The 57,671-nt window shown below is 31.1% G+C and carries 47 protein-coding genes and 2 pseudogenes (1 of these 49 running past the window's edge); 12 read left to right on the top strand and 37 right to left on the bottom strand.

The window, feature by feature from the left end; genetic code table 11:
* Positions 1-995, top strand: partial view of an EAL domain-containing protein gene (locus HGI79_RS13660; protein ID WP_185651247.1) — the 3' portion only. Its footprint begins 232 nt before the window's first position; only the last 995 of its 1,227 coding nucleotides appear in the window; the start codon falls outside the window, past its left edge; the stop codon is at positions 993-995.
* Between the two features lie 217 nt (positions 996-1,212).
* Here the strand turns inward: HGI79_RS13660 and hydG are convergent, their stop codons facing one another.
* Together hydG and HGI79_RS13650 are read right to left on the bottom strand one after the other, a co-directional pair.
* On the bottom strand, positions 1,213-2,628 hold the full coding sequence (gene hydG, locus HGI79_RS13655; RefSeq protein WP_185651252.1) for a [FeFe] hydrogenase H-cluster radical SAM maturase HydG: 1,416 nt from the start codon (positions 2,626-2,628) through the stop codon (positions 1,213-1,215).
* 445 nt (positions 2,629-3,073) lie between these two features.
* Entirely contained in the window at positions 3,074-3,322 is a 249-nt protein-coding gene (locus HGI79_RS13650; protein ID WP_185651246.1) for a TM1266 family iron-only hydrogenase system putative regulator, read from the bottom strand.
* 505 nt (positions 3,323-3,827) lie between these two features.
* Between HGI79_RS13650 and mltG the strand changes: the two genes are divergently transcribed.
* Complete coding sequence (gene mltG / locus HGI79_RS13645; RefSeq protein ID WP_185651245.1) at positions 3,828-4,829, top strand: endolytic transglycosylase MltG; 1,002 nt, start codon at positions 3,828-3,830, stop codon at positions 4,827-4,829.
* Between the two features lie 664 nt (positions 4,830-5,493).
* On the opposite strand, the gene HGI79_RS13640 is transcribed toward mltG, so the two are convergent.
* The 5 genes from HGI79_RS13640 to HGI79_RS13620 form a co-directional block, all read right to left on the bottom strand.
* On the bottom strand, positions 5,494-5,892 hold the full coding sequence (locus HGI79_RS13640) for a gamma-glutamylcyclotransferase family protein (protein ID WP_185651244.1): 399 nt from the start codon (positions 5,890-5,892) through the stop codon (positions 5,494-5,496).
* Between the two features lie 86 nt (positions 5,893-5,978).
* A complete protein-coding gene (locus HGI79_RS13635) occupies positions 5,979-6,557 on the bottom strand; it encodes a hypothetical protein (RefSeq protein ID WP_185651243.1) in 579 nt (192 codons plus the stop codon).
* Positions 6,558-6,728: 171 nt separating this feature from the next.
* Entirely contained in the window at positions 6,729-10,391 is a 3,663-nt protein-coding gene (metH, locus tag HGI79_RS13630; protein ID WP_185651242.1) for a methionine synthase, read from the bottom strand.
* A 546-nt stretch (positions 10,392-10,937) separates the two neighbouring features.
* A complete protein-coding gene (locus HGI79_RS13625) occupies positions 10,938-12,143 on the bottom strand; it encodes an MFS transporter (protein WP_185651241.1) in 1,206 nt (401 codons plus the stop codon).
* 265 nt (positions 12,144-12,408) lie between these two features.
* Positions 12,409-13,716: an aminotransferase class V-fold PLP-dependent enzyme gene (locus tag HGI79_RS13620; RefSeq protein WP_185651240.1), complete on the bottom strand. Its 1,308-nt coding sequence runs from the start codon at positions 13,714-13,716 to the stop codon at positions 12,409-12,411.
* A gap of 213 nt (positions 13,717-13,929) precedes the next feature.
* Here HGI79_RS13620 and HGI79_RS13615 point away from each other — a divergent pair, with 213 nt between their 5' ends.
* Complete coding sequence (locus HGI79_RS13615; protein ID WP_185651239.1) at positions 13,930-14,769, top strand: CAP domain-containing protein; 840 nt, start codon at positions 13,930-13,932, stop codon at positions 14,767-14,769.
* 75 nt (positions 14,770-14,844) lie between these two features.
* Here HGI79_RS13615 and HGI79_RS13610 read toward each other — a convergent pair whose 3' ends face one another.
* The 11 genes from HGI79_RS13610 to HGI79_RS13560 form a co-directional block, all read right to left on the bottom strand.
* Positions 14,845-16,461 (bottom strand): thiamine pyrophosphate-binding protein, encoded by a 1,617-nt coding sequence (locus tag HGI79_RS13610; protein ID WP_185651238.1) that lies wholly within the window; start codon positions 16,459-16,461, stop codon positions 14,845-14,847.
* A gap of 370 nt (positions 16,462-16,831) precedes the next feature.
* Positions 16,832-17,203, bottom strand: coding sequence for a carboxymuconolactone decarboxylase family protein (locus HGI79_RS13605; RefSeq protein ID WP_185651237.1), 372 nt, complete (start codon positions 17,201-17,203; stop codon positions 16,832-16,834).
* A 4-nt stretch (positions 17,204-17,207) separates the two neighbouring features.
* Positions 17,208-18,833, bottom strand: coding sequence for a thiamine pyrophosphate-binding protein (locus HGI79_RS13600; protein ID WP_185651236.1), 1,626 nt, complete (start codon positions 18,831-18,833; stop codon positions 17,208-17,210).
* 23 nt (positions 18,834-18,856) lie between these two features.
* Positions 18,857-21,115, bottom strand: coding sequence for an EAL domain-containing protein (locus HGI79_RS13595; protein ID WP_185651235.1), 2,259 nt, complete (start codon positions 21,113-21,115; stop codon positions 18,857-18,859).
* A 447-nt stretch (positions 21,116-21,562) separates the two neighbouring features.
* The gene (locus HGI79_RS13590) at positions 21,563-25,504 is read right to left on the bottom strand and encodes a 5'-nucleotidase C-terminal domain-containing protein (protein ID WP_185651234.1); all 3,942 of its coding nucleotides are present in this window, start codon (positions 25,502-25,504) and stop codon (positions 21,563-21,565) included.
* Between the two features lie 322 nt (positions 25,505-25,826).
* On the bottom strand, positions 25,827-27,632 hold the full coding sequence (locus HGI79_RS13585) for an HAD-IC family P-type ATPase (protein ID WP_185651233.1): 1,806 nt from the start codon (positions 27,630-27,632) through the stop codon (positions 25,827-25,829).
* A 28-nt stretch (positions 27,633-27,660) separates the two neighbouring features.
* The gene (locus HGI79_RS13580; protein WP_185651232.1) at positions 27,661-27,981 is read right to left on the bottom strand and encodes a hypothetical protein; all 321 of its coding nucleotides are present in this window, start codon (positions 27,979-27,981) and stop codon (positions 27,661-27,663) included.
* A gap of 32 nt (positions 27,982-28,013) precedes the next feature.
* On the bottom strand, positions 28,014-28,271 hold the full coding sequence (locus tag HGI79_RS13575) for a hypothetical protein (RefSeq protein WP_185651231.1): 258 nt from the start codon (positions 28,269-28,271) through the stop codon (positions 28,014-28,016).
* Complete coding sequence (locus HGI79_RS13570; protein WP_185651230.1) at positions 28,261-29,586, bottom strand: HMA2 domain-containing protein; 1,326 nt, start codon at positions 29,584-29,586, stop codon at positions 28,261-28,263. The genes HGI79_RS13575 and HGI79_RS13570 overlap by 11 nt, the downstream gene beginning before the upstream one ends.
* 11 nt (positions 29,587-29,597) lie before the next feature.
* On the bottom strand, positions 29,598-30,104 hold the full coding sequence (locus HGI79_RS13565; RefSeq protein ID WP_185651229.1) for a hypothetical protein: 507 nt from the start codon (positions 30,102-30,104) through the stop codon (positions 29,598-29,600).
* Between the two features lie 259 nt (positions 30,105-30,363).
* A complete protein-coding gene (locus HGI79_RS13560; RefSeq protein WP_185651228.1) occupies positions 30,364-31,014 on the bottom strand; it encodes a hypothetical protein in 651 nt (216 codons plus the stop codon).
* A 236-nt stretch (positions 31,015-31,250) separates the two neighbouring features.
* On the opposite strand from HGI79_RS13560, the gene HGI79_RS13555 reads away from it, so the two are divergent.
* Positions 31,251-34,232, top strand: a complete 2,982-nt coding sequence (locus tag HGI79_RS13555) for an HAD-IC family P-type ATPase (protein ID WP_313885215.1) — start codon at positions 31,251-31,253, stop codon at positions 34,230-34,232.
* Positions 34,233-34,334: 102 nt separating this feature from the next.
* On the opposite strand, the gene HGI79_RS13550 is transcribed toward HGI79_RS13555, so the two are convergent.
* From HGI79_RS13550 to HGI79_RS13535, 5 genes are all read right to left on the bottom strand, one after another.
* Complete coding sequence (locus HGI79_RS13550; protein ID WP_185651227.1) at positions 34,335-36,731, bottom strand: ATP-binding protein; 2,397 nt, start codon at positions 36,729-36,731, stop codon at positions 34,335-34,337.
* Between the two features lie 507 nt (positions 36,732-37,238).
* Positions 37,239-38,123 (bottom strand): tyrosine-type recombinase/integrase, encoded by an 885-nt coding sequence (locus HGI79_RS13545; RefSeq protein WP_185651250.1) that lies wholly within the window; start codon positions 38,121-38,123, stop codon positions 37,239-37,241.
* A 205-nt stretch (positions 38,124-38,328) separates the two neighbouring features.
* On the bottom strand, positions 38,329-39,810 hold the full coding sequence (locus HGI79_RS13540; protein WP_207725784.1) for an ATP-binding cassette domain-containing protein: 1,482 nt from the start codon (positions 39,808-39,810) through the stop codon (positions 38,329-38,331).
* Positions 39,804-40,301 (bottom strand): ATP-binding cassette domain-containing protein, encoded by a 498-nt coding sequence (locus tag HGI79_RS22490; protein WP_207725782.1) that lies wholly within the window; start codon positions 40,299-40,301, stop codon positions 39,804-39,806. The genes HGI79_RS13540 and HGI79_RS22490 overlap by 7 nt, the downstream gene beginning before the upstream one ends.
* A gap of 163 nt (positions 40,302-40,464) precedes the next feature.
* Entirely contained in the window at positions 40,465-41,373 is a 909-nt protein-coding gene (locus HGI79_RS13535; protein ID WP_185651226.1) for a helix-turn-helix transcriptional regulator, read from the bottom strand.
* Between the two features lie 194 nt (positions 41,374-41,567).
* Here HGI79_RS13535 and HGI79_RS13530 point away from each other — a divergent pair, with 194 nt between their 5' ends.
* Positions 41,568-41,771, top strand: coding sequence for a helix-turn-helix transcriptional regulator (locus tag HGI79_RS13530; RefSeq protein ID WP_185651225.1), 204 nt, complete (start codon positions 41,568-41,570; stop codon positions 41,769-41,771).
* Here the strand turns inward: HGI79_RS13530 and HGI79_RS22840 are convergent.
* Positions 41,731-41,972: pseudogene (locus HGI79_RS22840) on the bottom strand (hypothetical protein); the annotation flags it as partial. The gene HGI79_RS13530 and the pseudogene HGI79_RS22840 overlap by 41 nt on opposite strands.
* Between HGI79_RS22840 and HGI79_RS13525 the strand changes: the two are divergent.
* The gene (locus HGI79_RS13525) at positions 41,947-42,150 is read left to right on the top strand and encodes a hypothetical protein (RefSeq protein ID WP_185651224.1); all 204 of its coding nucleotides are present in this window, start codon (positions 41,947-41,949) and stop codon (positions 42,148-42,150) included. The pseudogene HGI79_RS22840 and the gene HGI79_RS13525 overlap by 26 nt on opposite strands.
* A 281-nt stretch (positions 42,151-42,431) precedes the next feature.
* On the opposite strand, the gene HGI79_RS13520 is transcribed toward HGI79_RS13525, so the two are convergent.
* From HGI79_RS13520 to HGI79_RS13510, 3 genes are all read right to left on the bottom strand, one after another.
* Complete coding sequence (locus HGI79_RS13520) at positions 42,432-42,800, bottom strand: hypothetical protein (RefSeq protein ID WP_185651223.1); 369 nt, start codon at positions 42,798-42,800, stop codon at positions 42,432-42,434.
* Between the two features lie 230 nt (positions 42,801-43,030).
* Entirely contained in the window at positions 43,031-43,237 is a 207-nt protein-coding gene (locus HGI79_RS13515) for an aspartyl-phosphate phosphatase Spo0E family protein (protein WP_185651222.1), read from the bottom strand.
* Positions 43,238-43,417: 180 nt separating this feature from the next.
* Complete coding sequence (locus tag HGI79_RS13510; protein ID WP_185651221.1) at positions 43,418-43,750, bottom strand: PilZ domain-containing protein; 333 nt, start codon at positions 43,748-43,750, stop codon at positions 43,418-43,420.
* 338 nt (positions 43,751-44,088) lie between these two features.
* Here HGI79_RS13510 and HGI79_RS13505 point away from each other — a divergent pair, with 338 nt between their 5' ends.
* Complete coding sequence (locus HGI79_RS13505) at positions 44,089-44,706, top strand: DUF975 family protein (RefSeq protein ID WP_185651220.1); 618 nt, start codon at positions 44,089-44,091, stop codon at positions 44,704-44,706.
* A gap of 789 nt (positions 44,707-45,495) precedes the next feature.
* Here HGI79_RS13505 and HGI79_RS13500 read toward each other — a convergent pair.
* The gene (locus HGI79_RS13500) at positions 45,496-45,660 is read right to left on the bottom strand and encodes a hypothetical protein (RefSeq protein ID WP_185651219.1); all 165 of its coding nucleotides are present in this window, start codon (positions 45,658-45,660) and stop codon (positions 45,496-45,498) included.
* A gap of 426 nt (positions 45,661-46,086) precedes the next feature.
* Here HGI79_RS13500 and HGI79_RS13495 point away from each other — a divergent pair, with 426 nt between their 5' ends.
* Complete coding sequence (locus HGI79_RS13495) at positions 46,087-46,341, top strand: hypothetical protein (RefSeq protein WP_185651218.1); 255 nt, start codon at positions 46,087-46,089, stop codon at positions 46,339-46,341.
* Between the two features lie 205 nt (positions 46,342-46,546).
* Here HGI79_RS13495 and HGI79_RS22835 read toward each other — a convergent pair whose 3' ends face one another.
* The 4 genes and pseudogenes from HGI79_RS22835 to aspD form a co-directional block, all read right to left on the bottom strand.
* Positions 46,547-46,678, bottom strand: coding sequence for a helix-turn-helix domain-containing protein (locus HGI79_RS22835; RefSeq protein WP_241428215.1), 132 nt, complete (start codon positions 46,676-46,678; stop codon positions 46,547-46,549).
* Positions 46,678-46,845: pseudogene (locus HGI79_RS13490) on the bottom strand (flotillin family protein); the annotation flags it as partial. The pseudogene HGI79_RS13490 and the gene HGI79_RS22835, both read right to left, overlap by 1 nt.
* Positions 46,846-47,523: 678 nt before the next feature.
* Positions 47,524-48,960 carry an MFS transporter gene (locus HGI79_RS13480; RefSeq protein ID WP_185651217.1) on the bottom strand — a complete coding sequence of 479 codons (1,437 nt, stop codon included), beginning with the start codon at positions 48,958-48,960 and terminating at the stop codon, positions 47,524-47,526.
* A gap of 293 nt (positions 48,961-49,253) precedes the next feature.
* The gene (gene aspD / locus HGI79_RS13475) at positions 49,254-50,891 is read right to left on the bottom strand and encodes an aspartate 4-decarboxylase (RefSeq protein WP_185651216.1); all 1,638 of its coding nucleotides are present in this window, start codon (positions 50,889-50,891) and stop codon (positions 49,254-49,256) included.
* 257 nt (positions 50,892-51,148) lie between these two features.
* On the opposite strand from aspD, the gene HGI79_RS13470 reads away from it, so the two are divergent.
* From HGI79_RS13470 to HGI79_RS13460, 3 genes are all read left to right on the top strand, one after another.
* Positions 51,149-51,625, top strand: coding sequence for a metal-dependent transcriptional regulator (locus HGI79_RS13470; RefSeq protein WP_185651215.1), 477 nt, complete (start codon positions 51,149-51,151; stop codon positions 51,623-51,625).
* Positions 51,626-51,807: 182 nt separating this feature from the next.
* On the top strand, positions 51,808-52,530 hold the full coding sequence (locus HGI79_RS13465; RefSeq protein ID WP_185651214.1) for a glutamine amidotransferase: 723 nt from the start codon (positions 51,808-51,810) through the stop codon (positions 52,528-52,530).
* Between the two features lie 51 nt (positions 52,531-52,581).
* Positions 52,582-53,076, top strand: coding sequence for a hypothetical protein (locus tag HGI79_RS13460; RefSeq protein ID WP_185651213.1), 495 nt, complete (start codon positions 52,582-52,584; stop codon positions 53,074-53,076).
* Between the two features lies 1 nt (position 53,077).
* Here HGI79_RS13460 and cutA read toward each other — a convergent pair whose 3' ends face one another.
* Positions 53,078-53,413 carry a divalent cation tolerance protein CutA gene (gene cutA / locus HGI79_RS13455; RefSeq protein ID WP_185651212.1) on the bottom strand — a complete coding sequence of 112 codons (336 nt, stop codon included), beginning with the start codon at positions 53,411-53,413 and terminating at the stop codon, positions 53,078-53,080.
* Between the two features lie 268 nt (positions 53,414-53,681).
* Positions 53,682-54,008 carry a hypothetical protein gene (locus tag HGI79_RS13450; protein ID WP_185651211.1) on the bottom strand — a complete coding sequence of 109 codons (327 nt, stop codon included), beginning with the start codon at positions 54,006-54,008 and terminating at the stop codon, positions 53,682-53,684.
* 492 nt (positions 54,009-54,500) lie between these two features.
* Between HGI79_RS13450 and HGI79_RS13445 the strand changes: the two genes are divergently transcribed.
* Complete coding sequence (locus tag HGI79_RS13445) at positions 54,501-55,505, top strand: TRM11 family methyltransferase (RefSeq protein ID WP_185651210.1); 1,005 nt, start codon at positions 54,501-54,503, stop codon at positions 55,503-55,505.
* A gap of 56 nt (positions 55,506-55,561) precedes the next feature.
* Here the strand turns inward: HGI79_RS13445 and HGI79_RS13440 are convergent, their stop codons facing one another.
* The 3 genes from HGI79_RS13440 to HGI79_RS13430 form a co-directional block, all read right to left on the bottom strand.
* A complete protein-coding gene (locus HGI79_RS13440) occupies positions 55,562-55,711 on the bottom strand; it encodes a hypothetical protein (RefSeq protein ID WP_185651209.1) in 150 nt (49 codons plus the stop codon).
* 74 nt (positions 55,712-55,785) lie between these two features.
* Positions 55,786-56,667, bottom strand: a complete 882-nt coding sequence (locus HGI79_RS13435) for a Cof-type HAD-IIB family hydrolase (RefSeq protein ID WP_185651208.1) — start codon at positions 56,665-56,667, stop codon at positions 55,786-55,788.
* A gap of 16 nt (positions 56,668-56,683) precedes the next feature.
* On the bottom strand, positions 56,684-57,442 hold the full coding sequence (locus HGI79_RS13430; RefSeq protein ID WP_185651207.1) for a DeoR/GlpR family DNA-binding transcription regulator: 759 nt from the start codon (positions 57,440-57,442) through the stop codon (positions 56,684-56,686).
* Positions 57,443-57,671: the final 229 nt, after the last annotated feature.

Below are 57,671 nucleotides of genomic sequence, written 5' to 3'. Positions count from 1 at the left end.
TTAATAAAATCTGTACTGATGACGAAAAACTTCTGTTTATTAGTATAAATATGGCTGTTATCGCAAAATTCGTTGGTTCTGGAACTATTTTAGACCTTGTCAACAAATTTAATATTAATCCACAGAACGTAGTTCTTGAGATATATGAAAATAATATAGATGATGTAGAAGTGTTAAAGCAATTTATTAATTCATATAGAAGCAGAGGCTTTCTAGTTGCATTAACTATTGGATCAGGCTTTGCAAATTTAGATAAAATATCTCATGTTGAACCAGATATTATAAAAATAAGTGAAGCTATTACAAAAGATATAGAAATGGATTTCTATAAACAGGAGATATTCAAATCATTAGTAAGTCTATCAAAAAAGATTAGTGCACTGATAGTTGCTGATGGCATAAATATAGAAGAACAAGCAATAGCCTCAATGGAGTTAGGTGCCGATATGCTTCAGGGAAATTATTTTGGACAGTATAAAAACATTGATGTGAATTTTTTAAGTTCTGTTGAAGAAAAAGTTAACTATATAGCTTCTCAATATAAGAAATATAAGACAGAACAAATAGAGTTTGAACAATCAAAACATAAACAATATGAAAAATTGCTAAATGATGTTATACATGAACTTTCATTCACTGATGAAAATAAGTTTAGCGAAAAGTTAACTGAAACTATTAATAAAAATGATGTTTTTGAATGTGTATACGTTTTGGATGAATCTGGAATACAAGTAAGTGATACTGTTACACGTTTTAAGAATATGCTTTCTCAAAAAGCCTTAATATTTAAGCCTGCAAAAAAAGGAACTGATCATTCTTTAAAGAAATACTACTACTTCTTAAAAAACATGGGACTTAATAAATATGTAACTGATACATATGTATCTTCAGCTAGTGGAAACTTGTGTATTACCATTTCAGAAAAATTTAAAGGTAGTAATAATAAAGGCTACATATTATGTATAGATTTTAATCCAAATTATATTAATCTATAATAAGTTTTATTGTGTTGAAGAGTACTCCTATATTCTTCAAAGTGAGAGTAAAGAGGGTTATATCCCTGGATAACGAATTCTAAGCTTCAGATAAAGTAAAACTCCATCTGAAGCTTAGAATTCTGTTTATATTAAAATATTTAATCCTGGTAATGCTTTTTTATTAGAATATAATATTTATATTTAAGTAGAGATTGTTACTATATAATTAAAAGTATTAGAAATATAAATCTCTTTCTCCACTTTTAATTCTCTCTAGCCTCTTAGTAGTTTCTTCTTTTATTTTTTCAGATTCTATATGTTTAAAGTTTTCTTCTATAGTCTTTTGTCCTATTTCTTTTAGTTCATCATCTGCATAATCTAATAAGAATTCCTGGAATGTCATAATTGCATTCGGCAGGCAAACATTGTGAATGTTCCCTGTTTTTGCAAGACTCATGAATCTTTCCCCAGTTCTTCCTTGTCGGTAACACGCAGTACAATAACTTGGAATATATCCATCCTTACAAAGCTTCTTCAATACTTCAATTGGAGTTCGTGTGTCACTAACTTGAAATTGTGCAGACTTCTTTTTAGCACGCTGTCCAAATTCCTCTTCATAACCTCCTACATCTACACTGGAACCTGCGCTTATCTGAGAAATTCCTACTGCTATAATTTCTTCTCTAAATTTAGGTTCCTCCCTCGTAGAAACAATCATCCCAGTATAAGGTACAGCTAGTCTTATAATAGCAACTAATTTTTTAAAATCATGATCATTTACTAAATGAGGAAAACTGTTTCGATCTACTCCAACAGCTGGTCGTAATCTTGGAACAGAAATAGTATGAGGTCCTACACCAAAGGTATCATCCAGATGTTTTGCATGCAGGAACATAGCTACAGTTTCAAATTTATAATCATAAAGTCCATATAGAACTCCAATACCTACATCATCTATACCGCCTTTCATAGCACGATCCATGGCAGTAGTATGATAATCATAGTCATGTTTAGGTCCTTTTGGATGCATTTTTTTATAGGTTTCCCTATGATAGGTTTCTTGGAATAAGATATAGGTTCCGATACCTGCTTCTTTTAATTTGGTATAGTTTTCTACTGTAGTAGAAGCAATATTTACATTAATTCTTCTAATTGAACCGTTGTCCTTTTTTACACTATAAATAGTTTTCATGCAATCTACTACGTAATCTATAGGGCAATTTTCAGGGTCCTCTCCTGCCTCTAGTACAACTCTTTTGTGTCCTAAATCCTCAAGTATTTCTATTTCACGGATTATCTCTTCTGTATCTAATTTTTTTCTATCTATATTTTCTTTGTTGGAACATTTATATCCACAATATACACAGTCGTTTACACAGTGGTCACTTATATATAAAGGTGCAAACATAACAATTCTATTTCCATAAATTTTTTGTTTAATTTCCCTGGAAATTTTGTACATTTCTTCTAATAAAGTGTCATCCTCTACATTAAGTAAGGTGGCTACTTCTTCTATATTAAGACCTTTTGCGTCACCAGCCCTCTCTATAATTCCTTTTACGTAACTTACATCCTTTGCTTTTTCTTTTCCTATTTCAAGGAAATATTGAATTTCACCTTCGTTAATAAAGTCTGCTTTTTGTCTTTCCATTTCATTCATGTAAAACATCTCCTTATATATAATAATTATTAAATCAAGTTGTTATCTCTTAATTTATAGATGTAGAACTTTTAAATTTAATTTATGCAGCATAGGATATTACTAGATTTAGCCACCTTTAAATAGTTTATTAGAAAGTCTTAGTCTTAAATTACTAGAAAAGCTTAGCACTTTGATACTGTTTGAGCCTAAGCGAGTTTATCAAAGTTCTTTTATATTATGAAACTCCTCTTCCTTTGGTCAGAGGAGTAAGCGATTCGCACAAAATCACAGATTCTGGCTCTCTGCTTAATTTGAGGCTTAGACTTTCTTAAACTATTTATCAGTGGCTTAATCTAGTAATATCCTATGTGGAATAAATTAAATTCAAAAGTTCCGTACCTATATACAGTTAATTTTTTTAACTATACTTTATACCTGTTTCACATAAGTATGCTTATTTTTTAGCTGTAAGTGCACCTTTTACCTGAACATCAGGTATCTTACCCAACTTTCCTGTCATTGCACTAATTTCATCTGTAGTGCCATCTACTATTAGGGAGATCACAGAAATATCTCTTTCTTTATAAGGAATGCCCATTCGCCCTACAATGATTTCCCCATATTTGTGTAAAATTTCATTTACTTCTTTTGCTTTTTCACGATTTTCTATAATAATTCCAACCACACCTATTCGTTTCTCCATTAATTCACCTCTTTTTTGTTTCTCTTATTGTTTAAAGCCTTACAAAAACAAAAATTCCTTTCTAATTGCGTTAGAAAGGAACGGCTTATCATTTATAGGTAAAAAATACCTACAACTGTATAAGGCAACTAAAATTTGGTGGTGTTAACCCAAACTTCATATACCATAACCCCTATGATAAAGTCCCCCTTTTGCTTAGAAAGCTCCTTGCAATTAGGTCTTTTCGCATTGAATCTAAACTAAAAGAGTAATCCTATAGTTTAGAATATACTTCTAGTTTTACATAAAATTAATTATTTATCAATAGTAAAAAACGAAAAATTTAATTCTTATATAATCCTATATAGATAGATTTATATAATATTTTAAAAATTTATTACAAAATGTTTCGAAATAATTTATTATTATGTGCTAAAATTAAATAGACAAATTTATATAAAAATTCGATTAAATATTTAAAAATACAACACGATATTCAAATATTTTTTAAATGGAGAGATTAACAATGAAAATCAGACATACTTTAATACTAGTAATAACCATAATAATGTTAAGTGGAGTATATTATGGTTATAAATTATTGTCTACAACAAAAAATACGTATGATGTAGAAATTAAAATACCTGAAAATTCATCTACTCGAGAAATAGCTAATATTTTACATGAAAAATCTATTATTAGAAGTAAGTATTATTTTATATTTGAACAAAAGGTATTACACAAAGATAAAATAATAAAATTCGGTACTTTTATAATACCTAAGCAAATACCTTTATCTAGACTAGCCAATATTTTGGCCCGATATGGAAAAGATGCTAACATGATTAAAATTACCATACCAGAAGGATACAATACTGAACAAATAGGACAACTCTTGGAAAAAAATGGTTTAGTAACTAAAAATGACTTCTTAAATAAAGTAGCAAATTGGAAAGATACTAGCTATTGGTTTTTAAAAGATATTCCTCAAGATACTCATATGCTAGACGGTTTTTTATTTCCTAATACATACTTTTTTTATAAAAACGAAACATCAGATGAAATAATACATGCAATGCTAGATCAATTCGATAAAGAAATTTCCCAGTATAAGAATTATATTATACAGTCCAACTATGATATAAGAAATCTAGTAATAGTTGCATCACTAATTGAAAAGGAAGCACGAAAGGACGTAGACAGACCTAAAATTGCCAGTGTAATATATAATCGTTTAAATAAAGATATGCCATTACAAATAGATGCAACAATAATTTATGTTATAGGTCATAAGGATAAATTATATAATAAAGACCTGATGGTTCAATCTCCATATAACACCTATATAAATAAGGGATTACCACCTTCATCTATATGTAACCCTGGAATTGCATCTATAACCGCTGCAATACATCCAGAAAAAACTGATTATTTGTACTATGTTCTTAACGAACAAACAAGCGAACATGTATTTGCTAAAACATATCAGGAACACGTTGAAAACATAAAAAAATATATAAAACATTAATAAAGTTTTTTATGCTTTTTACTACTTCCTATTTCTTAATCCATATTTTTTAATATATAGATATCCAACTTCGATACTTAATTTATAATAAGGTGTTTATTTACTAATATTTAGTAGTATTATTTAACTGTTTTTTCTGTACTTACAAGCTTTACAGTCATTAAAAACAGTTAACAATACAGAAAAGATTGGTAAATAAACACCTGGCTCTAAATTAATGTTCGAGGTTGCATATCTATATAGATAGTTAACTGTAAAACTAAACTTATCTAATTTGCCAACTTAATGATAAATATTGATATTGTAAATATACGTTAGATGCAAAAGTGGCAAATTGACATTATGATAAATTAATCTTTAGAGTTTACTATCTATAGATAGTTTACTGTAAAACTAAACTTAGCTAATTTACCAACTTAACAGAAGATATTAATATTCTAAGTATACGTTATATATTAAGATATGAAACTACTCTTCCTTTCGTCAGAGTAGTAAGCGATTCGCACAAAATCACAGATTTTGGCTCTCTGCTTAAACACGAACTTTAGACTGATTAAAAGTTTTTAACGTGCTGAAGTTTGGCAACATATTCGGTCGTATAAGTTAAGTTTCCCGCCTAAAACCCTTTAGTAATAAATACTTCTGGTGGGTTTGTAAACATCTTTCAAAAAGCATTTTCCAAAGATTCTAAAGACAGATTCCAATGCTTATACCCCTGCACTATGATATTATAATAGCTTTCAGCCGGCTTAACTTTGCCTTTTTCATTCATAATATAAACAAAAGCATTGTAACTCTTGCCTTCATCATCTTCAACTATAATATCTATCTTTTTATAAAGTCTTGGATATTCCTCGTAAATATCAAGGTTTTTAATGTCTCTATTGGATACTTTGTAAACCGCACCGTAAACTATATCTTCTTTACTTTCAATAATATCAGCATATTTATTAAAAACCAATTTATATCCTTTAAGCCTAACTCTTGCTAGTGGAACTGAATCTGGACACCGTTTTTTCATTTGAAGCCTATTAAGATTACTTCCATATGCAAAATATAACATCTTTAGTTTCTCCTTTCTTCAATATCTGGTTTTAGTCATCTGAAAAAAATAACTAGCAAATTTAATCGGTAATTTTTTCAGATTCCTTATAACATATCTAGTAATAATTTAGCGCTATGCTTTGCTTTATCTAGATGTATCTTAGAATTTTCTTTCTTTACATGAATATCCTTGCTGCTTCCATCAAAATTATTTATTGCTTCTTTTATAGCATCTTTTAACTTTGGTATAATCTCAATGATTCTTTTGACTATATAAACGTATTCATCATTATAAAGTCTATAACATTTAAATTCTCCTGAAATTAAACTTCCTTCAGAAAAAATATATATAAATCTATCCTTCATTTTATCTGACAAAGTAATTTCAATTTTATGCTTATATAATCTGAATGTAACACCTCTTTCTTCTATGAATACAGGAAACATAGTTGAAAATAAAAAAGCTACATTTTCTACAGAGTTATCCAAAAATCCAACGTCAGAGAAATCCCTAAAATTTAAACACTCTTCAATATCCTTTGAAAATATTTTTTCTCTTATAATTGAAGAAATTTTATCTCTTAACTCTTCTTCTTTTCCCTTAGAAATGTAATTTTCTATAGAATTAAATAGATTGTTTATATACTTATTTTTCTTCTGCTTATTATTCCTATTTTCTGTCATAACAATCTCCTCTTTTACCTATTCTATAATAAAAGTATATATAATATTTTCAATAAATGCAAATACTTCTCAATATAATAAAAACACTATCAAAATTTATTAAAATTCAATAAACTGATAGTGTTTTTACTTAATTACGAAAGATTGTTAATAGATCCTTTATATTTAGTCCTATTTATAAATTAATATAGTATCCAGTAATCTTTCAACTTCAGCTATAGGCTTACCATTTCTATTTACATAATCCTCTATTTGATCCTTACCTATTTTGTTAATATCAAAGTATTTAGCTTCTTCATTACCAAAATATAAGCCTGATACTGAAGCCGCAGGATTCATCATATACCCACCTTCTGTTAAAGTGACTCCTACATTTTCCTCTCCTTTTAAGAGGTCAAATAGTTTTACTTTTTCAGCATGGTCTCTTAAAGAAGGATAACCAAAGGCTGGTCTTATTCCCCTATAACTTCCTTTTAGAAGTTCAGTAAGTGTTAGATTTTCACCCTCAGAATATCCCCAGTAGTTCCTTCTCACTTCTAGATGCATCAACTCTGCAAAAGCTTCAGCTAATCTATCGGCTAAAACTTTAACCATAATTGCACTATATTCGTCTCCGCTTTCTTTTAATTTATCAGCAAATTCCTGAGCACCTAAACCAGCAGTGACAATAAATCCACCAATATAATCTTTTATTCCACTTTCCTTTGGAGCTACAAAGTCTGAAAGACTGCGATAGACTCCTTCTTTTTTAATCTCCTGTTGCCTTAACATATTAAAGGTAGTTAACACTTCTTTTCTTTCTTCATCAGCAAAAACTACAATATCTTCACCAATAGAATTTGCAGGAAATAATCCAAATACACCATTAGCAGTTAAGATTCTCTCTTTATCTAGTATATCTAGCATTGCATTAGCATCATCTAATAGCTTTTTAGCTTCATCCTTGTATTTATCATTACTCATAATCTCAGGATAGGTAACTCCCATATCCCAAGCTACAAAAAAGAATGTCCAATCTATATACTTTCTAAGTTCTGATATTGGATAACTTTTTATAACTTTAACACCTTGGAAATTAGGAGTCTTTATATGTGTTTTCTCCCAATCTATTATAAACTTATTTTCTTTAGCAGCTTCTATAGAAATAAGCTTTCTTTCATACTTTGAATAGGTTTCTCTAATTTGTGCATATTCTTCAGCAATTTCCTTTAAGTATTCATTGTTATCTTCCTTATCCATTAACCTTTTAGCAGCCTGTACAGCCTTAGATGCATCCGTTGTGTGAATTACTCCTTTAGAATACTTAGGTGCTATTTTTAAAGTTGTATGAGTCTTAGATGTAGTAGCACCGCCTACCATTAAAGGAATAGTAAAACCTTGGCGTTCCATTTCTTCAGCCACATGACACATTTCATCCAATGAAGGAGTAATAAGACCGCTTAGAGCTATAATATCTGCCTTTTCCTTTATTGCAGTTTCAAGTATAGTTTCGCAAGGTACCATTACGCCAAGATCAATAACCTGGAAGTTATTACAGGCTAGTACTATACTCACAATATTCTTTCCAATGTCATGAACATCCCCTTTTACTGTTGCAAATATTACTTTTCCTGCACTAGAATTTTCATCATCATTTTTCTCCGCTTCAATATATGGAAGCAGACATCCCACAGCCTTTTTCATTACTCTTGCACTTTTAACAACTTGTGGCAGGAACATTTTCCCTTCACCAAACAACTCTCCTACCACTTTCATGCCGTCCATTAAAGGTCCTTCTATAATCTGTAGTGATTTATCGTAGAATTTTCTAGCTTCTTCAACATCTTCATCAATATATTCTGTGATACCTTTTACTAATGCATATTTTAATCTTTCCTTAGCATCTGTTTCTCTCCATTTAAGCTTATTTTCATTTGAGTTACCTTCTGCTGCTTTATAGCTTTCCGCAAATTCTAACAATTTTTCTGCTGCTTCTGGATAATTGTTTAAAACTACATCTTCTACTTTTTGTAATAATTCCTTATCTATTTCGTCGTATATTTGAATCATACCTGGATTCACAATTCCCATATCCATACCAACATTAATTGCGTGATATAAGAAAACAGAATGCATTGCCTCTCTTATGGCATTATTACCTCTAAAGGAAAAGGATAGATTTGAAACACCACCACTTACTTTTGCATAAGGTAGATTTTCTTTAATCCATTTAACTGCATTTATGTAATCTACACCATAGTTATTATGTTCTTCAATACCTGTGGCAATAGCCAGTATATTAGGATCAAAAATTATATTTTCTGGTGGGAACTTTACTATATCCACTAAAATATCATAGGCTCTTTTACATATTTCTATCTTTCTTTCATAGGTATCAGCCTGCCCCTTTTCATCAAAGGCCATAACCACAACACCTGCGCCAAACTTTTTAATAATAGTTGCCTGTCTTATAAACTCTTCTTCTCCACCCTTTAAACTAATAGAGTTTACAACTGGTTTACCTTGAATTGCTTTTAAACCAACTTCTAATACTTCCCATTTTGAAGAGTCTATCATCACTGGAACTTTAGATATTTCTGGTTCACTGGCAAGAAGCTTTAAGAAAATATCCATTTCCTTTGGTGCATCTAAAAGCGCATCATCAAAGTTTACATCAATAATTTGAGCTCCATTCTCCACTTGTTCCTTTGCTATTGAAAGAGCTTCTTCATATTTTTTCTCTCTTATAAGCCTTGCAAATTTTGCTGAACCAGCTACATTTGTCCTTTCACCTATATTTACAAAGTTATTTTCCCTATTTACTTTAGCGATCTCTAATCCACAGTAAACAGTTTCTTTCTCAATTTTCGGAATAACTCTAGGTTTATAGTTTTCAACCACTTTTGCAATTGCCTTAATATGATGTGTTGTTGTACCACAACATCCTCCCACTATGTTTAAATGACCTTCCTTAGCCAATTCCTCTATGAAAGCTGCTGTTTCCTCTGGAAGTTCATCATACTGACCTAATGTATTAGGTAAACCCGCATTGGGATAAAAGCTTATATAATATTCCTGACTATGAGACAATTCCTTTATAAATGGAATTAAATCTTTAGCGCCAAAGGCACAGTTAAGACCTATACTGATTACCCTTTGATTTTTAACAGAAGCTGCAAAAGCCTCCATAGTCTGTCCAGATAAAGTTCTTCCACTCTTATCTGTAATTGTTCCACTAATCATAATAGGAATATCTAACTGTTTTTCTTCAAGAACAGTATCCGCTGCATAAATTGCTGCTCTAGCATTTAGAGTATCGAATATAGTTTCTATTAGTAAAACATCTACTCCACCATCTACCAGACCTTCTATTTGCTCTTTATAGGCTGAAACTAATTCATCAAAGGATATATTTCTATACTCTGGTCTTTCTACATCAGGCGATAAAGACGCAGTTCTATTTGTGGGACCAATGGATCCAGCTACAAAGCGCGGCTTATGTGGATTTTTTTCTGTATAAATGTCAGCAGCTTCTCTAGCAAGCCTAGCTCCATAGTAATTTAGATCATAAGACTTCTCTTCCATTCCGTAATCTGCTTGAGAAATTCTATTGGAGTTAAAGGTATTAGTTTCTATAATATCGGCACCAGCCTGCAAATAGTCTTCATGAATAGATTTTATAACGTCAGGACGATTAAGGCTTAATAAATCATTGTTGCCCTTTTGATTTTGAACGCACTGACAAGCACCCCTAAAATCAGCTTCCGTTAACCCATGATTTTGTATAGCTGTGCCCATGGCTCCATCAAGTACCAATATTTTATTCTTAAGATAGTCTCGAATATTATGTTTCATATTGTAGCCCCCTTATATTAGTATATTACTAATGCTTATTTTACAGGAATTTTTAAAAACTGTAAATTAAATAAAAATGTCAGAAGCTTATATTTAATTTTTATATTGTTTCATTAACTTATCAGTTATAGTAATGAGCTAAATAAAATAGGCTTAGTATATAACTGAGAGTAAAATTATATACTAAGCTTCTAGACTCATTCAAATGAGAACTAGATGGTGGTTAGGTTAGACATCTGAACGTAATTTGGTCCCTATATGATTTAAGCTTAATTTATTATAGATACCCACAACTTAAATTTAACTTATGCGTAGGAATATGCTGCCAAAACTGAAGGCACTTTTAAAAACTTTTTTATCAGCCTTATTGAAGTGTTTTTAGAAAATCTTAGGAGCTTTGATATGTCTGAGGTACGAGTTTATCGAAGCTTCTTAGATTTTCAAAAACACGAACTTTAGACTGATAAAAAGTTTTTAACGTGCCGAAGTTTGGCAGCATATTCCGGAGTATAAGTTAAATTTGGGGCATGAGCATCTATATATATGTTAGTTTTTAATCTTAACCTCTGGTATAGGTGATCCATCTAAAACTTTTTTTAGTTTTCCTAGAAAATATCCAGATACTACTGGTGCTAATCCTATAAATATTAAGTAAACCTTTAGTATTGAAATGTGCTTAAAGGTTGACAGCAACATTATTAACAAAATAGCACTTATAGATCTTCCACTGTTAAGAACTATATCTTTATTAATCATATATTCTATTCTCATATCCTCTTCATGTGCTCTGTTTATTACATTAAAGGTAGAAGAAGATAACTGTATCATAAAAAATGGCAGAAAAAATGCATCCATTACAGTGTATATAAGCAGTGTGCCATATGTTATGTTTATTACTAATGCTAAAACAGCCACAAATAATCCTATAGTTCCAATGGCAATTGAAGTTTTCCTATAACAGGGTTTAATTATTTTTTGTACCAGTACATAGGATGCCGATGATGTTACTGAAGCAATAAGACTAAGTTTTCCTAGAGATAGTTCACTTCCTGTAGTCTCTATAACTAATATATTTATTAAAAAAACAATTATAACATCCCTAAAGGACCAAAAAATTGTAGCTTTCCTAATAGTTCTCCATTCTTCACAGTTACCTGAGAAGGCCTTTTTAAAGTTAAGTTTACTAGAATAATTCTCGCACTTTAAAATGGCACTTATGAAAACTAATACTATAAATACAGCAAAGGTTATAGTAAAAACTATTCTATATCCAGTGATTCCAGTAAATCTAGTAATCATATAAGCTGAACTTATAGGCGCAACAGCTGAGGCAATTCCACATAAGCTTCCATTAAACCCGTTAAATGAATCTCTATTGTTAACATGAGTAAAATCAAAGCTAAGAGTGTTAAATGCTAACCAATAAAAGCCTGCTGCCAATCCATGTACAGCACCAAGAAGATATATATAAGATATCCCTTTATTACCTACCATTAGTATTAGTATATAAAACAATGCGTATCCTAGCAGACCTATCCTTAATGACCATATGCCATTCTTCTTTTTTGAAAGTACTCCTGCCAAAACAAAAATTATTGGAGTAGTTACATAATTGATTAAATTATAAACTGTTATAACAATAAAGCTGCTGGTTTCTTTCCAAAAGAACACATTTACAAAAATACCTGATAGACCCATAGCAAAAGTAAATAGAGTACTTACAATTAATAGAACTTTAGCATTTTTACACATAAGGTTTTCTCCTTTAACATGGTTATTACCTTTTTATTATGTGCATAATACTATTTATTATCATAGTCCAATTTTTACATGGTACTCTATAAATGAAAACTAATGATTTCTAAACTTCAGAGGGAGGTTAGATGGCTAAATTACCTTTAACAGCCATACTTGCTGGTGATGACAATTAATTTGCCCAGTGTCCATAAGCCAAGCTCCCCCTAAAGCCAATAACTCTAGTTATATCATAAAAAGTATAGCCAGCCTACTGTGGATTTTATAAATTACTTTTAACAATTTTTTTCAATGTTTTAACTAAAATATCTATTTCTTTATAAGTATTATAAAGTCCAAAACTAAGTCTAACCATTCCAGGACGTTTATCATCATCTGGGTTTACTTTATAGTACTCTATTACTTCATAAGGTACCTGTAGTAACCTGTGTATATATGGTTGAGCACAAAAACATCCACTTCTTACGGCAATGCCAGCGGTAGTTGATAGTAGCTTAGCTGTAAGCTCATGTGGAAGTCCTTTTATATTAAATGGAAGAATAGCAACCTTATTACACTTGCAGTCTACATCGCAATATATTTTAATAAAGGGAATTTCCTTCAATTTATTTAAGGCATAGTCATACAAACTCATCTCATATTTCTCTATTTTTTCCATACCAATATTGTTAAGTGTGTTTATTGCAGAAACTAGTGCTATAACTCCCATAATATTAGGAGAACCACTTTCATTTTTATCAGGAGGTTCTGCCCATATTACAAGGTTGTCAGTTACAAGCTTTACTGTACCACCGCCCTGACTATCTGGTTGAGCGTTCAAAAATGTTTCATTAGGGCCTATAAGTACGCCTATTCCAAAAGGTGCATACATTTTATGTGCGGAAAATACCAGATAATCAATATTTTCTTCTTCACGTTCAGCCTCCATATATATAGGCGAATGAGGTACAAGTTGTGCTCCATCTACTAATATCTTGGCTCCAAAACTATGTGATAACCTAGCTATATCATATATTGGATTTTTATATCCTGTAACATTAGAAGCGCCTGTAACACATACAAGTTTTACTCTGCCGTTGTATTTTCTTAGTTTATATTCTAAATCATCTATTCTAAGCTTTCCTAATTCATCAACTTCTACGTAATCAGTGTTAAACTTGGTTCTCCAAGGTAAGTCATTAGAATGATGCTCCATTCTTGTGGACAGAATTATAGAATTTTTATCAATGTTGTAGATAGTATAGGCTAGTTTATTTATACCTTCAGTGGTGTTTTTTACATATATAACTGTATTTCTATCTTTATTACAATGAACAAAATCACATACGATTTTTTTGGAACTTTCATACAACTCTGATGAAAATATAGATTTAAATCCAGTTCCTCTATGAATTGAAGAATAATACTTTGAAAACCACTCTATCTTCTCTAAAACAGAATTAAAAGGAGGAGTAGTGGCTGCGTTATCAAAATTTATAGCAATTACATCTTTTCCTTTTTCAATAGGAACTTTTTTATCTACACCAGCTATAAGCTTTCTATATTTAGGCTTTATTTTATTATAACCCATAGTGAATCACTCTCCTATGGTATAATATGCCTAACAATATTGGGTGTTCTTTTTTTAATTAAGAAAACCTATTAAATTTATTTTTAGGAAATTTCCACTCCATATACCACATAAATCCTACATTAGCAGAAGCTTTTCTAATAAAATTTCCTAGATTCATTAATACTAATAGAGTACATTTATCAATTAAATTTAAATCTAGGAGTGAATTATATGAAGAAAAAACTTATTATTTTAACTCTATCTTTATTATCAATTTTTCCAGTTTCATGCACTACTCAACAACAAAAAAAACAGGTAAGACAGCCTGCTCCTGGTGTAATATCTTCATATGCTAAAGTTGGAGATATTAATAAAGTAAAAATTACTTCTGATTCAGCTAACATAACAACTGGTTGTTCTCCTAATGCTCCTGTAATTCAGTCTGCTAGTAAAAATAATACTTTTGATGTAGTAAGTCAAGTTCAAGATTGGTTTGCAGTAAAGCTACCTAACAATACAATTGGCTTTGTTCCTCAAGGACAATGTACTCCAATTGTATCTGACAATAAGACCACTCCAACTCTTCCAAGTGGAAGCACAGGAGCATCCATTCAACCAGGAACATCAACTCAGCCCTCTACAGTACCTAAAACTCCAGCAGCACAAACAAATTCTGGTACATTAAGTAATTCGGAACAGAAGATGCTAAATCTGGTAAATAGTGTTCGAGCTCAAAATAATCTTCCTGCTTTAAAAGTAGATACACAATTATGTAACGTTGCTAGAGTAAAATCTCAAGATATGATAGATAATAATTACTTTAGCCACTATTCTCCTAAATACGGAAGTCCTTCTGATATGATAAAGTCCTTTGGAGTAAATTATGTTACTGTAGGAGAGAATATTGCTGGTAACCAAAATGTTCAAAGTGCACAAAATGCATTAATGAATTCTCCAGAACATAGAAAAAATATATTAAGCTCCGAGTTTACTCATATAGGTATAGGAATTAAACAAGGTGGCCCTTATGGTACTATGTTCACACAGCAATTTATCAGCAGGCCTGAATAAAACTTAGGTATAGAAAATAGTTGCTGTGCCTTTAATTAAGGTACAGCAATCATTCATAAATATCTAATTAATAATTTATTTTTCAGCCAAATCCTTAAATCTGTTGGTAGGAATAGGTTCAGTAGAATCAGTTACTATGTCTACCACCATTGGTCCAGAGATGTTTGCAACAAAGTCTTTTAGTATTTCTATTTTCTCATTTTCTTCTATTCTCATAGATTTAATGTTCATACATGCTGCAAGGGCTGATATATCTATTTTTTCATCTGAAAATTCATTAATGGTTCTTCCGAATAAAGCTAAGTGCCCTTTATCAACAAAACTTAACGAAGAATTATTAATAACGAAGTATATAATTTTCATACTATATTTTTTAGCTGTTAGCAACTCAGCCATGCCATTCATATAAAAACTTCCATCTCCTATAAATACTGCTATAGGTCTGTTAGTATCTATTCTGCTAATTCCAATTGCTCCAATTGAACTGCCCATACATGCATAATTCATATTACATTCAAAGTCGCCCTTAGTAGGAACTTTTAAGTACTTAAAGCAATAGTTCATGGAATTTCCCATATCATTCACATAAAAAGTATTTTCAGGTAAAATATCTGTAATTTTTTCATACAATAATCTTAAGGATAACCCCGTATGATCTTTAATATATGGTTTATTTAGAGGTTCTTCTATATTATTATCTAAATCCTTATAGAATATTTTATCAGCAATATAGTCAATAGCAACATTTAGGTCCGCTACTGCACTTACATCTGAATTATAAGATCTATTAAAAACCCTATTATCAATATCTATATGTATTAGTTTATCCTTCATTAGGTCTTTACTGAAATTTTGAGTAGCACTTTCACCTAGTTTAGTACCTAATGCTAATATACATTCAATATCATTTCTTTTTATATAATTATTAGCGAGGTCGGTACCTGGAAAACCAAAGTTGCCCATATGTAGTCTGTAGTCTTCTTCTATAACTCCTTTAGCACTTGTGGTAGTTACCAACCTCCAGTTTAGTTTTTCTTCTAGCTTTTTTATTTTATCTCCAAGATTCCTACACCCACCACCTATGATCACTAATCCGTTTCTACATTTATTTATGACTTCAACAGCCTTGTCCAAAGCTTCAAAATTAGATTGTATTTTACGTGGTTGTATAATATCAAATTCTTTACCTGTATATTCTAGTTTTTGAACATCTAAAGGTATTCCTACATGAACAGGCCCTCTAGGGTACTCCATGGCGATTTCCATAGCCTTCTTTAATTCCTTTAGTATATTTTTTTCATCTGTAACTTTTCTTGTATATTTTACTATTCCCCTCAACAGCTTTTCACTATCTAGTTCCTGAATGGCACCTAGGCCCTGCTGCCATATAGCAACATATCCGCCTATGATTAAAACCGGTGCTTTAGTTTCGGCAGCTTCTGCTATACCATTCATAGCGTTAGCAACACCTACACTACCAGACATTAAACATACCCCTAGCTCTTGTGTAACCTTTGCATATTTACAAGCTGAATAGCTGGCAGCTGCTTCATTTTTGGTAATTATATATTCTATTTCCTTAAAATCATTCAAGGAATCTACTATTGGACTGATAGTCCCACTAGGAATACCATACATAGTTTTTCTGTTGTTTTTACTTAAATATCTTAGAATTTTTTCACTAACTCTCATTTCACATACTCCTTTTAATTTATTTACCTTTAGATACCCCTTAGTATACTTGCGCTTTAGTCTTAATCAATATTATAACAAAAATATTAGCATAATGTTATTAATTACAAAGTATTAAGGTTCAGTAAACATATTTAAAAAGGTGTAAATTTATTTTTTGAATTATTTAAACTTTAACAACAAAAAGACGCCACAATTATACGTTTAGTGAATGTGACCTCTGGTTTTCTAGTCGGCAATATTTATATCCAAGTTATGCTGCTTACTATATAAACCAAGTGTGTATGCAAATATTAAGTATCCTCTAATTATACATAAAGTGTATAACTATGAGACTTTTCAATTTAATAAAATCTATTAATTTTATAATTTAAATTGTATTATTTTTAAAAATTTCACCTGCAATAACTAAAGCACTGCAAGCTTTAGGAAATCCTACATAAGCTGCACAATGCAAAATAATCTCTAGTATTTCTTCTGGCTTTAATCCTACTTTAAGCGCTGATTTTATATGAAAATCTAATTGTCCAAATGCACCTTGCGTTATAAGAGAAGTTATAGTTACAACCTCCCTTGTTCTTAAATCCAAATTAGGCCTTGAATATATTTGACCAAATCCAAAGGCAACAATTTTTTCTTCAAAATCAGGAAATATATCTTTTAAGAATTTTATAGTCTGTTCTCCCTCCGTGCCTGCCATTTGTCTTAATGTTTCAATTCCATTGTTATAATCTTTATTCATTTTGTTAACCCCTTTTCATAGTTGGTGGTATTTCGTATGGATCAACCATAACTTCTATTATAATTGTTTCCTTATGTAATTTCGAAATTTCTAAAGCTTTTTTTAATTCAAATTGATTGCAACATTTAAATGATTTCACACCCATAGATTCACCAAATTTTTTAGCATCTAGTGGTATATGATAGGTTGTTCCTACCGCTTTTCCTAAATGTTGCTGCATACCTTTATCAACCATATCTAATCTTCCGTTATTTAATATTATAAAAGTAACTGGAATATTATAATTGGCTGCTGTAGATATTTCAGTACCGTGCATAAAAGTACATCCATCGCCGGTTAAACAAATAATTCTTGAGTTATGTCTTGCTATTTGTGCGCCTATAGAGTAACCTATAGCATGTCCCATTGCTCCAAATACATCATCAAAAAAGAATGTACCGGGTTTTCTAATATTAAAATATTTTATTGCATAATATGTATGACTTCCATCATCTCCAAAAACAATAGAATCATCTGGCAACTCTTTTCTTATTGTTTCTATAGCTTCCTTGGCTGAAATATAAAAATTACTATTGTTATCTAATATTTCGTATTCTTTTTTTAATAAATTAAATTCACCTTTTGTTTTGTCTGTAACTTTATCTAATACTGATTGTAAATTCGCTTTAACATCTCCAACAATAGGTAAAGTTGGAACTAATAGTGACTTTCCTATAAATGTATGATCATAATCTAAATGAACAACTTCTTTAGGGTAATTTTCTGCGGATATATCAACTAAAGACATATCTGATAGCTTACTCCCAATAACAATCATTAAATCTATACCTTCTTTAATATATTCTCTTGATCTTTCTGTACCACCTAACCCTAACGCACCAAGTGATAAGGGATGATTTTCTATAAATGTCCCTTTTCCGCCAGGTGTAGTCATAACTGGTATGTTCCACAATTCTGCTAAACTTTTAACTTCTTCATAAGCTAAACTTGAATGGACACCTTTGCCAGATAGAATAACAGGCTTTTGGGCATTATTAAGTTTATTAATAAATTCATCTAATCTAGAAGAAACTAATTGACACATGTTATTAGGCAGATCAAGTTCAAATTCTTCTATTCTCTCATTAAGTATATCAAAGGGTATAGATAGATGAACTGGCCCCTTAACGCCAAAATGTGCCTTTTCTATTGCATGTTGTAAATATCTTTGAAATTGGTCAGATCTTTCAACCCTAGCACTCAACTTAGTAACTGGTTCAAACATTTTAACTAAATCAGTACCAAAAAACGTAGAATCCTGACCTAAAGCTTTTCCTACATCATTTATTGGTTGTTGTCCAGTAATAAATAATACTGGAATATGAGAAGCTTTTGCTTGCCCTGCAGCAGTTAACAAATTTGTACCACCAGGACCTGCAGTTCCAATAGCTACACCTAGTCTTTTATTCATTAATGCATAACCTGCTGCTGCATAACCACTACCACTTTCATGTTTGTTTAAAATAAAACTTATGCCTTGTTTATCTAATTCCATAATTAAAGGAACGATAGGCTTTCCAGGTATACCAAAAATGTGACTAATTTCCCATTTTTTAAAATGTGATACTAAAATCGATGCTATACTTTTCATTGTGCTTATCTCCTTATGTACAATTAATACTTCTCTTGAAATTCTTTTTGTAGATTATAAAATTCCTTTTCAAAAACATCTGCAGGTAAAGGTTTGCTAAAAAAATAACCTTGTACAAAGTCACAATTACGTAGTTGTAAAAATCTTAATTGTTCTTTATCCTCAACGCCTTCAGCAATAACCTGTAGTTTCAAATTATGGGCCATTGAAATAATAGTGTCAACTATATTTGCATCATTTTCATCATTCATAATATCTTTAACAAAAGACTTATCTATCTTTAAATAATTAATACAGAACTTTTTTAAGTAATTTAATGAACTATATCCAGTTCCAAAATCATCAATGCTAATTTTAACTCCTAAATCATTTAATTCTTTTAATGTCTGCATTGCATAATTAACTTGCATTGTCATACTTTCAGTTATTTCTAGTTCTAAGTATTCTGGCTCAAGCTTCGTTTTACATAAAACATTTTTAATAACTTGAGTTAAGTCACATTTTAGAAATTGATGAGCCGACAAATTTACACTCACTTTTATTGATGATAAATTAATACTTTCCCATTTTTTTACTTGTGAGCAGGCTTCTCTTAATACCCACTCACCTATCTTACAAATTAATCCTGTTTCTTCTGCTATAGGAATAAATTTGTCTGGAAAAATCATTCCTTTTTCTTTATGTATCCACCTAATTAGTGCCTCAACACCAGATATTTTACCATTTTTTATATCAACTTGAGGTTGGTAATATAGAGTAAATTCATTATTTTCTAAGGCTTTTTCAATATCCATCTTTAAAGTTAACTTATCTTTATAGGATTCTTCTAAAATTGGATCGTAAATTACATATCCATTTCTTCCATTAGCCTTTGCTTTATACATAGCATTATCAGCATAAATTAAACAATCTTCAAAATTCGCGGGGTTTTCTTGATATAACACAATTCCTAAACTTGGTGTTATATGTAACTTGTGATTGTCAATTACAATTGTTCTATTAAAAGCGTTGATAATTTTTTCTCCAAGTTCTGTTGCTTGTTCTTTATTTTTAATATTAAAACATAATAATATGAATTCATCTCCACCTACACGAAAAACATGATCATCTTCACTTAAACATTCTTTTAATATTTTTGCAGCTTCATTTATTAATAAATCACCCTTTGAGTGACCGAAGGTATCATTAATCATTTTCAATTTGTCTAAATCTAAAAATAAAAGTGACATATTTTTTAATTCACAAATTTTATTATTAATGTATTTACTTAGTATTTCTTTAAAATATCTTCTATTTGGTAATCCCGTTAACTCATCGTGATATGCTAAATAATTGTATTTCTCTTCTGCTAAGTACCTTTCTGTAATATCCCTGAATTGTCCAAAAGCACCTATCATATTTGAATCTTCATCATGAATAGGTTGTATATCAACAAGACAAACATATTCTTCATTATTACTATTTTTAAATTTCACTTCAATATTTTCATACTGCTTTTGGTTATTCAAAACATCTTTAAAAAAATTACCTGTTATTGAAGATTCAAAAATAATTTTTCCTATAATTTCTTCCCTCTTATATCCAGATATTTTTTCTGCAAATGTATTAAAATCTACTACTTCTCCATCTGTATTTGTAACAATAATTGCATTTCTAGTTTTACTTAACATAATTTGGTTCATTATATTAAGTTTACGATTTTGTTTTCTAAGTAATAACTCGCGTTCTATTGCATCAACTACAGTTGTTAATGTCATTAAGAAAAATGGATTGTGAAGAATTACTGCTGTCATAATACATATACTTCCTAAAAGACTATTAACATCTGTATAGTGGAATGGCATTCCATAACAAGCACTATTATGTAAAAATGCATGAAAATGATTAGTTCCTATTAACTGCACTGGATGATCTTGTTCTAGAGTTAAGCTAACAACATTTGTCCCCATATCATCTTCACTAAATTGAATTCCTGGCCTAATACCTAATTGAGCTATAGTAGATTTTATTGTTTCATCTCCAACTGTATCCAACAAATAACCATTTTCGTCTGATATAACTATTAATATTTGAGTACCATCTAATGACTTAACTATTTTTTTACTAAAAAATTTTACTACTTCAAGAATTTCTTTATAAGCTTCTCTTTTTTCAGTTAGTTCTAATTCTGACATTATATTTTTGGGCATTCGAATTTCATTAGGATCTATACCTAATTCTATACACCTTTTTTTTGATTCTATAATATAACTTGGTTCTTGTTCATAATCTTGCTGTAACATATATTACATTCCTCCTGAAAGACAAAAGCAATTGAACCTAAGTACACTTAGGATAAGATATCTTATATTCTTTTTCATACTTACTAGTATGATGTTTTACTGTATTCTATAAGTATCATTCCATAAATTACTAATTAATTTTTATTCAAATCTACTGGCTTTTCTTGATTTCTAATTTTGTAGACTGTGCTAATAAATTTCCAATCATTGAAATTGTAGCATACCTTTCTTTCTCGTACAATACTATCTGCATGAAGAAGCTAATCTTGAATATTCTTATTATAACCTATTAATTCATGTCAGTATTTATAAGTACAGTTTGATGCTCAATCTAAGTGATCTCTAAACAACAGAGTCACTCACCACTTGAGAGAGGCTTGCCCGTGCTTGCTAGTCAACTTATAAATAAAGACTCTGTTTCTTTTTACAGAAACAGAGTTTTTATTATTATGCAGCCTTATTTCTTCTTTTCTTTCTCTCTTCAAGAATTATCATTAAAGCACCTAATCCACTCAAAGCTGCACCAAAGCTTACAAGAACTCCCATATCAATAGGTGATCCTGTTTGAGGAAGAACCTCTACAGGAGTAGTAGATAACTTCCAATTATTTGATGTACTTGGTGTAATAGTCTTGTTATCTTGAACATATCTCATCATTAGGTTTCTAACTTGTCCATCATCACCAAGTGCTTTAGCTGAATCATAAGTAACTATACTTGGGTCAGTGTTGCTTATTCCAGCAGCTTTCATGAAGCCTCCGCCGCCATTGTATCTATAGTTGTTTATTGCAACAGTAAATACATCTGTATCCTTAACTGATTTTCCGTTAACCTTTAAATTCTTGATTCTGTTTCCTGATACTACTCGTCCATTAGAATCTAATGTACATGCTGGCTGAGTTAAATCAATATCATAGGTTGCTCCGTACAATTGATCTAAATTATACTCTTTTATAGTTCCCACTGCTTTTATTTCATCTGTTGGGCTTGATACTTGCTCGTAGTATCTTGCTGAGAATTCCATCCAATCCTTTAGCTGCTTTCCTGTCATCTTTATTCCAAACAAGAAGTTTTCATATACATACACACCCATAATATCTTTGATAGTAATATCTCCTTGAGGAATATGAGCTGATGAACTTAATGGAGCTGCTATTGAAAGCTGAGTTCCAGCTGCTTGAGCCTGAACTTTATTGATTAACTCCATTATTTCCGTTGGCTGTGTAAGTTGTTTATCACCTTTGTATTCACCAGTAGATTGACCTAGTACTGTTGAAGTATATTCTAAGGTCTTGGCTTGGTATGGTGCAATTAGGGATATTATAGCAGAATCTTCAGCTATAGTGTTGTCCATGGCAACATTTTTAGTAGTTAATCCTGTAACATTTCCATTTGCATCAACAGCTATATCTATTTGAGAAATATTCTGTGCCCACTTACCTGGCTCAAGCACTGGCACAACTTTTCCATCTGGGTTTTTCAAGGTAAGATCATTTACTACATTGTGAACATGTCCTGCTACTATAGCATCTATTCCAGATACATTGGTTGCTATAGCTTTTATTTGGTTTTCAGGGATAACGTCTGCTGCACCTTCTTTTCCACTATGTGCTGCTACTATAACTACATCCGCACCAGCTTGTTTCACTATTGGAACCCATTTTTTTGCTTCATCTACTAAATCATTAAAGTGTAGTCCTTCATAATGAGCTGGATCTTCCCAGCTTGGTATAGTTTTTGTTGTAAGTCCAAGTACTCCTACTTTAATTGTTTTACCATTTACGTCAAAGGATTTTATATAGTACGGATCTACAAAATTTGTACCATCAGTCTTATAAGTATTCGCTGACAATACATGGATGTTTCCTTGTTTATATTGGCTAACAATTCTATTTAGAGTGTCAAGTCCAAAATTAAACTCATGATTTCCCAAAGTTTCAGTTTCATATCCCATTGCTTTCATAACTTCTGCCATTGGATAAGGTGTAGTTTTATCTATCATGTTATAGTAGTTAACAAGAGGAGTACCTTGTATTGTATCTCCATTATCAATTAACATAACATTTGGATTAGCGGCTCTTAACCCCTTAACATAGGTTGAAACCTTAGCTAATCCTTGTCCCTTGGAAGGAGCTGAGTTTGTTCCATAATCAAAGTTTAATACATTTCCATGAACATCTGAGGTTGCAACTACAGATATTGTAGCTGCTGGAGCTGGTGCTGACGTACCACTAGTTTTAACCACATCAGCTGCACTATCAACTAATAGTTCTAATGTACCATCATACTTACTTACAGCAGCTGTTACATCAGCAGTATCATTTACTGCTAATCCAGCTACCACTGGCATTTTATATATATTTATACTTCCAGTAGAGTCTTGTGCCATAGATGAACCTGAGTTATCTATACTTGTAAAGGTTAGATTTTTAACTTTCACAAGTTGTCCTTGTAAAGCATCAGTAATTGCACTTGCATTAACCTCTATAGGTGTAACTGTATTACCAGTACTTACTTTTACTACATCTGCTGCAGAAGCTGGCGTTATTTCTAATAATCCATGATATGTTGATAAAGGTCCTGTTACTGTAATTTTGTCACCTTTCTGAGCAGTAAAAGTGTTTCCACTTTTGTTATACACACAAATTCCTGCTGTATTATCCTGCATAAATACATTATTACCATTTACTGCAGAAACAGTTCCTGTAAGTATAGCTGATCCTGTTTGAGCAGTTCTTGCTTCTGCTATAGTCATAGTTGTAGCAGGTCCTGATTGAGTCTGAGAAACAATTCTGTTATTCATATCAAATTTAATAGTTTTATTTGCTCTAATGTCATCAATGAAAGCATCTCTTGCAAGCTTATGAGTATTATATAATGTAGCTTTAACTGCTGGATCAGTAAATCCTAAGAATCCATCTCCACCTGTTAATACAAAGTCTGGACCAGCTACCTTTAAAACTTCGGTATCGCTAATAGCTGTTCCATCTTCTCTAGTTATGTTAACTACTTTGCTGCCATATGGCTTTGAATTATCATAAGTAAATTTTATTCCTGAAACCTGAATTCCTTTTCCACCTATTGTTTTAGTTAAGTTACTAGGATCTGGATAAGTACTAACTGCCTGTTCAAGAACGGTTTTCAATTGAGCTTTATTCATTTGTACAGTATTTATTTCATTGTCAAAAGGCATAAATGTGTATACTTGTCCAACTGTTATAGCACCTTTATTGAAATCACATCTTAAACCACCATTATTAGCAATACCTACATCTGCGTTAGCAAATTTTTTAACTACATCTGATGCCCAGTTTCCTAACTGCGATTCACCATATGGTTGTTGAGCTTGGCTTCTAGTTATATCAGTAGTAATATTACCAATAGATTCATTAAATGTTGGTCCTATTTCCACGTTTGCATCACTAACAATCTGTTGAACAGCTGAATCAACTGTTGGGTTTGTAGCCTTATATCCATTAGTATTATCTAATGCTACGTAGCAGGAACTGGTATTTGTAAAGCTAACACTGTTATCAGCAGCTACTGTCATCTTTAAATCTACAAAGCCTTTTCCGCTGCTGTTTGCGTTAACTACTGGAATGCCATTAATTTGGGTCTGCAGTATTGAATGAGAGTGTCCTCCAAATACTGCATTTACATTTGAAAGTTTACCAGCTATAGTATTTAGAGTAGTTCCACCTTCATGAATTACAGCAATTATAACATCTGCCTGATTGTTATCCTTAAGATTCTTTGCTACAGTGTTAACTTCATCTGCAGCATCAGTAAAGTTTTTGTCTGCAACATAAGCAGGCATTACAATGTTAGGTGTATCGTTTGTAATTGCCCCTATAAAAGCAATTCTCACACCATCTCTTGTAATAATCTTGTATGGATCAAATACTCTTGTACCATTTGACCCGTCTGGATTTTTATTGTACAGATTTGCACAAATAATATTATATGCTGCACCCTGCATTGTGGTATTTGTTATAGTATCTAGTCCCCAGTCAAATTCATGGTTTCCTAACCCTGTAAATTCCATACCTAAAGTACTCATAGTGTTCTGCACTGGAACCCCTTTTAAAACATTAGAAATTGGCGTACCTTGATATAAATCTCCGCCACCAAAAATAATAGTATTTGGGTTTGCAGCCTTTATAGCTTTAACCCTGTTTGCCAATACTGCAGCAACTGGGTTTAAACTATTGTCTTGAAGAGCTCCATGAAAATCTGTTATTTCAATTAAATCAAAGGTTTTACTCCCTGAAGATCCATCCCCAGCCGCTGCCTTTACGCTTTGAACCCCATTAATTCCAACAAAATTAGACAATATTAAAGCTAATGTTATTATCCAGCTAAATAGCTGCTTCTGTTTTTGTTTAAACATTTAATTACCTCCATTTAATTTTTCTAACTCTAATCTTACGTATAAAGTAAAATTTCGTCTTACCGTGATCTTCTACTACACCCAAGTATTAGTCAAACAAAGCCTTATCACCCACTCAGTATATTTATACCACCTCCCTTAACCATATTTCATTTAGTTACATTGTTGACAACATATATATAAACCCATATAAATTTTAATTTACCATAATTGATTATATATTTGATTATTATTAATTATTGGTTAAATTTTCATGATTTTAAAATTCAAACAAATCTTTTCTCTAACAAACTATAAGACCACGCTAATAATTAGCGTGGTCTTATAGTTTGTAATATTTAGTTTTCTTTGCTGGAGTAATCCACTTAATTCTTTCATTCAAAATTAAAACAAGAATAGAGTTTATAGTATCTATTGATTTTGCGGCAAATGTATCAAACCTTCCAAGGAAAGCAAGTGTTCCAAAGATAATATTATATAAATTTGCTATTTTAATATTTTGGTCAATGTTATTGTAAGCTGCCTTAGATAATATTATTAAATCACTTAATCTGTTAGCATTCTCTTCAAAGATAACACAATCTGAATTCAACTTAATTTTATCACATGATGAATCTGCAAAGCTTACACTTACATCTGCAGCTCTCATAGCTAATACATCATTTACTCCATCTCCTACCATCATAACAGTATTATAGGATTTTTGTTCTTCTATAATTTTAAGTTTTTCTTCGTAATTGCAGTTGACATACATATTTGTTATTTCTAGTTCATCTGAAACATACTTAGCTTTATCATAATAATCTCCTGTTAACATAGATATATTAGTTATACCATTAAGTTTCAGTTGATTAATCAATTCATAAGTACCTTCTCGTATAGTTTCCTGCATTTCACTCATGTTTCCATTGGTCAGTGTACCTGTCTTATCAAATACTATACTATCTGTATTAACAATTTTTTCAAAAGTGTTAGGATTTCTCAGATATATATGGTATTTACTTAATAAGTAGATATAATTGCTTATCCCTGTACTTAGAGCTAATTGTGATGATGCTGGACATAAAATAAGTATTATTGATAAAGCATCTAACATATTCCCTGTAAATAAATAACTTATAGTTGCTAACCCTAGTGAAAAAGGTACAATACCATTTTGGAATTTAACAACCTTTTCATTTAAACGCAGACTTTCAAAAGGAAGATCATTTTTATTAAATATTTCAGGTATTCTTTGAACACAAACTTTTAGCTGTCCAGATAACACTATCATTCCTTCGTACACTTTGTTTTTTTCTTGTATTGCTGATACAATAGGTTGGCCTGTATAGTAAAGATTATTAACAACAGCTTTTCCCTCCAAAACTTCCCCATCTACCGGAACCACTTCACCTTTATTTACAGATATAATATCGCCTACTTCTAATGATTGAACTAATGTTAACATTTCGTCACCATTGTTTGTAATAATCCAAGCAGTATTAGGAGGTTTAACCATACTATGTTTTAATAATCTTTCACACTTTAACTCTGCAGATAACTTTATATAATCACTGAAATCAACTAATACAATTAAAAATAAACCTTCTGTACTTTCCCTTAAAATAGTAAAGGATACCGCAGCTAGCCGTAAAAGCATATCAGAATGCAGATGTATACGCTTTGTAAACTTATTATAGATACTCTTAAGTAAAGGATATCCTCCCATAATTGTAATAAGAGAAGCTGCTTCCAACATTCCTATACTGCTGCTAAGAAAAAACTTACCAAATACAAAATGTTTAACTTTCAAAAATAGATAAATTAAGCTAGATAATATAAATTTAGTCTTAACTTTTTCTTTTCTTTTTTTAGTCTTATAATATAAATTATAAGACTTAAAAGTTTCAGTATTATAATTAATATCAGAAGTTAAAACCTGTTCAATACTATTTTTAATTAATTCAAGATTGGTCTTTTTTTCGTCATACACCACCAGTATAGTACCCGTATTGTAATTTACATCACTATATTTTATTCCATATAAGTTTTCCATATACATATCAATATACTCTGCTAATTGCTTGTTTCGGTAGGCTTTATTACTTTTAAATCTTACTCTTCCAGGCAGTACACTTAATTCCTTCAATTTTAGAATCCAGCCTCCTTAATAAGTATTAAAGGTTATCAACTTTTTTAGATACATCCTCTAATTGTCTTTTTAACTCTGTTATCCTGCGAACTGCATTTCTCTGCTCTTCTTTTAGTACTCTTAATTCATCATGTTTATCTTTTTTTATTTCTATGTTATATATATTAGTCTCCTTTTTTATCTCTTTGGATATTTCATTAATAAAAGTTCTTGTATTTTCTCCAATTATAATTACATTTTTTACAATCTTTCTAGTAACAGGCTTTATGTTTTTTTTTACTTTAGGATAGAGTTTAGAGCCTAACAAACCTAAACCGACGCCATATAAAAATCTCTTGTTTATCACAGCTAAGTATCCTCCGTGGAAATTTACGGTGATTAATGGTTAAACATTAATGACCTCATCATACGTTTATATAGCTTTTTATTATTTGTTCTTTCAAACTCACAAAAAATCAAGTCACCTAGATTTTTTATTGAGTTAGACCATACGGACATTATTTCTTCTTCAGATGAGGGATTATTTTTAATCTCTTCTAAACTAAAAGCTAATAAATCCTGTAGAAGCTCTTTTACTTTATTTAAATTATCATTTATTAATATCACATTAGATGAATTGTTTGTGTTATTTCCCATATATAAGCTCCTTATGCATAATTTTATAATCTGGTAATTGATTATGATTTATATAAGATCCTTTGTTATTTTTTTCAAAAAACATAAATTTTAATTTTATTTTCAAAGTCATGAGTAAAATATTTAAACCATAAAAAATTGTGGAATATAATGGCGTTGAATAATTCAATACTGCTAATATCATTCCTAATGTATTTAAAGCTATAGCAGTATTTTCAGTCTGAACATTCACTTCCCTACAGAAATGACTAAACTTTACTATTAAAGGCAGTTTATCAATATCAGTATACTCAAGATTTATATCTGCTTTTAATAGGTTTAACCTATTATTTTTATATACACATATAATTAAGTCATAACATGAGAATTCATAGTTTTTTTCAAAGAATTCATCTGTAGTTATTAAAGTAATAATATCATCTGAATTATTACTTATTAAACCTTGTTTTTGCTTTTCTATGTTATCAATATTTAATACATTTATTCCCAAATAATAGCTAATATAATTTATAATGCTGTTTGTACTATCTCCAATTATAAATATATTGTTAATTCCTAAAATCCTTATATCATTTACAATAGATTCAATTGTATTATTAATTGGGTTGTCTAATTCACCCAATATTATTAGCTTTTGTATATCATCTTTACTTAAATGTGAACCTATTACGTTCTGTTTATTTAATTTACTCTGAAGAATATCATTTTCTATTAACAGAGCATTAGTATCACTAAGAAAGCTTAACAAATCATTATTTTTTAAATAGATATTTTTTTGCTTTAACTTAGCTGACCCATAATAATAAGAAGTTGCCCCTATAGCAAACAAAATTCCAGGATAACCCAAGATCAGTGTAGAAAGCACTTTATTAATGCTGCTTGTAAATAAAAATATTATACTTGATAAAACTACTGAAATATTTAATATTTTTTTAGAAAGCAAATATTCATTTTTATATATTTTTTCAGAATACTTCCTTTTAAACAATGATATAGGATTTAGCGTGTTAAACATAATCTTAACTAGAGACTCTTTATTTATATCTTCAGGAATAATTAATTCTTTTCTGTAATTTAATGCTTCCTGTATTACAACAATTAATTTATCTTCACATATACATTTTGTATCGTAATATATAAGTACATTTCCTGTATTTATACTTATACGGACAGATAACACACAATTAGACTTAGTCAACATATTCCTTATATGGAATGCCATTTGTTCATTCCTCAGTAACCCCCATATGCTAGCTCTAAGTCTTCCTGGAAGCGATGAAATGATCTTTACCTTACTAAGCCTTGAATTAACCATCTTATACTTTATTATTCATTCATTGCAGCCATTTGTTTTCTTTTACGCTGATATTGTGCTTCTGCCACAATATCTTCAAATCCTTCCTTAAATCCGCATGTTAGTTCCGTAGTTTTATCTACTACTGAAAAAACCGATCCTATAGTGCCTACTGCTAGCTTTCGTAAAGGATTAAATATTATTTTTTTTACTGAAAAATCTATTTTCTTATCTATGATATCATTATCTAAATCCTTATCACTTCCATTAATGTTATCAAGTTTAGCTAATATATTTTCCACATTTTTACTAACTTGTTGAAAATTATCATTCATAGTTTTCATGCTATTTTTTAAATCTGATTTATCATTTTGCAAATCTTGTATTTGCGCACTTAGATTAGTATACTTTTGTTGAAGATCATCTAATTCTAACTTTATTTTCATTTGTAGTTCTTCAATTTTAGTTGAAGAATCCTTATTGTTATTAGATACATTTTTTAGTTCTCCTACTTGTTTTTCATCGTTATTGTTATTCATTTGTACATCAATCTCCTTCTAAAATTGTAATAATGTATATTATGTACAAAATTTTTTTTATAATACTTTAAAACAATAATTTCTACTACATAATTTTGGCAGCGTAATACTGCTAACATTTATATTTAAGGTTTTACAGCCATAGACAAAAAGAAATCCTCAAATTTCTCCAAGGATTTCTTTTTTATAAGTTAACTTTTATATGTTGAATGCATCTAAATAGCTGGTAAATTCTATGTTATTAGTATATTTAATTAAATTATGCAGTTGATGATGCAGCATGAGTGTCTTCAATGTAATTTATGAATAAAATGCAAGCTTTTATTAATTCATTTCTTAAACTAATCTTTGTACTTATCAAAAAACCTTCTATTTGCTTAAATATAAGTTCCTGATGCTTTCTTTTGGTATTTTCTAAATTATTCTTATCCAATATTTTTTTACCTGATATATTTCTTTTTAGTGTATTATTTATAATCTTATTATAACATACCCCATCCAATATACGTGAAATAGATGAATCTATAACATCTTCACAAAGCTTTGTTGTTATCTGTGTAACTCTAAAGTTTTCAATTGTTTCTTTTAGGAAGTCATTAGCGTAGTTGTTTTCATCTAAATCTATATATAAATCAGTTAAATGAAAATAGTCTGCATTTTTTTTAATTTCTATGTTAACTTTTAATATTATATTTTGTATAAGTTCTGTAATTTCTTGAGAAGATAACACTTGTTCCTCAAAGACTTCCTTGCCATGCAATGATAAGCTTTTAGATACAGCAGCAGAATAAGCATGAGCAGATTTTATACATGCAGAGAAAAATATGTCTAATTCTTTTTCTATAAGTAAGATACAAAACCTTTCAAGTTCACTAGTATAATTTGGAGCATATACATACAAATTTTTCATGATTATCTCCTTTTCGTTAACTGTGCTTGTATAAAAAGTATCTTATGAAACTCAAGTTATATAAACATGCCATTAACAATCCTTATGTTATCTCCTTAAGGTAAACTAGCTATAAAGCAATTGTTAACTTCATGTTAATTGTTAACGAATAATTTAATCTTTTTAGGAAAACATATTTAGATAATTTCTATAGTAAATATAATATTTCGTAAGTTTTATGGGAAGGTGATGACAAAGTGCTTCATACGCTTGATAACAGAATTAAAAATAATAAATATAATTATGAATTCTTATACAAGAGAACAAGAATACCTATTAAATCCGTTTATAGAAATGAGGTTATGGCAGAAAAAATAACTAAATTTATCCTGTCCATTGTGGGTGTAAAATCTGCTAAAGCAAATACTATAACTGGTAAGGTACTGATTTTATTTGATGAAGATGTAGTATCGGAGAGATCTATTGAAAAACAAATCAACATTTATATAAAAAAATCCAAACTAACCTATAACTCTAATATAATTAAAATTAATGATATGTATGAGGAAACAGCTCTGCCAATCGCCTTTGAAGCTGTCAACGTATCAGTACCTTCTGATATTCCATCAGCCAATAGTGAGACAGTATGGCATTCAATAGATAAAAATCAAATTGAATCTATACTTAGAACAGATTTTCATGAAGGTTTAACTAATAAAGCAGCGTCAGAGAAGATTAAGGAAGTTGGGTTAAATGTAATTTCAGAGAAAAAAAGAGGTTCATTTATTTCTAAATTTCTAGAAAATCTCAATGATTTTTCAGTAAAGTTACTTTTAGGCGTCAGTGCCGTTTCTTTTTTCTTGGGTCAAATTCCAGATGCTATAGCTGTACTTGGCATAGTATTTATAGAAACTATACTTGGAACCGTTCATCAGTATAAAGCAGAAAAGTCCATGTATTCTTTAAAGGATATGCTTGTACATAAGGCTAGAGTTCTCAGAAATGGACAGGAAATTTACATAGATGCTAAACATCTAGTAACTGGTGATGTTATTTTAGTAGAATCAGGTGATAAAGTTCCTGCTGATGCAAGAATAATTGAATGTTATGATTTAAAAACTACAGAAGCTTCACTTACTGGTGAGTCTACTCCTATAGTTAAGTCAGTTGATATCTGCAATAAATTTACTGAACTTGGAAGTAGATACAACATGTTGTTTATGGGTACTGATGTAATATGCGGAAGAGGAAAAGCGATTATTATAGCTACTGGAATGAATACTGAGATTGGTAAAATTGCAGCGATGCTTCAAAATATACCACCAGAAGCAGCACCACTTCAAATAAAAATGCAAAACTTTATAACAAAGCTAACTAAGCTATGCTTAATTCCTTGCGCTGTCATGGCTGGTACTGCTTTGCTTTTAGGTGGAAATTTTGCTCAAGTGTTAACTATGACAGTAAGTTTCTCAATAGGGGCTGTGCCAGAGGCTCTTCCTGGCATTGTAACACTTGCCATGGCTTTAGGTGCTCAAAGAATAAGTCAGCATAATGCAATTGTAAGAAAGCTTACTTCAATAGAAACTTTAGGTTCCACTAATGTTATTTGCTGTGATAAAACTGGAACACTTACTATGAATGAAATGACAGTAAAAAGAATTTACACAGACGGATGCCTATATGATGTAACCGGTTCAGGCTACAATCCAGAAGGGCAAATTGACCTTATGGAAGGCGATCCGACCAAAAGATCTAGTATGAGAAATTTATTAACTGCAGGAGTGCTTTGCAATAATGCATCTTTATTAAAAAATGATAGTAAGTGGACGGTAGAAGGAGATCCTACCGAAGGTGCTTTGATAACTGCTGCCCATAAACTAGGCTTAGATGAGCATATAATAATAGAAGCTAATCATCGTTTAAAGGAAATTCCTTTTGATAGTTGTAGGCGCTTTATGACAGTAGTTGTAGAAAACTCAGATGATACAATAGCTTACTGTAAAGGTGCTTTAGATTGCGTTATAGAAAAGTGCAAAACTATATATGAAGATGGAACTGAAAGATTGTTAACATCAACGGATAAGGAAAAATTATTATCTATATGTGATGAAATGGGTGAAGATGCTCTTAGAGTTTTAGCTTTTGCATACAAAAAGTTAGGTAGCAAAGGATCTGGAGATATTGATAATAATTTTGTTTTTCTCGGGATCATAGGAATGGAAGATCCTCCAAGGGAAGGTGTAAAAGATTCTATACAAAAATGTCACAGTGCAGGTATTAAAGTGGTAATGATTACTGGTGATCATAAGAATACTGCTTCTGCTATAGGACGAGAACTAGGTTTATTAACTAATGGGTTGGTCTTATCTGGAAATGAGCTTGATGATATGACTGATGAGGAACTTGATTCTAAAATTCAAAGAACACAAATTTTTGCAAGAACCTCACCGGAACAAAAACATAGAATAGTAAAGGCTTTTAAGCGATTTGGGTATGTGGTTACCATGGCAGGTGATGGAGTTAATGATGCACCGGCCATAAAAGAAGCTAATATAGGTATAGCTATGGGAAGCAACGGCAGTGATGTGGCTAAAGATGTTGCATCAATAACTCTTGTTGACGATGATTTTTGTACCATAGTAAAGGCTGTTGAAGAAGGTAGAACAGTAAATAACAATATAAAAAATTCTATGAGATATTTATTAGCAGGTAACCTTGGTGAAGTAATAGCTATTGCTTTAGCATCAGCTATATCCAGAACTTTACCACTTGCCTCTATTCAAATATTATGGATAAATGTAATTTCAGAAGGCATCTTAAGTTCTGCCTTAGCTGCAGAACCTTCAAGTGAAGATGTTATGAAGTATCCTCCAATAGGAAGAGATGAACCATTAATTAGCAAAAGCACAGGTTCTGAAATTATTAGAAAAGGTGCTGGAATAGGCTTAATAAACTTTGCAATATTTCAAGGGTCTATGATGTTAGGTGTTGGTCTAAATAAAGCGAGAACCTTAGCTTTTTCTCATATGATTTGTTCTCAACTTGTGAACATATATGACTGTAGAAGAAATAAGTCAGGGCTACCTAATAGATATATAAATATTGCGGTTGCTTCTTCTATGGCTATGCTGCTAGGTACAATGTATTTGCCATTCTTAAGTCCGTACTTTGGAACACAGGCATTGACACTATTAGATTGGGGTGCTGTAGCAGGAATGTCTATGCTTAGTAGAGTATAGACATGGGGCTGTAGTATGAAATTGTAGACACTTTTTCCTTAACTTTATTTTAAAGTGTTTGGTTTTTAGTGTCTACAATTTTACAATATTCATTTCATTCTATTAATTATATATATCAGAAAACTCTATTTTAATCTTTTCTACCTTGGTATCACTCTCAAAAGTACTAAGCTCAAGATTACTTTCATCTTTAGGTAATATATTTACAGGAAGCTCTACTTTAAATTCACTTCCTTTATCTATATCACTTTCTAATCCAATAGTTCCATTATGTATGGCGATTAATTCCTTAATTAATGAAAGACCTATCCCACTACCTTCTCTATTTCTAGATAAAGATTTGTCCACCTGAACAAATTTTTCAAATATAGAAGATTGTTTCTCAATAGGTATTCCTATTCCTGTATCTTTAACAGATATAACTACACTGTTTATCTTGTCATATATTTTAACTTCTATGCTTCCACCACTAGGAGTAAATTTTATAGCATTAGATAACAAATTCAGTATAATTCTTTCCATAGCATCTAGATCAAAAGCCATAACTTTTTCTTCTATTTCCGTATCGAAAGTAATGGAAATCCCTTTACTTTCCACATAATCAACAACTGATTGTACAATATTTTCTACAACATTTACTATATCATTATTTTGAAAATGTGTAGAAAAATGACCAGCATCAATCTTTGTTATGTCTATAAGATTATTTATAATTCTAAGTAATCTATAACAGTTTTGTCTCATTATAGCTGTATACTTTTCTGAACTTTTATCTTCTGCCTTAGCTATACCATTTTTTAATTCTATAACTTGAAGAGCACTAAAAATTAAATTTAAAGGAGTTCTTAGCTCATGAGATATATTTGAAAAAAAATTAGTTTTTAACTTATCATAATATCTAAGATCTTTAATGAGCTTTTCATTTTCTTCATTTTGCTTATGTTCTGTTATATCACGACCTAATAAAACCAATCCTTTACGAGTTCCATCATCATTAAATAAAGGTATTCTTAAAGTATCATAAATTTTATTGATTTTTTCTTTTTTATCCCATATAACTTCTTCACTTCTATATATAAGACCTTTTTCCCATGCCTTTTTATCATTACTTTCAAAGTTTTCTAACAGTTTCTTTGATGAAAGTGACACATTAGTTAACTCATGAATATACTTATTTTTATAATCTTTTTTTCTTACATTTAATAATTTTAAAGTTGCATCATTTACTTCAAGAAACTTATCTTCATGATTTTTGAAATAAATTATATCAGGCGTAGAATTTATCAATGTACTTAATAAACTCTCATTATCAGACAATAATCTTTCAGCCAATTTACGTTTGTATATATTAAGATATAAAAAAATTGCTCCTAAAACAGCTAAAGATGAAATAATAATAAAAATATATAAGGCTTGTCTTTTATCAATATAAAAAGATTTTGGAGGTTCATTGACTATCACTGATCCTTTAGGTAAAGCTTTTAAATCAATGTGGAACTTTTTTAGTTGTATGTAATTAAATTCATATCTATGTGATGTGTCTTCAGTAACAGGTATATTAGAAGCCTTTTCGCCACTTAATATTCTTAAGGTCAAATTACCTATACTTTTCCCATAATCACTACCATTTGTAATCACCCCTCCTATGCTTTGTTTATTAATATCTAAGTACATTCTAGAGTACATAGGTGTAGGATAATCCTTAAAGATCATATCTGAAGCTGTTATCCTTGAGATAGGTTTACCATTGTTGTCTTTAAAATCTGCACTAAAATAAATAACAGTATCCTTAGGTAAATTATTTATTTCTTTTTTAAGTTTTAAAATATCTCCTTCATCAGAAAATAAAAAATTCACTTTGTTTTTATATAAAGGTACTAAACTCTTAATAAGATTTTTCTGAGTTATTCCTTCTGCAGTTTTATCTGTAATTACAAAAATTTGTTTAGTATTTGGATGAAGTTTTAAAGCAACATCAAGAGTGTTTTTTATATCTGGATTCTTTGTTATTCCTGTAAAAAGTGGGTGACCATTAAGTATAGACTTATCAAGATAAGTTACTCCACCAAATACAACCGGAGTATTTGGAAATAAATTATTACCATATTTTATCATGAAATTAAATGCAAAATTAAATGAATTATTGTCTAATGTGATGACAGCATCAAATTTAGTATTTTGAAATTTATATTTATATAAATTATAAAGTTGTTGAGAATAGTCATTTAGAGAATTACTATTGGAATCCATGTATTCAATGCAAACATTTATATTTTTTTTACTTTTTATAAACTCTGAATTTATTGAAGATATAATTTCATTCTCCCAGCCTATTGCTTCAGTTCCATCTACAAAACTATTTTGATTACCTTTTGACTGTAAAATTAGTACATTTTTTTGAGTTTCACTCTCAGCATAAACAGGTCTTTGAAAGAAGATAACAAGTGTAATAAAAAATATAAGTAAAATACCTTGTATTATGTATTTACTATGATTCATGATAGTTAAAACCTCCTGAAATGTTAGGTATTTTTTATTTTAGCGCAGTTCCTTTTTATTGAAATTTATTCTTTTTGTTACAAGTTATGTATATTTATTCTGTATATAATACAAATTTCCTTCTTAAAGGTTTAAAAAAATGGAAAAATTACAATTTGGAAATTGGTTGTAAATTCTTGAATATATTTCATAGAATTAAATCTGTTGTTTAGTGAAAAATAACATTACAAATGAAAGGAGGCGTTTTTTATGACAAAAGAGTTAAAATCTGAAACTAATAATGAATGGGCATCAGTGCCTGAAGAAAAACCTACTATTAAAACAGGTGGTGTTAGCAAAAAGCCTAAAACTGCTACAGATAACCAATAGACCACAACTGCTAAAAATAATATTAACGAAAAATAGTAATGCACTATATTTGGTTTATATAAAAAATAGTATTTTTTTGTGTCACTCTCAAAAGGACTAACGTGTTCTATACAATCGCACAAAACATTAAAAAACCGCTTAAACACTACGTTCTGGCGTTTTTTCTTGCTCTGGTTTCTTTTTGTCGGGCTGTTTTGCTTTGGGGTGTACGGCATCATGGTAGCGGTCAAGGACTTCCTGTTTCCGTTCCAGCCGCACATCAACGTACCGGGCGGTGACAGCTTCAAAGTTCATAGAGAGCCCAAGAGAAGCGCCGATCCCGGCAAGTGTATGACCCAGCATTTCACCGACCGTATAAAAGTCGCCGGTCAATTGGTGCATGTTTGTAGCTGCTGTATGCCGCAGGTCATGAAAACGGATATGAGGCATTTCCAGCTCTTTCAGTAGCTTTCCGAACCCAGAGGAAATCCAGTTTGCGGCTTGCGGCGCACCATTTGACTTTGATACAACAAGGTCATTGTCATAATAGGGCTGTCCTTGCTTTTCGGCGCTTTCTTTGCAGGCGGCTTGAAATGCAAGCTGCTTTTCAAAGAATGGTCGGGCTACCTCCGTAATGGGCAACCTGCGACCATTGGATTTTGGCGGTGCCATTTCTTCAATTACCATCGTTTTGGGAGGTACTCTAAACGGCAGCTGTTCCATCACATCAAAGGTGTTGTTCTCCAGATCGACATTGCGCCAACGCAGCCCTAAGATTTCAGAGCGCCGCATACCATATAGGCCGCCTAAAGTAGAAATTGCAATAAATGCGTCCGCAAGGATAATTAACTTTTTGCGATCATATCGATCTACCCAAACTCCAGCGAACAAGGATATGCAGACCTGAGGTAAGAATGAACAAAATGTTGATAGTGTGACCATAACTCCTGAAGAAGTTGTTTTTGCGATGTACCATATGATTGCAAACTGTACGAGGGAAGACCCAAATAGCGTAATCCCTTGGCTTATAAAAAAGGCTGTTATTTTTTTCTTTCAATCTAATTGAGTCTCATTTTTCCCACTCATGTATTTCCTCCTGTTTATCTATAAACTATTACCTTTACATATTCTATTTTAACGTCCATAAATCAATTTTTCTTGACTTTCCTTGTGAAAAAGACGAAGGCAGATACTTTTAAATTACATAAAGTATCCGTCCTTTTGTAACAGTTACGTTTTAATATACTGTTTATATTAAATTGTGATTTTTTAGACATCTTCCCGTAAAAGAGGTTTGTAAGCTCATAATTTGCTCCGGCGTTCCCGCTCCAATAATCTGTCCTCCCGAAGTACCTCCCTCCGGCCCAAAATCTATAATCCAGTCCGAAGATTGAATAAAGTCCATATTGTGTTCAATCACAATCACCGAATGTCCTTGATCTACCATGCGGTTCAAAAGAAAAATTAACTTCTGAACGTCCTGCGGGTGCAGACCCGTAGTCGGTTCATCCAATAAATAGAGTGTGTGACCCGTAGAGGCTTTGCCTAATTCTTTCGCCAGCTTAATTCTTTGTGCTTCTCCTCCTGATAACGTTGACGCTGGCTGACCTAATGTTAAATAGCCTAATCCTACTTGCTTTAATACTGAAAGGCGGTCTGCCACCTGATTACAATCTGAAAACAAGGAATGGGCTTCATTAATGCCCATATCCAATACATCAGAAATAGAGTGTCCTCTATATTTCACATCCAGCACATGTTGCTGGAACCTTTGTCCGTGACACACAGGGCAAATCACCTGAATATCCGGCATGAAGTGCATAGGAACATTTATTACACCAGCACCCTCACATTTTTCACATCTTCCGCCAGCAACATTAAAAGAGAAATCCTTTGCTTTTATACCATTTTGTTTTGCTTTAGGCAGTCCGGCAAACAAAGTTCGTATAAGCGAAAAGATGTCTGCATAGGTTGCTGCGTTGGAACGGCTAGAACGCCCAATGGGCGCTTGGTCGATTACTAAAACCTCTTTAAAATCATTTAACCCTGTAATGCCTTCACAATCTGAAAGATTTTGAAAATCACTTTCTACATACTGATACAAGACGTCAAATAATAGCGTTGATTTTCCCGAACCAGAAACACCCGTCAATGCAACAAGCTTCCCTAAAGGGATTTCTACATCGACATTCTTTAGATTATATTTAGAAGCATTCATAATACGAATGGACTTTCCGTTCCCGCTTCTGAGATTACAAGGAGTTTTTAAAGTTGAAGTGAACAAATATTTGCCCGTTACAGATTCGGGAATATTCCTAATTTGCTCCGGGGTGCCTGCCGCTATGACATTGCCGCCGTTTTTACCGGCTTCCGGCCCCATATCTATGACATAGTCAGCCGCTTCAATAAATTCCGGATCATGTTCCACAACAAGGATCGTATTTCCCATATTTCTTAGCTTTTTAAGGATACCAATTAACTTTGCATTATCTCTGGCATGAAGCCCCGTTGTAGGTTCATCCAACACATAAAGTACCCCTGTCAATCCCGTACCCAATAAGGAAGCCAACCGAAGGCGCTGCGTTTCTCCGGCAGAAAGGGTAATTGCTGTGCGATTCAGGCTTAAATAGCCAACTCCGTATAAAAGCAGCATTTTTTGAACATCATCGTATTTTTGTATGGGCATATCTATGCTAAACTCAAATCCGTAATGCTTACCGGCACTCACCATAGATTGACCATATCGAAGGAAAAATCCCTTTTTGTTAATATCGGTATTGCTTGCTTACAATGAGGGCAGTTTATTCCTGTATCGTGTATATCTGTATCCATATAAATACTATTTTGTGAAATTATCTTTTCGCAATTTGGACATGGATGTTCCCCAATATTTGAAAACAAGACCCGTAAAAATGACAGTATGTCCGTGACTGTTCCAACTGTTGAACGAGGATTCATATTTCCGTTATGCTGGTCAATGCTGATTGATGGAGATAGCCCCTCGATCTTCTCCACCTTTGCTTTAGGGAGCAAGTCTGTTGACATCCCCAGTGATTCCATATATAACCTTTGGCATTCTCTTTGCAGTGTATCAAAGGCCAACGTGGATTTTCCCGAACCGGATAGGCCCGTCAGTACAACGAGTTTGTTTTTGGGAATTTCAAGAGAAACATTTTTCAAATTGTTTTCTCTTGCGCCTTTTATGATAATTGTATCATTCATCTTTCATTCTCCTTTTCGTAAAATGCCAATATAAATCATACCAAAACTGCAAAAGTTGTTCTTGACCATCCTTGTGATTTTATAAAGAAACAGCCAGAGTATATAGCCCTGACTGTTTTTGTTATTCATATCAGGAAGTGTGACATATAGAATAAGGAGCTAATTAATCATGCAACAATTCTCTGACAGGTCGTGCTTCAATGTATCCGCGATAGCCCTGCGGTTCCATTTGAAAACGTGGAGCGTCGTTGTCTGCCCATTCATAGCCGTACAACGTAGTATCATATTTGTCTATAACTTCGGATATGTTTCCAATTGCCATTTCATAATCTTCATCATTAAAGGGCTCTCCCTGAAACATCATCATCTGACATGCAGGCAGAGTGATTATTTCAAATCCATCTGGAACAATGCCGCAATAATCAGTCGGGACTTCAACCCCCTGAACATAGCTTGATGTGCCCTCTGGTCGTAGATTTTCCGGTAGCCACATACCGGTTGGTTCATACAAGGCTTCTTTTATACTGCACAGTAATCCCCAAACGTCACATCCTGTTTCTTCCACATACTGATAATATTCGGTGGCTGTTTTCGCTCTTTTAAAAATCAGCTTCCTCTCCGGAAAGTTTCTAACTTGTACAAAGAAATTATTCGACACTGAATTTTCCTCCATTTTTTTAAATTCTTGATTTGCTATATAGTGATCTCGAATAGGATAGGCAGTAAAAAGATAAATAGGTGGTGTATCATTTTTATACTTTTGGGGCGTAATTCCAAATTGCTTACGAAAGGCTCGTGTAAATCCCTCATGTGTATCAAACACAAAATCCATAGCCACATCAATCACTTTTTTATTGTTATCTCGAAGCTCCAGCGCCGCCTGTGAAAGACGCAACAGTCTGACATATTCAAATGGACTTTTCCCAACGTATTCTTTAAATATCTTTGCTGAATGCCAAGGGGAATATCCCGCACAACGTGCTAATTGATACAATGTAATGGATTCAGTCAAATGCAATTTAATATAATCCTGCATACGCTGAACTGAATTAATTTTTTCCCAATTCTCCATCTGCTTCACCCCCTCAAATATATTATAAATATTCTCTTATAATAAAGCTTGACCATTTTTGTCAAGAATGCTATCGCAATAATGAATAAGCGTTATTGTGTGAATTTTAATGAATTATAAAATGTAAGTATAACGCATTCCAAATCATTCCGCAATAGTATTATGAATTATACAATGTAATAAGGTGATGTGATATGCAAAGAACAAAAGAATGCACCAACTTTTCTAGCCTTGGCGGCGATATAAAAGCTGCTCGTCAAGCTATGAACATATCCCGTCGAGAGCTAGCCGAAAAAGTGAGTATTGACCCTCGTTACCTTGCGAATATTGAGAACAGCGGAAACAAGCTGCCCAGCGTCAGCAAGCGCCGTCCTCCTTGGTCTGTCCCTGTCCTTTGATGGTCAGGATACCGTCTAAGGTAGTGGCCGTGATATTTAGCCGCTGGTCAACGGCAATTTCATTTTCACGGTTTCGTCCACTATTTCGCTGCACACCACAAGAACATGTGAACGGCGCAGCAGGTCACGGGCCATGTCGATAGCGTCCTTGTGTTCCTTAGGGATTGCATCGTCAATGAACAAGGGTAAGAACAGGAGCGGATCGTCCGTCACAAAGGGTCTGTACTGCTTATACAAAAGACAGTTCCCGCATCTTTATGAGATAGTCAAGGGCGGTCTTTCCTCCAAAGCCCCGGTTGCACCAATGCCATTTGCCTTTGCTGATAACAAGGCTGTTGTGGCTGACGGTACGGTATTCATGGGGACTGGATTTCTTTAATTCATGGGGTTCATAGGCTTACAAGTAGGAAAGCAAATCCCACTGTTTGGCCTGTTCTATTTGCTCGGCTGTTACTCCGGGCATGGGGTACACCTCCTTTTGGGTACAAAAAAAGGACGGTCATTTCTGATCGTCCGTAGTCTTAAAGCCATTTAGTTATTCCTTTACCAGCAAGGTAAGTCCATTTGCCAGCTGGTAAGAGGGGGTGCAGGGGGAGAAAATAGGTACGGTAAGCCCCTGCGTTTGGGCAGACTTCTCCCTATGATGAAAGTATGGTCTTGCTAATTGCGGTCGCTCTGTTCGGCCATGTAATCCTGTATGATGTCGTCATAATCCAGCAGGAATGAAAAAAGGAAGTAGCTTCTTGCTTCCGTATGCCCTGCAAGAAGTTCCACGTCCTCCGGGAACGGCAGGCCCAGCACACCGTAAAGCAGCCGCAGCACTTCCATCATTTCAGCCTCACGGCCATTATCAAACAAACCGCTTAATACGCTGAAAATACGGTCTGTGGTTTCGGTTTCTCCGTTTGTCACCGTCCACAGCATTTCCATGAACGGCTGGGTAATGGCCCCGGCAATCAGGTTGATTTTATCCTTGCCGATTTCACCGGAGGGGAGTAAAATTCCCTTGTCAATAAGCGTGTTTTGCATTGTGACCTCCTTGTTTTTGATGACGTTTGTGGTGCCCAATTGGTGCCCGACCGTACAAAAACATGTTTTAAGGAGATATGGCACAAATACAGGAGATATGAAAGCCTGAATTTTTTTAAGATACAGGCTTTTTACTATAATAAAATTCAAATTTAGTGGGGATGATGTTTATGTAACTATAGTTTATGCAGTTGTAAAATAATAATTATTATATTTGCTCGTTCTTATATTCAAATTATTGAGTGCTTTATTTTCACAGTTTCTAATAATTTATTATACTTATTAAGAACGGAGTCAAGTTCTTGGCTTACTGCTACTATTTCTGGATCTATTAAATCAGATTTTTCTTGAATTAATTTACACATTATTTCTCTCATTTCGTCAATCTTAATTATTAGCTTCCCAGTTTCTTTATAAATTTCTTCGTACTTTAACATACAACTCTCCCCCCTAGAATTAAAATGTATAAAATTATGACGAACCCCCTACTGACTTCAATGCAACTTTCATGACTTGTTACACCGAACAAACGTTTCATATAATCAATTATATAAGAACATTTGTTTGCAGTCAATACCATAATTTAGCTTTATAAAAAAAGCTGGCATGAAACCAGCTCAAGTTATTTTATGTGTTTCTAATTGAGAATATACAAATTCATTTATATACTGCCACTTATTATTGTTTAAATCTATGAATTGCATAGCAGTTTGATAACTCTTACTTATGTCATCATAATTAGTTCTTACTACAGAACACAATATATATATTTGTTCTTTTATAAATAAGGAGATCAATGCATATTTAGACATAATCTTATCTTCATAGGTTATAATTCTTATTCCATTTGCACTTAAATCTACAGTAAAAGTTTTTCTTAATTTTCTAAAATAAGCTCTAGGTATGTCTTCAAATTTTTCATTTTTTCCTCCATTACTAAAATAAATCATTATTAGTTTAAAACATAATATTTATATATTCCTTTGAAAAACTCATATTCACATAAAAACCTAAAACTACCTTTCTATAACCTTCTCGCCATATTCTCAATACATATTTTAACACATTACCTGTGTTTTAAAAACTAAAAAAATGCTACAACTAAGTACCACATTCAATATTGAAAATCATGTTATTAAAATCTTAATTTTAAAGATTTTAATTTTTATTTATGATTTACTAGGTTTCAGTACATATTGAAAATATAGTAAATAATTGGAATATATTATGACAAATAATCATATGATTTATTGATTACCTGTGTAAAAATTTTTTAGGAGGTCAAAGTATGACTGTTAACAACAATCCTATCAAGACAAACTCTGAATTAAAATTAACTGCACGAAATCAACTAAAGGGACAGTGGGGCATTACTATACTGCTATGCGTAGTCTATGTGATTATAACTAGTCTATCGAACACTATAAAATATGTTGGTCCAATTATAAGTATAATACTTACAGGTCCATTTACTTTAGGAATTATTTCATGTTTTATAAAATTAGTTAGAAAAGAAGTATTTAAATTTGAAAATCTATTTGATGGTTTTAAAAATTTCACCTCATCATTTATATTGCAAATCCTCATAACACTTTTCGTCTTCCTCTGGTCCTTGCTTCTTGTAGTACCCGGCATAATTGCTGGATATAGATATTCAATGGCATTCTATATACTTTATGACAATCCTAAAATAGGAGCAATGGCAGCTTTAAATTTAAGTAAAGAGATTATGGCAGGAAACAAGTGGAGATTATTCTGTTTACATTTCAGTTTTATTGGATGGGCTTTATTATCTATACTTACTCTAGGTATCGGTTTTTTATGGTTAATTCCATATATTAATACATCAGTAGCCAATTTCTATGAAAGTATAAAAAGCTCTATATCAAGTTCTTTTGAATTATAAAGTAAACAGGATATTTTTAAATTAGAAAAGGAGAGGCTTTCATTGCCTCTCCTACATTTCTTTTTAATCTTTCTTAAATTCTTACCTTCCACCATAAGTTAACACTAAAATAACTAACGCTGTTATTATCGTCATAATGTTCACCTTCACTTTACATAATTTATATACTTTACATAATTTATATACTTTACAATATATTCTTTATATAAATTATTGTGTTCTATTTTTCTTACTTTATTTGTTTAATAGCTTCACCAAGTCTTTATAATTAAAACTAACCCTTGAAAATTCAAGAGTTAGAGGTTATTTATGATTCTTTATTTAAAAATATTTAGTAGTTTGCTGATAATCGCAATAATGTGTGCAACTTAAATATTAGAGCTGTTTTCACGGTTTTAAATAAAAAGTTACTTATTGTATTTAAATTAAGTTGCATTATTTTTATGTTGCAACATAACTAAAGCCTGCATCAATTTAGATACAGGCTCTTTTGTTGCTATAATAAAATTCAAATGTAAATTAGGAGGCGAAATACAATTCACTGCAATTATAGTTTATACATTTATATAATTACTATACTATAAGTTAATAAAAACTATTTAAAAGTATGATTATATTATAATAATGTAGTTATAATCTTAATTACATATGTTCTGCCTTTAAACTGTCTGGACTTCTCTCTCTTGGCAAATCACCTCACCTGCCCTAACTGGTCTATCATTTGTTTTGCGAATGAAAAAAGAGCCCATATGAGCTCTAAATGTTATTTATATCTTATTGTTCTTAGTGCTATTTTCTATTCCTATCTGCACTATTTTTCTTCATTTGTTCTAAGACATCAGAAAATAAAATATCTTGCTCATTATCTTTTCTTCTACGTTTATTTTCATGTTTATAGCTTAGTTCTCTATACGTATTATATTGATTAGATTTAGCAATTGAATTTATTCGCATTTTATCACTCCCTTAATATAAATACGAACTCTATATTCCTCTTTATGGTATATTAGGTAAAAAAACATCTTATTGTCAATCAACGTAAATCATTTAATACATCTATACTCTTTTCACTTATTTCCTCTAATAGCTCCTTTATGTCTTACATAACTATTATGCTTCATCATATTTTGAAAATCAGAAAAGGAGAGGCTTTTTTACCTCTCGCTTCTTTTTATTCATATTTTTTAATTTTAAGTAACAATTTATATATTTATTCATAATATATAATTATAGTAAATTTTATGGAGGTATTTCGTGAATACTATAGACAACAACAATGACAATAATAAAGACATACTGGAAAATTACTATCAGCCTAGAAATATAAATCCCCTTATTTGTCCTATACATTATTGTTCTCTATACAACTATTCAATGCCCATGAGGAATGAATACGCTACTCCATATGAATACGAAAATCCATACGAATATGAAGATTTCGATTATGAAGATTCCGATTATGAAGATTTTGATCCAGAATACAGACAAAGACGTCGTAGAAGACGTCGTAGAAGACGTAGATATCCATATTATCCTCGTCCTTATTATTATCCAAGACCATACTACCCACCATACTACCCACCATACTACCCATACGGTAGATATGGATATGAAGATGAATGGGAAGAGGATTAGAAAAAGCCTCTGCACACCAGTTATTCTGGTGTGCTTTTTTACTTCTCTTAATAACTGCGCATTTAAAACATAAATAGCACCTGGAGTTAACCAAGTGCTTATTACTGTGCCACACAGTATGTAATCCTGCTGGCAAAATATAAATTCTCACGCTATCATTTTACTACTTTTAAAATACTATTAAAATACCATCTTTTTACCACGTTTATACTATGTCCAATTTCAATCCATCTATTCCGAAAAGAAGTACTCCTAATTCATTTATCATTTCATTTATCCATCTTCTAGGAGTATTTACACCGCAATTAAGAGTTTCTGCTATTTCTTCATAAGTCATTAAGATTTTTTATCTAAAAAGTTCATAATATTCACACCAGTTATAGCCTCTACTGTTTCAGGAAGTTGAGACATAATATCACTGACATAACCAGTGACTTTCGAAGCTCCTTTTCCCTCTCCTGATCCACTATCAACAATAACAATCTTTTCAGTTTTAGATAGAGGTATTGAACTTTTACCCACATGCTGTGCAGGTGCATTATACTTATTTCCATTAACAATATATGCTATAACTCCAAATCCATCTTCTAAAATTGGAGATATGACTATTGCTTTCATTCCTATAAGTGCATCTTGTGAAACTGCACTGGTATTCTGAGCTTTATATAGAGGAATCAATATAAGCCTATATAATATAAAAGAAACTATAATCCCTGTGGCAAATGCTATTATAAATGTAAATATGGCATTTAATCTGCTGCTAGTCCCAATAATCCCAATACCACCAAATACAGTAATGAATGAAACTATGGTTATTGGTTTTAATGGAAATATAGTATGAGTATCTATATGGCTATCAAAATGAACAAAATCAAACAAGCTTCCGATTAAAAATGTTATTACTGTATAGATAACTCCTACCCAAAATATAATTGTATATACTTGTTCCATGAAATCCCTCCCTTCTTATTATAATCAAACATTCTTAATCCGTTATCTTTTGTAATACTAAATTTAATAGGTTATTTAATAACTTATTAAATGATATCACTTATTATACCACATAATGTAATTTAATCAAGCTATGTATATATAAGCATGGTCAATATACCTGTAAAAATTAGCAAAAAAACTCAATTAACCTACTGTATCTAGATAATACTTGATTAATTGAGTTCGTATTTAATAAATTTCTTTCTTTTTTATTTTATGTTCATATAACCTTAGAGCGGTTAAAACTGCTCCTATAGTACATATAATACCTGCAGTAATATATACATATTTCATACCATATACAAATACATCTTCCCTTCCCTGAACATAGTTAACCACATGATACCCTATTTTATAACTCATACGATTATATAATAACGTCGTTGATAATGAAACTCCAACAACCATTCCTAGATTTCTAACTAAAGCGTTAACACTTCCTGCAATCCCTAATTTATTTTTTGGCACCGTTGACATAACTAAAGAATTGTTTGGAGATTGAAATAGTCCATTTCCTATAGACATCATTGCCATAAAAAATGCTAATGTCCATAGTGTAGAATATTCACTTAAGGTAGACATGAAAAAAAGTCCAGTACTAGTAAATACTAACCCTAAGAATGTAAGAAACTCTGATCCTATTTTATCAGATAAATATCCGCTTATAGGTGCAACCACAGATAAAATTAGCGGATATACCATCATAACTAAACCAGAGGTTTCTGGTGGTAACTTTAATACATGCTGAAGATAAAAAGGTTGAATAATACTTGAACAACTAATAGCAATAAAAGAAGTAAATGCACAAAAAATACTAAGAGAAAATAATTTATTTTTAAAAATATCTAGCTGTAGAAGAGGCGTATCTATATTTTCTTCTACTATAATAAATGCTACTATAGATAAAATAGAAATAACAAATCCAAAAATAATTAAGGGATTACTATAACCTACACCTTGTCCTCTGCTTAACGAACTAAACAACAACACAATGGCTATAATAAATAGTATTGACCCTCTTATATCTAATTTTTCATTTACCCTATTACTAGCCTTAGGAAGAGTTTTCATTCCTAATATAAATGCAAATATCCCTATTGGCACATTAATCAGAAAAATATATTCCCAGCTCATTATAGATACCATGAATCCACCTAGAGCCGGCCCTACCATTGTTCCCAATGCAACAGACATTGCCGAAACCCCTAGTGCTCTTCCCCTTTCATTATCTGGGAAAACGTGGGTTATGATACCTTGATTTGTTGCCATACAGGCTGAAGCTCCAACGGCCTGTATTATTCTAGATATCACTAGAAACACTAAGTGTTTCGATAACCCGCACATTAAAGATCCTATAACAAATAACACAAGTCCAAATTTAAATATTGTAGTTTTTCCTTTTGTGTCTCCTAACCTTCCAAACATAAGTATTGTTGATGAAATAATTATTAAATAACTGGTTACTACCCATTCTATTGAGGCCATGCTTACTGCTAATTCCAAGGCTATTACAGGCAAAGCTACATTTACGATACTACTATCTAATGTTGCCATGAATGTCATAGTTAACACAGTAAGCAATATGCTCCATCTTTTGTTATATACCATAATATCCATGTTTTCCATATTATTTTATCTCCTAATTTTAGTTAATATTTAAAATAGTTATCATCATTTTATGGTGCTATGTTAGTAAAGTGAAATTTCATTTATATGAGGTTTTGCCCCAGCTGAGTGTTACTTGAACTAATCCAGTGCTTAACAGGCGTAACTCATGGCTTGTAGAAGCGGGAATATTACGGCTGGTAGCCAATGAATAAAATAATTTATATTGTATACATATTTATAATAACAAATACGTATACAATATAACCTTCCATCACTAGTTATGCCTAATATAATAGAACATTATTAAAAATCTATATTAACTGTTTTGAATTTTCCCAAAGTTCTACATAACCCTTTAAAGTCTCATGAAGAACTTCACCAATTTTTGAGTAGGATTCGTCATTAAGATTTGCTAAGGAAATTCTTATAGACCATTCAGGTCCATAAAAACCACCACCGCTTAACAGTACAATAGAAGATTTCTCTGCTAAACTGAAAAGAATATCAATAGGTTCATATTTTTTTTGCAAGTACTCTGCAAATTCTTTACCATAATAGTGATAAGCCCATTCTAGTAGATCAAATTCTGTATAATAAGAAGCATCATATGGATCTTTTCTTAAATCTAATCCAAGACTGTTAAACAAAAGCCTCTGTCGTCGTCTGCAAATATCCTTTGTTAGCTGTTTATACTTATCCTCTTTATCAATTAAAGCAAAAGCTGAAAAAAAGGCCATCTGTACCTGCTGTGGGGTTGATAATCCTGCTGTGTGATTCAGCGCAACCTGTCGACTGTCTGCTACAATTCTATCAATAAACGGGATATCTTCCGGATTGGTAGAAAGTGCTCCATATCGTTGTACTAGTTCTTCTTTTTTATCTTTTGGAAGCTCTTTAAGTAATTTATCAAACACATTCTTCTCATGAAGTGCTATTGTTCCTAAACGCCACCCTGTTACACCAAAATACTTTGAAAAGGAATAAACTCCTATTGTGTTAAAAGGTAAATCAGCTACTATGGATCGAAACCCATCAACAAAGGTTCCATATACATCGTCTGATATAATCATTAAGTTTGGATTTTGCTCTTTTACCATGTTAACCAAATATGAAACTGATTCTGGTTTCATAGCTACAGAAGGTGGATTACTAGGGTTAACTACAAATAGAGCCTTAATATTTGTATCACTTAGTTTCTCTAATTCCTCCCTAGGATATTGCCAAGTATGTGTTCCATCTGAAGTTACTTCAGTGGCTCTAATTTTAACTACTTCAAAATTATATCTAGGCAAAAGAGGAATTTCCAGATAGGGTGTAAAAATTGGAGTCATAAGTGCAATTTTATCACCTCTGTAAAGCAATTCATTAGCAATTAAAGTATCAAATATATAGCACATAGCTGCAGTGGCTCCTTCTACTGCAAACAGATTGAACTTGCCTACAGGAGGTTTATTATAGCACATTTCTTGAACAAGATAATCATGAACAACCTTTTCTATATGAACTAGCATTCTGTCTGGTACTGGATAGTTATCTCCAATGATTCCATCTGCTAATTCATAAACCCAAGCATCACCATTAAAGTTTTTAACATTTACACCGTAATCTATTATTTTACTGAGAAGCTCTATCCCTGGCTCATTTTGATGTTTTTCTAGATAACTAATAAGACGGCTTGCAATACCCTCTTTTTGAGGCATTCCAGCCAAGTCCCGTTCATTCCATACTCTACGAGTTTCTTCAACAGCAAACTGACCAAAGGCAAAAAAGGCTTCTCTTGGAGTTGCTGCTGTCCAGTTAGGATTACCTCTTCCTGCATCTAATAAAGTACGTGCACTTTTTTCTTTTTGTCCTTCTGCTAAACTAATCAACTTGTTTTTCAGCTCAAAGGGGCTAATTTTACCATAAATATGCTCTACCTCTTTACGTTGAACATTACAGGTACTCATGTCTATACCACTCCTCCTTTAACCAATAGTTAATACATCATCGAACTACTATAAGTACTTAAAATTTAAAGCTGCGTTTTAAAGTAAATTTTTATTTAATAAATCAGTTCTTATGCTTAATAAGGGTAAATTATAAATTATGAAGTTATGTTATCCCTTTTTCTTGAAAAGTATTCTAATGTTACTTTACAGTAATTTTTTTTAACTTTAAACATATACTTTATTAAAAAACTATATGTTTAAAATGAGGGATTATTATGGATAGCAATGAATTCTATACATTTAATGAGTACATGAAGAAAGATGACAGTCTCCTTACTGCATCTATGGAAGACTACCTTGAGATGATATATAGATTATCTAAGAATACTGGATTTACAAGAGTCAACGAGTTATCAGATGCTCTTAATGTTCAACCACCTTCTGTTACTAGAATGATACAAAAGCTGGCTGAACTTAAACTTTTAAGATATGAAAAATACGGTGTTATAATGCTTAAAGAAGACGGGAAAAAAGCTGCAGAGAAATTAATAAATCGTCATAATATTATTGCTCAATTACTTGATATTCTTGGTGTTTCTAAGAATAAAATTTTAGAAGAAACTGAGAAAGTAGAACATACCATAAGCAATGAAACCGTAAAGTGCTTCCAATGTTATATAAGTTTCATAAAAAGCAACCCAGATATAAAAACTAAATTTAAAGATTTTATGAAGTCTAATAACCCAGATTAATTCAACTAGGATTTAGATAGTTTCAAAAGCTTGCCTAAATGAAACTGAACCTTAACTCTTTTTCTCAAAGGCATTAAAATTACAAAATTATCCATTGAAATATACAATTTTATGCACTAAAATTGTGTTAAAGCTGAAAATATTAAAATACAAAAGTAACGGGTAAGAGGATAGTGAACTTTATGAAATTACTCATTGTTAAAACAGGCAGCACTTTTAAATCAATACACAAAAAATATGGAGATTTTGAAGATTTTATTATAAATCAATTGAATATACCCCATGATAACGTGGTTACGTGTGCTGTATACAAAGAAAACTTTATACCTAATATAGAAAACTTTTCTGGTGTTATAATAACTGGCTCTCATTCAATGGTAACAGATAAGGAAGATTGGAGTACTTACACTATTAAGTGGCTAAGAGATTCTTCTACTAAACATGTTCCCATACTTGGTATATGTTATGGACACCAGTTAATTGCCGAGGCTTTCGGAGGGGTGGTAGATTATCACCCTAAGGGAAGTGAAGTTGGTACTGTAGATGTGACTCTTACGGAGGAAGGAGAAAAAGATTTACTTCTTAGAGTATTACCTAAAACCTTCCCTGCGCATGTAGCTCATTCACAAACTGCATTGAAGACTCCTTTAAATGCTAGCATATTAGCTTATAATAGCTTTGAGCCTCATCATGCTTTTTGCATTAATAAATGTATATGGGGAGTACAATTTCACCCAGAATTTAATGCAGACGTATCACGAATATACATAGATTATCAGAAAATTGACTTAATAAAAAACGGATATGATTTTGATAAACTTTATGAATCAGTTAAAGAACATGATTATGGAAAACTGCTTTTAAAAAGATTTTTAGACATCTGCACTTCAAAAGTTTATAACTAAATTATAATCTAATATAAAATATTTTTTATTATATAAATTAGGAGTAGCCTTATGGGAAAAATAATTGAATTTAAGAAATTTAGCAAAAAAGTTAATAGAGATAACCTCAATATAAAAGATACTAACTTAGATATGTTTTCAGAAAATGATTTATTATATGAAAAGAGAGAATTAAATATTAACCTAAAGGAAATAGATTTACTTCTTAAATGTGTTCATAAACAAATTCAAATTAATAATAAACTTATTAATTCAGAAAATCATTATAATTATGAAAAAATAATTTATCTAAAAGATTTTAACGATAAGTTACATGACATTATGTATTTTCTAACAAATAGTGTTTATAAGGATCCTATTGTAATCAAACTTAACTTTTTTCAGTTGAAATATTTATTAGGTACACTACAGTTGGAATTAGAAATACTTGGAGAATCTAACACAAATACAGATAATACCACTCAGTTAGAGAATTTTAATATAATTAAGAATGTATATGATAGACTATATCCTATTTATGATTGTTTGCAAAGGGATATGTTATAATTTAAAGCTCGTAAGGGTTTAATATAGGTATTACATTTATAACAGGTACTTCATAAGGATGAACCATCTTAATTGTATCTACTGCTTTTTTTATAATTTCTCTACTACAACAAAATTCAACTTTATATTCTTCCTCTTTGCATAATTCTCCCACCTCTCCTATAAAAGGATCAGCTCCCTTTAAAGGTCTCCAAAAGCCTATAACTTTAGAAACAGACATACAATTGTCATAGTTTCCACCTATAGTAAGTGCTCCTATATCATTTAATCTTCTTCTTAATTCTTCTAAGTATTTTTCTGGTATAAAAGTTTCTATTTTTAAAAATTTAATTTCCATTTTATATCTCCATTATAATATTTGTATACAATATATATTATCACACGGGATAATAATCCTATAGACTTAAAACTAAAAATTCCAAGTTTTACACATAAACATAGGAGTATTAGAGCGGGTAGTCATGGAATAAATAGATATACTATACTTATAATTAAATATCAGAAATTTACGTATTATATGTGTTAAATATTTCTTGATAACAACAAGACACCCTTGTTAAATATTAAACAAGAGCGCCTTACCTTAATAAATAAAATCTTATAAGTTATATTTTTTTGAAGTTTTTAGCAACACTAATATTAATTATTTCTGATTGGAAAGCCTTTAATAAGGCTTTTTCTAAAACTTTTTCTTTGTCAAAGTTCTCTATATCATTACACTCTGCAAAAACTTTATTTACGTCTCCATAGAAATTTTTATATGTGAGAGTAACGTTAGGTTTATCATACTCAACATTTAGTATTTTTAATCCCCAAGAAATTTGAGCATAATCCTCTTTTACTTCTAATTTTGTTAATTCCTTTAATTTTTTCTCATCCTCTGAAGGATTTTGTATTATTATTAACTCATCTCCAACTTTATATTTAGACATGTTATTCATCTCCCCTATCTTATTTTATTAACATTAAGAACTAGGTATAAAATTATTTTATTACTTTAATTATAAGAAATTATTTATGATAACACAAACCCCTTGATATATTTTTATCAATGTTTATTATCTACATGGTAAGCATATCTACGTTTATTTAAATCTTTCTCTTACAACTAGTTTTTTATACAATTTTTGTAATATCTAATTAAACTAGTATATACTATTAGATCCAGTCTATAGATAACCATACCTGAAATTCAACTTATACCACCGTATATATTGCCATGTTTAGTCATGTTAAATATTTTTAATTAGTCTAAAGCTCAAATTTTCGTTAAGACTAATTAAAAAATATTTAAATGAAAGTATTATACTAAAATCAGCAAAACAAGTAACTCTTACTATTGTAAAAACTACTTAAAATGTGCTAGACTTTTTTAATAACCCTAACAGAAGAAAATCAAAATAAGGACCTTAAGAGGTGTATTTATGTTGAAACTAATTCCTATAAATATAAAAAATAGTAAATCAAAGTCCCCTATGAGGCCAAAAGTAAATATTAATAATAAAATTAAACCCCATTTCTATGTAATTAATTTTGCTTCGGATGAAGAAAGTATATGCAAGATGGAAATGAAATCTCTTTTTAACAAAGTTCCGAATAAAAAATACTTTTTTTCTTATCATCAAATTGACCCAACAAGAAGTCCTTTTATAAAGCAGTGTATATCTATAATTTACACTGGAAATGCCTTAGAAGATATAATTTGTCAAATTAAAGCTGATAGATTATCTTATGAAGATTTTAAGGTTTGTTATATGAACTATGGTAATGAGAATGTTGGTTACGAGGAAAGACGTAAAATTGAATATTTAATTGGACAAAATATAAATGGTGAAGCTGAATTACATTCCCCTAAATTATTGCTAGGTATAACGAAGGTTCATAAAAAATGGATATTTGGAGAATATAGAGCTAATAATGCAGCATGGCAACAACACCAAAGAAAGCCCTATGATTATAGTAATGCCCTTGGAGTTAGAGTTGCCCGAGCAATTGTAAATATTGCTGTATCCAATGATTTAAAATGTAGTGCAATAGATCCCTGTTGTGGTATTGGCACAATTCTTATAGAAGCTCTATCGCTTGGCATCAATATTGAAGGCTATGAAATAAATTCGATGATTGGTGAAAATGCAAAGAAAAATCTTAAATATTTTGATTACAAAGATGTAGTTATTATTGATGATATGAATAACATAAATAAAAAATTTGATGTTTCCATTATAGATATGCCTTATGGGTTATTTTCCCCAACTACACTTGAACAACAATTAAGTATTATAAAGAAAGCTCGTGAAATCTCCAATAAAATGGTGATCATAACCTTTGAAAATATGGATAAGCATATTATAGCATCAGGTTTTAACATTGTTGATAGATGTGATGTTTCTAAGGGCAAATTCAAAAGATATATAACTATATGTACTTAATAAAATTTAAAGAGGTTGTATTAAATATATATTTAATACAACCTCTTTAAATAACTTTATACTTTAAATCTTCCTATTTGGGCTGATATTCTTTGAGCAATATCATTTGCTTTTTGTGCCGCATTAGACACTTCTTCTGATGAGCAATTCAATTGCTGTGCTGATGCAGATATTTCCTCTGAAGTTGCTGATGTTTCTTCTGCCACAGATGAAGCTGTCTCTACTCTGCCTACTATTTCATCTTTGCTATTAGCTATGTTTTTAGTAATATGTTTTACTATTAAGCTAGAGAACTTTTTAATTTTGATTTGTATACAAACTCATGTAAAGCATACGCTACTCCATGTAAATCATTAGATTTTGATATATACTTGCATACTTTTTTAATATCTTCATTGGCATTACCCATAGCAACACTTACTGCAGCCTTATTAAACATTGATATATCATTATAGTTATCACCTATAGCTGCAGTATCACTTAAAGAAATATTTAAGTATTTTGCTAGATATTCTAGAGAGTTACCCTTTGAAGCACTAACATTCATTATTTCAAAATTAAATCTAGCTGATGAAACTACTGATAAGCTTTCATCCTTACTAAAAAACTCAGTTCCTTTAACTCTCTTGTTTTTATCAAAAGAATTTATTGTTATTTTACAATATTCTTCATCCCTGTGCATTATATCATCTATGTCTTTTATAAGTTCAATTCCTTTCTGTGAAAGTATCAGATCTATTGTATAATGGAGCAACTCTTCACTTAAAGAATCATTGTTCATTTTTGTCTTATTAAAATCATTCCTCAATATATTTTTCATATTGAATGGTACAAATGTAGTTTTATCTGTAGCTATATCATAATAATATTCATTGTCACTCAACCATTTTAATATATCTTTGATTTTTTCTTTTTCTAATGTTATAGCTTTTAATTTTTCCCCATGTTTAGAGTACACAAAAGAACCATTATTTGATATGATATGAGCATCCACACCAATTTTTTTACATATTGCGTTAGCATCTGCATAGGTTCTCCCTGTAGCAATAACTACTTCATCTCCTTTTTCTCTAGCTAATTTCAAAGCACTAACGTTTTCATTACTTACTTCATGTCTTGAATTTAATAAAGTTCCATCTAAATCTGTAGCAATAAGTTTCATTATACATTTCCTCCTATCATTCAGCAATTATTAAGCCTATATTGTTTTTATCTAACAACTCCATAAAGCTTTTTTCCGGTTGTTTATCAGTTATTATAAAGTCAATTTCTGAAAGATCACATACTTTAAAAACTGCAGTTTTATTAAATTTTGTATGATCAGCCAATATTATAACCTCTCTTGATTGTTCTATCATTTTCTTTGTTACAGCAGCATCTTCATCATCAGCTACTGTAATACCATTTTCCGATATTCCCAGTACACCTATAAAGGCTCTATCAGCAAAATAGTTGGAAAGCATTTTAATAGTAGCTGCTCCATATAAAAACCTATGGGTGCTGTTCAACCTTCCTCCTGGCATTATAATATTAATACTAGTTTTTTTTGAAATTATATCTGCAACATTAATTGACGTAGTTATTACAGTACATTGTTTATTTTCTATTAATTCTGCACAAGCTTGAACCGTAGTTGAAGTATCAAAAATTACGGTATCTCTTTCTTTTACCAATGAAGCTCCTAATTTTGCTATTTTATGCTTCTCCTCTATATCATATAGAAGTCTTTCTGAATAGCTTTTAATTTGTTCATTTATTTTTGGCAGTATAGCTCCCCCGTGAGTTCTTAAAATAGAGCCTTGTCTTTCTAAATTTACCAAGTCTCTACGAGCAGTATCTCTCGAAACATTATAGAGATTACATATTTCCTCTACACTTATTCTTTTATTTTCATTTAAATGTTCTAAAATAAGTTGCATTCTTTCTTCCTGATACAATAATATTCACCTCTATTTTGTCATTGGTTTTATAACTATATTATAATTGTTTATAAGTAAAATATCAACTATTTATAAGTTTTAATATTTTTTTATAAGTATTTATCAGTATTTATCAGTGATTTAAGGTTATCTTTCAATTTTTGAATTGGTATAGGGTTTCTAACTAAAAACTTAACTTATACAAGGAAACTTCTAGCATAAGCTAGTGAACGAATTTTATCAGAAC

It is taken from the genome of Clostridium sp. DJ247 (assembly GCF_014231265.1).
This window is presented reverse-complemented; position numbering and strand designations above follow the sequence as displayed.

Coding starts and splice junctions, on each gene's coding strand:
- HGI79_RS13650 (WP_185651246.1), bottom strand. CDS start 3,322: ATGGAGAAACGAATAGGTGTGGTTGGAATTATTATAGAAAATCGTGAA.
- HGI79_RS13460 (WP_185651213.1), top strand. CDS start 52,582: ATGGGAAAAATAATTGAATTTAAGAAATTTAGCAAAAAAGTTAATAGA.
- HGI79_RS22490 (WP_207725782.1), bottom strand. CDS start 40,301: ATGAATGATACAATTATCATAAAAGGCGCAAGAGAAAACAATTTGAAA.
- HGI79_RS13470 (WP_185651215.1), top strand. CDS start 51,149: ATGGATAGCAATGAATTCTATACATTTAATGAGTACATGAAGAAAGAT.
- HGI79_RS13450 (WP_185651211.1), bottom strand. CDS start 54,008: ATGTCTAAATATAAAGTTGGAGATGAGTTAATAATAATACAAAATCCT.
- HGI79_RS13625 (WP_185651241.1), bottom strand. CDS start 12,143: ATGTGTAAAAATGCTAAAGTTCTATTAATTGTAAGTACTCTATTTACT.
- HGI79_RS13510 (WP_185651221.1), bottom strand. CDS start 43,750: ATGATTTATTTTAGTAATGGAGGAAAAAATGAAAAATTTGAAGACATA.
- metH (WP_185651242.1), bottom strand. CDS start 10,391: ATGAAACATAATATTCGAGACTATCTTAAGAATAAAATATTGGTACTT.
- HGI79_RS13560 (WP_185651228.1), bottom strand. CDS start 31,014: ATGAAAAATTTGTATGTATATGCTCCAAATTATACTAGTGAACTTGAA.
- HGI79_RS22835 (WP_241428215.1), bottom strand. CDS start 46,678: ATGACTTATGAAGAAATAGCAGAAACTCTTAATTGCGGTGTAAATACT.
- HGI79_RS13620 (WP_185651240.1), bottom strand. CDS start 13,716: ATGGGTTATAATAAAATAAAGCCTAAATATAGAAAGCTTATAGCTGGT.
- HGI79_RS13600 (WP_185651236.1), bottom strand. CDS start 18,833: ATGAAAAGTATAGCATCGATTTTAGTATCACATTTTAAAAAATGGGAA.
- HGI79_RS13590 (WP_185651234.1), bottom strand. CDS start 25,504: ATGTTTAAACAAAAACAGAAGCAGCTATTTAGCTGGATAATAACATTA.
- HGI79_RS13605 (WP_185651237.1), bottom strand. CDS start 17,203: ATGAATAAAGATTATAACAATGGAATTGAAACATTAAGACAAATGGCA.
- HGI79_RS13530 (WP_185651225.1), top strand. CDS start 41,568: ATGCAAAGAACAAAAGAATGCACCAACTTTTCTAGCCTTGGCGGCGAT.
- HGI79_RS13465 (WP_185651214.1), top strand. CDS start 51,808: ATGAAATTACTCATTGTTAAAACAGGCAGCACTTTTAAATCAATACAC.
- HGI79_RS13550 (WP_185651227.1), bottom strand. CDS start 36,731: ATGAATCATAGTAAATACATAATACAAGGTATTTTACTTATATTTTTT.
- HGI79_RS13570 (WP_185651230.1), bottom strand. CDS start 29,586: ATGGTTAATTCAAGGCTTAGTAAGGTAAAGATCATTTCATCGCTTCCA.
- cutA (WP_185651212.1), bottom strand. CDS start 53,413: ATGGAAATTAAATTTTTAAAAATAGAAACTTTTATACCAGAAAAATAC.
- HGI79_RS13500 (WP_185651219.1), bottom strand. CDS start 45,660: ATGCGAATAAATTCAATTGCTAAATCTAATCAATATAATACGTATAGA.
- HGI79_RS13575 (WP_185651231.1), bottom strand. CDS start 28,271: ATGGGAAATAACACAAACAATTCATCTAATGTGATATTAATAAATGAT.
- HGI79_RS13540 (WP_207725784.1), bottom strand. CDS start 39,810: ATGGTGAGTGCCGGTAAGCATTACGGATTTGAGTTTAGCATAGATATG.
- HGI79_RS13480 (WP_185651217.1), bottom strand. CDS start 48,960: ATGGAAAACATGGATATTATGGTATATAACAAAAGATGGAGCATATTG.
- hydG (WP_185651252.1), bottom strand. CDS start 2,628: ATGGAAAGACAAAAAGCAGACTTTATTAACGAAGGTGAAATTCAATAT.
- HGI79_RS13515 (WP_185651222.1), bottom strand. CDS start 43,237: ATGTTAAAGTACGAAGAAATTTATAAAGAAACTGGGAAGCTAATAATT.
- HGI79_RS13535 (WP_185651226.1), bottom strand. CDS start 41,373: ATGGAGAATTGGGAAAAAATTAATTCAGTTCAGCGTATGCAGGATTAT.
- HGI79_RS13435 (WP_185651208.1), bottom strand. CDS start 56,667: ATGAAACTTATTGCTACAGATTTAGATGGAACTTTATTAAATTCAAGA.
- HGI79_RS13525 (WP_185651224.1), top strand. CDS start 41,947: ATGAACAAGGGTAAGAACAGGAGCGGATCGTCCGTCACAAAGGGTCTG.
- HGI79_RS13595 (WP_185651235.1), bottom strand. CDS start 21,115: ATGTTACAGCAAGATTATGAACAAGAACCAAGTTATATTATAGAATCA.
- HGI79_RS13635 (WP_185651243.1), bottom strand. CDS start 6,557: ATGACAGAAAATAGGAATAATAAGCAGAAGAAAAATAAGTATATAAAC.
- aspD (WP_185651216.1), bottom strand. CDS start 50,891: ATGAGTACCTGTAATGTTCAACGTAAAGAGGTAGAGCATATTTATGGT.
- HGI79_RS13495 (WP_185651218.1), top strand. CDS start 46,087: ATGAGGAATGAATACGCTACTCCATATGAATACGAAAATCCATACGAA.
- mltG (WP_185651245.1), top strand. CDS start 3,828: ATGAAAATCAGACATACTTTAATACTAGTAATAACCATAATAATGTTA.
- HGI79_RS13565 (WP_185651229.1), bottom strand. CDS start 30,104: ATGAATAACAATAACGATGAAAAACAAGTAGGAGAACTAAAAAATGTA.
- HGI79_RS13610 (WP_185651238.1), bottom strand. CDS start 16,461: ATGAGAGTTAGTGAAAAAATTCTAAGATATTTAAGTAAAAACAACAGA.
- HGI79_RS13445 (WP_185651210.1), top strand. CDS start 54,501: ATGTTGAAACTAATTCCTATAAATATAAAAAATAGTAAATCAAAGTCC.
- HGI79_RS13615 (WP_185651239.1), top strand. CDS start 13,930: ATGAAGAAAAAACTTATTATTTTAACTCTATCTTTATTATCAATTTTT.
- HGI79_RS13640 (WP_185651244.1), bottom strand. CDS start 5,892: ATGTTATATTTTGCATATGGAAGTAATCTTAATAGGCTTCAAATGAAA.
- HGI79_RS13505 (WP_185651220.1), top strand. CDS start 44,089: ATGACTGTTAACAACAATCCTATCAAGACAAACTCTGAATTAAAATTA.
- HGI79_RS13520 (WP_185651223.1), bottom strand. CDS start 42,800: ATGCAAAACACGCTTATTGACAAGGGAATTTTACTCCCCTCCGGTGAA.